Genomic DNA, 57671 nt, shown 5'->3' with positions numbered 1-57671 from the left:
GCAAATACCGTATTTTTCCGATTATAGGCACCTGCTGTGCCCTGGTAGGCATGATTCTGCTGGGGACGCTGAAAAACTCGACGCCGGTACATCTGCTGTATCTCTACATCAGCCTGCTGGGGTTGGGATTGGGTATGGTGATGCAGGTGATGATCCTGGCGGCGCAAAACAGCGTCGAGCCAAAACACATGGGCGTTGCCACTTCGAGCGCTACGCTGTTTCGCTCTATCGGCGGATCCATCGGGGTAGCCGTGTTTGGCGCGATTTTTACCAATGTGCTGCACAGTCGGTTGGCCAGCTTGCTGCCTGAAGGAACGGCGTTACCGCGTTCTTTGGGCGCGGCGGCGGTGCATCATCTGCCGTTGACGTTGCAGAACGACTATTTGCAAGCCTTTGGCGGGGCCATCCACTCGGTGTATCAGATTGCCGCCGGGGTCATGGCACTGGCCTTTGCATTGACCTGGTTGCTGAAAGACGTGCCGCTTCGCCATAAGTAAAACCGCCAAAACCGGTGCGTAAAGCAGGCGCGCACCGGTTCTCCTCATGCTCTGCGATGCAATTTTACGCAATCCTTACGCAACCCTGTCAGACTAAAAACGGCGCTTTCTATATATTGAGAATAAACGTTCTCAATAGGATAGATAGTCGATGCAAAGGAAAAAGGTTTTACTTGTCAGCCTGTCGTTATTGCTGGCCGCTTGTGATGGCCAGAGCGGTGGAGCACCCGCCGGCGCCGGTAGCGTGCAAGAAGTGGGTGTCGCGACGCTGCAGGCTCAACCGGTAACGCTGAGCAGCGATTTGACCGGCCGCGTGAACGCCACCATGACCTCGGACGTTCGTCCTCAGGTGGACGGCATTATCAAAAAACGCCTGTTTACCGAAGGTGCCGAGGTCAAGGCCGGGCAGGTGCTGTATCAGATCGACCCCGCAACCTATCAGGCCAGCTACGATCAGGCTGCCGCTCAGTTGAAAAGCGCTGAGGCCACCGTGAAGTCCAGCCGCCTGAAGTCGCAGCGTTACGCCGCGCTGGTAAAAGAGAATGGCGTTTCCAAACAGGATGCGGATGATGCCATGGCAACCTATCTGGAGGCGGTTGCCGCCGTCGCACAGTATCAGGCCTCTTTGGAGTCGGCCAAAATCAATCTCGCGTACACTCAGGTGCGCGCGCCTATCTCCGGCCGTATCGGCATTTCCTCCGTTACGCCGGGTGCTTTGGTGACCGCCAGTCAGACCGACGCCCTGGCGACCATTCGCGCGCTCGATCCGATTTATGTCGATCTCACTCAGTCCAGCAGTCAATTGCTCAAACTGCGTAAACAGCAGGCATCGCTGCAACGTGACGATGTCACGCCGGTAGCCATCAAACTCGAGGACGGCACGCCATATACCCACCCCGGTAAACTGGAGCTGACGGAAGTGGCGGTAGACGAGTCGACCGGCTCCGTCACCTTGCGTGCGGTGTTCCCTAATCCTGAGCACGAATTGCTGCCCGGCATGTATGTTCACGCCACGGTAGACAACGGCGTCGATCCCAAGGGGATTTTGGCGCCTCAGCAGGGGATCACCCGTAACGCCAAGGGCGAAGCCACGGCGCTGGTTGTTAACGCGCAAAACAAAGTGGAGCAACGCACGATCATTACCGAACAGGTTATCGGCAGCAACTGGCTGGTCAGCAAGGGCCTGAATGCCGGTGACCGTCTGATCGTTGAAGGCACCAATAAGGTGGCTGCGGGCGTTGAGGTCAAAGCGGTTGATGTGAAACAACCGACGGCTAACGGCGGGGAGCAGTAACCATGGCGCAGTTCTTTATTCGGCGACAGGTTTTCGCCTGGGTGATTGCGATCATCATCATGCTGTGTGGGCTGATGTCGATCAACTCGCTGCCCATTTCGCAATATCCGGACGTCTCTCCACCGCAGATTTCCATCTCCGCCACCTATCCGGGTGCCGATGCCGAGACGCTGGAAAACAGCGTTACTCAGGTCATCGAACAGCAGCTTACCGGGCTGGACGGGCTGCTTTACTTTTCAGCCACCAGCAGCTCCGACGGTTCTGTGAGCATTAATGTCACCTTCGACCAGGGCACCGATCCGGATATCGCGCAGGTGCAGGTGCAAAACAAGGTGCAGCAGGCGGAAAGTCGCTTGCCTACCGAGGTCACCGCGCAAGGGGTTACGGTCAAAAAATCTCAGAGCAGCTTCTTGCTGATCGTCGGTCTGTATGATGAAACCGACAAGGCCAGCATGGCGGACATTTCCGACTATCTGGTGAGCAACATTCAGGATCCGCTGTCGCGCATCGAAGGGGTTGGCGATGTGCAGGTATTCGGATCGGAATACGCCATGCGCATCTGGCTTGACCCGACCAAGCTGGCGTCCTTTTCACTGATGCCTTCCGACGTATCAACGGCAATAGAAGCGCAAAATACCCAGGTTTCCGCCGGTAAGGTCGGCGATTTACCGTCCGGTGCCGATCAGCAGCTGACCGCCACGGTAAAAGCGCAGTCGCGCCTGCAAACACCGGAGCAGTTCCGCAACATCATTCTCAAGAGTGACAGCAGCGGCGCACTGGTGCGCCTGGGCGACGTTGCGCGGGTAGAGTTGGGCAACGAGGATTACTCTTCCAGCGCCCGGTTGAATGGCCATCCAGCCTCCGGGATTGCGGTCAAGCTGGCCGCCGGTGCCAATGCGCTCAATACCGCCAAGCTAGTCAAAGCCAAAGTGGCGGAATATCAGACTTCAATGCCGAACGGTTACAAGGTGGCCTACCCGAAAGACAGCACCGATTTTATTAATATCTCGATCGAAGAGGTGGTGAAAACGCTGATAGAGGCGGTGGTGTTGGTAGTGATCGTGATGTTTGTGTTCCTGCAAAACCTGCGTACTACGCTGATCCCGACCATTACCGTGCCGGTGGTACTGTTGGGCACCTTTGGCGTGCTCGCCGCCTTCGGCTATTCGATCAATACCCTGACGCTGTTTGGCATGGTGCTGGCGATCGGCCTATTGGTGGATGACGCCATTGTGGTGGTGGAAAACGTCGAGCGCGTGATGCGGGAAGAGAAGCTGCCGCCGCGTGAGGCGACGGAAAAATCGATGAAGGAGATCACCGGGGCTCTGGTCGGTATCGCCATGGTGCTGTCGGCGGTGTTCCTGCCGATGGCGTTCTTTGGCGGCTCCACCGGGGTTATCTACCGTCAGTTCTCCGTTACCATCGTGGCGTCGATGGTGCTGTCGGTGATCCTGGCGCTGACGCTGGCACCGGCATTGTGTGCCACTTTGCTCAAACCAGCTCATGACGATCTGACCGATAAGGGCCTGCTGGGTAAATTTAACCGTGGCTATAACCGTCTGCAGGAGAAATACGCCGATAAGGTCGCCCGGGTGATACACAGCCCAATGCGCTATCTGCTGCTGTATGGTCTGTTGCTGATTGCCGCCGCCGTGATGTATATGCGGCTGCCGACCGGCTTCTTGCCCAATGAAGATCAGGGCGTGGTGATGGTGCAATACACCTTGCCTGCCGGCGCGACCGATGCCAGGACATCGGCGGTCAGCGACGCGGTAAAAGATTACTTCCTCACCGACGAGAAGGCCAACGTCAGCACCATTTTCACCATCAACGGTTTTGGTTTCAGCGGCAGCGGGCAAAACGCCGGTATGGCCTTCGTCAGTCTCAAGGACTGGAGCCAGCGGCCCGGCAGTGCCAACACCGCCGATGCCATTGCCAAACGCGCAATGGCGCACTTTGCCACTATCCGCGATGCCCAGGTGTTCTCGATGAGCCCACCGGCGATCGACGGTTTCGGCCAGTCCGACGGTTTCACCTTCGAACTGCAGGCTAAAGGGGCGACCACCCGTGCGGAGTTGCAAGTGATGCGTGACCAGATCATCGCCGCCGCCGGGAAAAACCCGAGTCTGAGCGCGGTGCGCGCCAACACCCTGCCGGATACGCCACAGCTGCAGGTAGACATCGACAACGACAAACTGCAGGCGCTGGGCCTGAGCGCCGGCGACGTCAGCAGTACGCTCACCAGCGCGTTCGGCAGCACCTACATCAACGACTTTATCGACCGCAACCGGGTGAAAAAGGTCTATATGCAGGGTGACGTCGAGTATCGGTCAAAGCCGGAGGATCTCGATAAGTGGTTTGTTCGCGGCACCTCCAGCAGCACGACCAGCATGACGCCGTTCTCTGCCTTTGCCTCTTCACATTGGATTTACGGGCCGGAAAACCTGTCGCGTTATAACGGACTGTCCTCGTTTGAAATCACCGGCGAGGGCGCGCCCGGTACCAGTTCAGGCACGGCAATGGACGAGATGGAAAAACTGGCATCACAGTTCTCGTCCGCCAGCAGCTTCTCCTGGAGCGGGTTGTCATATCAGGAACGCCTGACCAGCGGGCAGGCGGCATCGTTGTATGCCATTTCGTTGGTAGTGGTGTTCCTGTGCCTGGCGGCGCTGTATGAGAGCTGGTCAATCCCGTTTGCCGTGATGATGGTGGTGCCGATGGGCGTGGTGGGATCCCTGTTGGCCATCACGCTGCGCGGGCTGGAAAACGACATTTATTTCCAGGTGGCGCTATTAACCATCATCGGCCTGTCGGCCAAGAACGCCATTCTGATCGTTGAATTCGCCGAAGAAAATTATCAGCGCGGCGAAGCCTTGATCGCCGCCGCCGTTGAGGCTTCCCGTATGCGCCTGCGTCCTATTCTGATGACCTCTCTGGCATTCAGCGCCGGCGTATTGCCCTTGGCGGTTTCCAGCGGCGCCGGGGCCAACAGCCGGATCGCCATAGGTACCGGGATCATCGGCGGCACCATTACGGCGACATTACTGGCAATCTTCTTCGTTCCTTTGTTCTACGTATTGGTACGCCGGATGTTTTCACGCAAAACAACCTCCGCCAAACAAACAGAAAACACTGCGCCGCAGGCAGGAGAATAACGTGCTGCAACGTTTAATCACTTTGACCTTTCCGCTGGTGCTGGCGGGGTGTATCTCGCTGGATCCGGATTATCAACGCCCGCAGGCGCCGGTGCCCTCAACGCTGCCGCAAGGGGCCGCTTATACTGCGCCCTCGGGTAAATTGTCATTAAGCTATCCGGACATCCCATGGCGTGACTATGTGGTCGATAGCCGGTTACGGCAGGTGGTGGAGATGGGGCTGAGCAGCAGTCGCGATTTGCGCGAGGCCATTGCCAACATCGAATCTGCCCGGGCGCTCTACGGTGAGCAACGTGCCGATCTGTTTCCTACCATCAATGCCGGAGTGGACGGCAGTCGTGGCCGGGCATTGACCGGTAGTGGCAATGCCACGGCGATCAGCCAAAGTTACGAAGCGACGGCAAGCACCAGTTCTTTCGAGCTGGATCTGTTTGGCAAAAATCGCAGCCTGACTCGCGCTAAATTCGAGAGCTATTTGGCGGAGTCCGAAGCGGCGAAAAGTACCCGTTTGGCACTGATTGCCGACACCGTGACCGACTGGGTAAATGTGGCGGCCGCACGCAGCAATCTGGCCGCCGCCAAAGGCACCATGGAAAGTGCCAAACAGTCGTTGGCGGTAACGCGCAAGAATCAGCAAAACGGTATTTTGTCGATGGTTGACGTGGCGTCGGCCGAGACGGTCTATCAGCAGGCGCGTTCAGACGTGGCCAGCTACACCACCAGCGCGGCGCAGGCGAAAAACGCGCTGGATCTGGTGGTCGGGCAAAGCGTGCCGGAGAGCCTGTTGCCTGATGGGATCGAAGCGTTGTCTGGCATCATGAAAGATATACCGGCCAATGTGTCGTCGCAGGTGCTGCTGAACCGTCCGGACGTGCTGGAGGCCGAGCATAACCTGAAGGCTGCCAATGCCAATATCGGTTCCGCCAGAGCGGCGTTCTTCCCGTCTATCAGCCTGACCGCCAGCGGCGGGGTGGGCAGTGGAGAACTGTCATCCCTGTTTAGTCAGGGGGCGGGCGTTTGGTCGTTCGCACCGAGCATCAGCCTGCCGATCTTTACCGGTGGCTATAATACGGCGCAGTTGAATTACACCAAGGCGCAGAAAGACCTCTACGTCGCCACCTATGAAAAAGCGGTGCAGACGGCATTCCAGGAAACGGCCGATGCGTTGGCACGCAGGGGCACAATTCAGGAACAGTTAGCGGCGCAAACCGGCTATGTGGCGGCCTCGAAGGAATATTATCGCCTGGCGGAGCTGCGCTACCGCCATGGCGTGGATACCTATCTGGTGATGTTGGACGCGCAGCGAACGCTATATACCGCCCAGCAGTCGCTGATTGCTGCTCGCCAAACCGAATATCAAAACCTGATTACTCTGTATAAAGTGCTGGGTGGGGGCATCGCGGCAGAAAAGCAGGGCGATGGCGTGGTTGCCAACAATAGATCTTTAACCCAATAAGATTTAGCCCAGGCAATAATTAAATAACGCAGTGTGATGATAGCGCGCTGCGTTTTTTTATATTCATTCTGTGGTGGAAGTGTAAAGAAAGGGAAAATGACCAGACGATGGAGAACTCGCCACAATCAGCAGGGTCTGAATAATATCGCATCATCCCCGCGGCCAAATATATTGAGGTTGAAATGGAAAGTGATATTCAGCAACAGGTCATTTCAGTGATTGATCGCTATAATTCGCCCAGCCTGCTTAAAAAGGGGGTTGCCGTTACTCTCAATACGGAAATAAACAAAGAGCTGCACCTCTCCTTGCCAATGTCGGAAACGCTGATGCGTGGCTATTTCGACGCCTTTCTCATCGACAGCAGCAATTACAATCATGAGCTGTATTTTCGTCAGGAGTCAAAGTCGGCGTTATTGTTCTCCTCATCAAATCGTCGCGCGAATCACTGGGATCTTGAAATGGAAAGGATCCGGCCATTGTATGTTTATATGCTGGTGCGATCCGCACGGGCCAAACGCTGGCTTTACGACATCCACTTTCTGATTGAACAATTAAAATGATATCGCGATATTCCCAATATTGGATGAGTTAACTCATCGCGCCGAATGCAGTTTCAGGCCCGCAAAGAAATTGCGGGCCTTTTAACGGAGTTATTGTGCCAGTAACTCGGCAAATTTCGCCAGCCATTGTGGATGCGCCGGCCAGGCTGGGGCGGTCACCAGATTGCCGTCAATATGGGCCTGATCGATACCGATATCCGCAAAGTGGCCACCGGCCAGCTGCACTTCCGGGGCGCAGGCCGGATAGGCGCTGCAGGTTCTGCCTTTCAACACCCCGGCGGCGGCCAACAGCTGCGGGCCGTGACACACCGCGGCGATGGGTTTGCGTGCGGCGTCAAAAGCCTGCACCAGCTTGATCACCTGCGGGTTCAGGCGCAGATACTCGGGCGCTCTGCCGCCGGGGATCAACAGCGCGTCGTAGTCTTCTTCTTTTGCCGCGGCAAAGTCGGCATTCAGGGTGAAACGGTGGCCAGGTTTTTCACTGTAGGTCTGCGCGCCGTCGAAATCATGGATTGCCGTCATGATGTAATCACCCTTGGCCTTGTCCGGGCAGACGGCGTCCACCTGATGGCCAATCATCTGCAATGCCTGAAAGGGCACCATGGTTTCATAATCTTCAGCGTAATCACCAACCAGCATCAGGATCTTTTTCTTGCTCATACGGGGATCTCCGGGAGGAATAATCCCTAACATATAGCCTACCGGTGTGTGGAACGCGAACCTGCTTCTGGCGTAGGTGCATCTATACTGATTTTACCGCCGGAGGCGGTTCAGGGAGATCAACCTCAATGAGGTGGCGCAGTATCTCAATTATCGACTCACCGGGCTTCCCGGTTTCTGCTCATGAGACCCCCATATGCTTAATTTGGCCACATTGCTTGAAGAGAGTGCGCGTACTTTCCCCAATCGTCTGGCGCTGGTTCAGGACGAATTCCAGCTTAGCTATGGCGAACTCGATCAGCTCGCCAATCAGGTTGCCCATCTGCTGAGGGTTCGGGGCGTGAAACCGGGGGAGCGGGTGGCGTTGGCCTGCCCAAACCGTTGGGAGTTTCCGGCGATTTACTTCGGCATTCTCAAAACGGGTGCGGTGGTGGTGCCGTTAAATACCTTGCTGAAGGCGGGGGAGTTTGAATACTACCTGCAGGATTCGCAGGCGGTGGCCTTCTTTTGTTTTGAAGGGGGCCATGGATTAACCTTGGGGGAAGAGGCAAAAATCGCGTTCGATGCCATGCAATCGTGCCGCGACTTTATTATTATCGGTGACAGCCTGCCGCTGAGCGGTGACCGCTTCAGCCAGGCCATTCGCCAGCAACCTACCGATTTTGACAGCGCCAGCACCCTGGAGTCCGACACCGCAGTGATCCTCTACACCAGCGGAACCACCGGCCGTGCCAAAGGGGCGGAGTTGACCCATTCCAACCTGGTGCTGAATGCGCTGGGTTCGGTGCAGTTATTCAATAGCTCGGTTGAACGCCCCGATCGCCATTTGGTAACGCTGCCGCTGTTCCATACTTTCGGCTCAACCGTCCAGATGAATGCCGGCTTCGCCTTGGGAGCAACGCTGGTGCTGGTGCCCCGTTTTGATGCAAAGCTGGCTATCTCGCTGATGCAAAAGCACGCCATCACTTTTTTCGCCGGCGTACCTACCATGTATTGGGCACTGCTGAATGCGCTGGACGACAGCGTAGATCTGTCGCTGTTGCGCAAAAATTTACGCATGGCGGTCTCCGGCGGGGCCAGTTTGCCGGTGCAAATCATTGAAGATTTTGCCCGTCGTTTCGGCGTTAACATTCTGGAGGGCTACGGGCTGTCGGAAACCAGCCCGGTCGCTACCTTCAATCACCCAGGACGCGTCAACAAAGTGGGGTCTATCGGCCAACCGATCTGGGGCGTTGAAGTCCGGCTGGTTGATGTCACCGGCAAAACGATAACGGAGATCGATCAGGTCGGTGAGTTAGCGGTGCGCGGTCACAACGTGATGAAAGGTTATCTTAATCGCCCGGAGGCCACGGCCGAGGTTCTGGAAAACGGCTGGTTTAGAACCGGCGATCTGGCACGGTGCGACGCCGACGGTTTTTATTTTATTGTCGACAGGTCGAAAGACGTAATTATCCGGGGCGGCTTTAACGTTTATCCGCGAGAAGTGGAAGAACTGATGATTCGCCACCCGGCGGTTTCGTTGGTGGCGGTGATCGGGGTGCCACATCCATCGCTGGGAGAGGAAATTAAAGCGGTGGTGGTGTTGAAAGATCTAGACGAGGCGGTAACGGAAGAAGCCTTGATTATCTGGACCAAAGAGCGACTGGCGGCGTTTAAATACCCGCGTATCGTGGAGTTTGTCGAGCGGTTACCGATGACCAGCACCGGAAAGGTGTTGAAAAGGTTGCTGCGTTAGAAGGGGATATTTTGAAATGATCCCGGCCTGCAGTGCAAGCCGGGATGGATAACGCATTAACCTGGGTAAATGCCACGCTCTTTACGTGCGGTCAGGATACGCTCACAGGCGACGATATAGGCCGCGGTGCGCAGGCTGCATTTCTTCTCTTCGGACTTGTTCCAAACGTGAACCATAGCGTCGGTCATGATCTTGTCCATACGCTCGTTGATTTCGCTTTCGCTCCAGAAGTAGCTGGCCATGTCCTGCACCCACTCGAAGTAACTGACGGTCACGCCGCCGGCGTTACAGATAACGTCAGGCACTACGGTGATGTTGCGTGAACGCAGAACGTCGTCCGCATCTGGGTAGGTTGGGCCGTTTGCCCCTTCCAGTACCAGCTTGGCGCTGAGGATTTCTGCACGTTGACGGGTGATCTGACCTTCCAGGGCGGCTGGGATCAGGATGTCCATGTCGACGGACCAGAAAGCTTCGCTTTCGATTTCTTTAGCGCCAGGGAAGCCAGCGATCTGCTTGTTCTTGGCTTGCCATTCGGTCAATGCGTTCAGGTCGATGCCGTCTGGGTTGGACAGGGTCGCTGAGTGGTCCTGGATCACGACTACGCGTGCGCCGATGCCGACGAACAGACGAGCCGCTTCGCTGCCCACGTTACCAAAGCCCTGTACCGCCACTTTGGCACCTTCAAGCTGTACGCCCAAACGTTTGGCCACTTCACAACCGGTCACGAACACGCCACGGCCGGTCGCTTTTTCACGGCCCAGAGAGCCGCCCAGGTGGATAGGCTTACCGGTGACAACGCCGGTGATGGTAGTGCCGTGGTTCATGGAGTAGGTATCCATCATCCAGGCCATCACTTTGGAGTTGGTGCCGACGTCCGGTGCGGGAATATCTTTCTGTGGCCCGATGATAAAGCCGATTTCGCTGGTGTAGCGGCGGGTCAATCTTTCCAGCTCGCCTTCAGACAGTTTGAAAGGATCGACGCGGATCCCCCCCTTGGCGCCACCGTAAGGCAGGTTAACTGCCGCACATTTGATGGTCATCCAGGCTGACAGCGCCATAACCTCATCGAGATCAACATCTGGGTGGTAACGGATGCCGCCTTTACCCGGGCCGCGCGACAGGTTGTGCTGAACGCGGAAACCTTCGAAGTGGCGGATTGAACCGTCGTCCATCTGCAGAGGAATATCAACGATCAGCGCACGCTTAGGGTGACGCAGGGTATCAACCCAACGCGACAGCTCACCGAGATAAGGTGCAACGCGGTCGATTTGTTGCAGATAGGTGGCCCAGGCCGTTGTGCTGCTTTCTGAAGCGTAGGATAGCTTTTCCATAACCAACCTTTTTATATATAGGTATTTATTTTGTTTAACCGTGGATTACTAAGTGCATAACACTTTTGCGACGCTAAATTTACCATTAAAAACGCGGCTTGTTAGCCCCCACTCATCGGGCCACAGGCCGCTTTCAAGCCGGTTTGACGGCGTAAAAATGAATAGTTAATTACTTTTGTACGGTGGTTGCGGGAGCTACTCATGGTTTATGCATAAAAAATGCATAAAACCCGTTTTTATCTATTTTTCAGAAGCTTGAATGTGATCAAAAAGTTTCATTTTATTTAAGTGTCGTGTTGACAATGCCGTTTCCTGACGCCAGAGTTAAATTCATGTTAAATCGACGTTGTCAGCGTTTTATTCTTGAACAAAAATAATCATAACCGACTGATAATAAATGAATCACCCTCCACGCTCATGCTTCGCATGCTAAATGTGGGCTAGCGCGCAGCTCGAACAGCCGTTTTCTGATGCGTACATTTTTTAACTTCCCTTTAACAAAGGGACGGTATCGTTTTGCCTGAATTTTTTTGCCGGTACAACGCGCAATGCGTTTCACTCCTGCAGCAGCGGCTGTCCGCTGCTTAATCGCCTTAATGACGGACAGGTAACACCATGACAAAAAGTAAGCAACATCGGTTGAAGGCTTCTTCAACCGAGGGGCCTGACTGCGCCCAAACATTGCAACGCGGACTCAGCGAGCGCCATATTCAACTGATTTCCATCGGCGGCGCCATTGGGACTGGCTTATTTATGGGATCGGGTAAAACCATCGCGCTTTCCGGCACCTCTATTGTGTTGACCTATGTGATTGTCGGCTTCTTTATGTTTATGGTGATGCGAGCGATGGGGGAGCTGTTGCTGACCAAGCTCGACTACCGCTCGTTTGCCGATTTCGTTTCCGAATACCTGGGGCCGAAAGCCAGCTTCTTTCTGGGGTGGTCCTATTGGCTGAGCTGGGTGGTGACGTGCATTGCCGACGTGGTGGTCTGCGGCGGCTACATACAGTACTGGTACCCCGAGGTTTCGCCCTGGCTACCGGCTTTACTGACCTTAGGGCTGTTGTGCCTGTTCAATATGCTGTCGGTGAAGATGTTTGGCGAAGCGGAGTTTTGGTTTGCCATCATCAAGGTGATCGCCATTATCGCGTTGATCGTCACCGGGGCCTGGATGGTGTTTATTGGCTGGACTTCGCCGGACGGGGTTAAAGCCTCGGTGAACAACATCACCGATCCTGCTATTTTCATGCCGCACGGCATTCTTGGTTTCTTTGCCGGCTTCCAGATCGCCATCTTTTCCTGCACCGGTATTGAGCTGTTGGGCACCATGTCGGCTGAAACCAAAGATCCACACAAAGTACTGCCGAAGGCGATTAACGTTATCCCGGTGCGGATCATCATCTTTTATGTGTTCTCCATGCTGGCGATCATCGCCGTAACCTCATGGAGCCATATTTCACCGGACAGCAGCCCGTTTGTGATGCTGTTCGATCAGGCGGGGTTACCTGCTGCCGCTGCGGTCATCAACTTTGTGGCGCTGACTTCGGCGATGTCCTCAGCCAACAGTGGCGTCTATTCCAGTACCCGTATGCTGTATGGCTTGTCGATGGAGAAGCATGCCCATGGGCAGTTCAAGATACTTTCGCGCACTACCGCCATTCCGATCCGCAGCCTGATGTTCTCGTGCTTTTGCATGGTAGTGGGGACGATGTTGCTGATCCTGATGCCGAACGTCATGACGCTATTTACTATCGTGTCTACCGTGGCGGCGATACTGGTGGTTTACAGCTGGGGCATGATCCTGGCGGCCTATCTGGTTTACCGCAAACAGCGGCCCGACCTGCATGCACGTTCGCTGTTCAAAATGCCGGGTGGGGTGATAATGACCTGGCTGACATTGGCGTTCTTTGCCTTCACGTTGGTGCTGATGATCTTTGATCGCGATACTCTGATAGCGTTGTGCAGCATGCCGCTGTGGTTTATCACCCTGGCAATCGTTTGGCGCTTTAGAATCAAAGACAGCGTGGCTCAGGAAGACTATGTGTTTTACCAAAGCCGGCGCGAGGCGGAATAAGCCAGTCTCGGGAGGGCGGTTAGCCGTTCTCCCGCTCGGCATTGCGGGGCAACTGAGGTATGCTAAGCGGCTGACCCAATGATGAAAACTGGCCAATATCATCATGCCTTATCGCTATGGAGTAACAGCAGAGTGCTGAAAACCACGTCCCAATTAGAATTATTGCAGTCGGTTGCCGACGGCATTGCAGCGCTGTTTTTTCCCAATGTGGAAGTGGTGATACACGATCTCTCTACCAATAAGGTGGCGTACCTCGCCAATAATCTGTCGAAACGCAAACCGGGTGACGATGCCGGTTTGGAGGATTTTGACATCGACAGCGAAGGTCAGGTGACCGGGCCGTACGAGAAACTCAACTGGGACGGCAAGAAAATGCGTTCGGTGAGCATTGCCGCGAAAGACGAACAGGGCGTTCCCCGCTACCTGCTGTGCATTAATTTGAGCACCGCGACATTTGAAGACGCCAGAAATGCGCTGGATATGTTCCTGTCGGTCACCCGTTTGCAGCCTCAGCCACAGCAGTTATTCAAAGACGACTGGCAGGAGAAGATCAATACCTTCCTGCACGAGTGGATCCGCCAGCAAAACGCTTCATTGGGTTCATTGAGCCGTGAACAGAAAAAGCAGTTGGTGATTGACCTGTATAACGAAGGGGCGTTTAAAGCCAAAAGCGCCGCCGACTATATCGCCAACGTGTTATCCCTCGGCCGCGCCACGGTTTACAAGTACCTGAAAGAGTTAAAAAAGGGCGAGAGCGCCTAAAAAACCTGAGCGTGCCTGTTGACGGGCCGCTGTCTTGTAAGACTCATGCCCCTTTGCACTGCTGAATAACTCTGATATGGTTGTACAATACAACCATATCAGAGTGCCGATCATGTCAACCACCCAACCAAGTCCGTATTTACACCCGATCAGGGATGCGTCGCGCCATTTGGTGCGTGAGCTCGGCTTTATGGGCAATACCCTGGCAGGAACCGAACTGCCGCCATCGGCGGTGCATGCGTTGATTGAAATAGGCGATCGCCAGGTTGATACCGCCGCCGAGCTTTGCAATGTACTTAACCTGGAGAAATCCAGCGTCAGCCGCATGTTGAACAAGCTGATCAAAGCCGGGGAGCTGGAAACGCAGGTCAGCCCGCGAGATGCCAGAGAGAAGATCCTGCGGCTGACGGCGCAAGGACGAGAAACCCTGGCGGGCATCAATCGTTTTGCCGATCGTCAGGTGCTTACCGCGCTGGAGCAGTTGCCGGCAGACGCCAGCGTCAGCATCGCCAATGGGCTGCAGAGCTATGCCACAGCGTTGCGAGCACATCGCCTGGGAGAAACGCCGGTTGCTGCAGCGCCCATCGAGATTGTCAGCGGCTATCTGCCGGGGTTCACCGCCAGAACGCTGGAAATGCACATGCAATACTATTCCCGCACCGTGGGTTTCGGCGCCTTCTTCGAAGCTACGGTGGGCGCGGCATTGGCCGATCTGGCCGGGCGTTTGTCGAATCCATTAAACCAGACCTGGTCCGCGCTGAAGGGCGATCGCATTGTCGGCTCTGTATCGATTGATGGTGAAAGCTTGGGGGACAACCGTGCTCACTTGCGCGCATTTATTATCGATGACAGCCTGCGTGGCAGCGGTATTGGCCGCCAGTTGCTGAACCGGGCGGTCAGTTTTTGCGATGAGCATGCCTTTGACGAAACCCATCTGTGGACCTTCAAAGGGCTGGATGCGGCCCGGCATCTTTATGAAAGCGTCGGTTTCGTGCTTGCAGAAGAGCAGCCGGGCACACAGTGGGGGCAATTGATGACCGAACAGCTATTTATTCGCCGCCCAGTTGCCCCAAATTGACATACTGGGTCTCGAGATACTCCTCGAGCCCCACATCCGCGCCCTCACGGCCCAGGCCAGACTCTTTGACACCGCCAAAGGGCGCCACTTCAGTCGAGATAATGCCCTCATTGATGCCCACCATACCGCTTTCCAACTGGCGCGTGACACGGAATGCACGCGCCAGATCGCGAGTGTAGAGGTAGGCGGCCAATCCGAAAGGCGTGTCGTTAGCCCGGCGAATCACTTCCTCTTCGGTATGGAAACGGAAGCAGGCTGCCAGCGGCCCGAAAGTTTCTTCATGCGCCAACCGCATCTGTTCATTGGCGTCGGCCAATACCGTGGGTTGGAAGAAGGTTCCATTAATTATTCAATATGCGCGCTAAAGCCCTTACGTCCGGGAGCAATATCGGGTTTCAGCGTCAATGCCGGGATCTCGTACTCGCCCGCATTCTGCCTACGGAAGGGAATAGGCGAGGTTTGCTCCAATTCATCGAGGCGTTGCCCCAGTGCGTTACAAGCCTCGGCAAAGCGCGCTTCATCGACCCGCCCAGTGCGATAAAGAACAAAGGGCGGCAGCACCTCGAAACCGGGATAATGCAGGATGCCATGTTGAATAGGGAACAGAATGTCATCGATCGGGCCATTGATGCCGCGTTGCGCATAGTGCGACTCCCATCCGCCGGTAGTGACAATCAGCATCGCGCGTTTACCGGCGAGGGTACCTTCACCATAACGATCCCCCCAACGGACGTCAGAGTGTTCGCCGACGCCATAGGCAAATCCGTAGGCATAGACGCGTTCAACCCAGCCTTTAAGGATCGCCGGCATCGAAAACCACCACAGCGGGAACTGCAAGATCACCGTATCGGCCCACAGCAGCTTTTCCTGTTCCAGTTCAATATCTTTGCTCTGTAACCCCTGAGCAAAAGCCTGCTGGGAATCGAGCGACGGATTGAAACGATTACCGGGTTGGGCCGTACTGTCATTGGCGTCGAGCGTCGCTTTCCATTGCATGACATACAGATCGGAAACTTGCACCGCATGGCCGGCAGCTTCGAGCCGCTGTACTGAAAAATCCTTGAGTGAACCATTTAATGACTGCGGTTCAGGGTGGGCGTAGACGATTAAAACGTTCATTGTGGAACCTCCATTGATTGATGGAGGCAGGTTAGGCTGCTGCAAGGTATATTAGAAATGAATTTCTAATATTACAGGTATTAGCATGAATAATATCAGACGTCTGGATCTTAACCTGCTGGTCACGCTGGACGCCTTGCTTTCAGAGCACAACGTTACCCGGGCGGCACAACGTTTAAACTTCTCACAACCTGCGGTCAGTGTGCATCTCGCCAAACTCAGAGACATCTTTAACGATCCGCTGCTGTTGCCGGGGCCACGAGGAATGCGGCCCACCGCACGCGGCGACGAGTTACGTGAACCGCTGCGGCAGGCACTTGAAGCACTGGAACAAGCGGTGTCACCTTCATCGCCCTTTGATCCCAAAGTGGCTGAAAATACCTGGCGCGTAGCGGCTTTTGACTATGGCGAGTCAACCATTGTTCAGCCGGCGTTGATGGGCCTGCGGGCTGCGGCACCGAACAGCAGACTGGCAGTGATCGAGACAGTGCCTTCACGCATCGCCAGGCAGGCGGAGCAGGGTGAGATAGATTTGGCCTTTCATACCCGTGAAGGGGCTCCAGCCCATTTGCGACAACGAATTTTGTTTAGCGAACGCTACGTGCTGGTGGGACGAGCCGGACACCCAGGCTTGCAAAAACCACCTTCACTGGCTGAGTTTTGTGAGCTGGAACATGTGATGGTTTCGCCGGACGGCGGGGGCTTTTTCGGCATCACCGACAAAGTGTTGGCGGAAGCCGGTTTGACCCGGCGAGTGGTGCTTTCCGTACCGCATTTTCTGTTTGTGATGTCGGTGTTGGCAACCTCAGAGCTGGTGGCCATGCTGCCGTCACGTCTGGTACGCAATAATAGCGCGTTGCAGGTGGTGGAGCCGCCCGTCGAGCTGCCGGGCTTCGAGATGACCATGCTATGGCATGAGCGTGCCCATCGCGATCCGGCGCATCAATGGCTGCGAGAGCATATAGTCTCGTCGGTTGCATAAAGATATCTGCACGGTTTCAGGCATGTGGGCGGCTGTATTTCAGCAAATTGCCCGTGAATAACAAAATCAGCGCGCGGAGCAATAACAAACATGGGGCGGTGGCATGCATACACCGCCCCATAGCACCTGGTTAGAAGGTGACATTCACCTTGGCCCACAGGGTGCGGCCCGGTTCATTGACCGACGTATTCGACGAATAGCCGAAGGTACTGTTACCTGCCAGATTCAGGTGTTCGCTGTAGGTTTTATTGAGAATGTTATCCAGGCCGGTGCTGAGCTTGACGTGCGAGTTCACCTTATAAGCCACATTGGCGGACAGCACGCCAAAACCCGGGCTGTCGGCAAAGTCTTTACCGACCACGTTGCCCTGATTGATGGCTACGCGGTGCTGGCTGCTGACCACACGCCACAGGCCGGTGCTGCTCCAGTCGCCTCGTTCGTAGGTCAAACCAAAGCGAGCCTCCAGCGGTGGGATTTGCGGCAACGGCTGGTTGTCGCTGGTGTTTTTTCCCCAGGCATAAGCCAGGCTGGCATCGGTCTTCCAGTGTTCGGTCAACTGGTAACCCATACCCATTTCACCGCCCATGATGGTGGCGTTAACGTTATCGGCCTGGCTGATACGGGCGTGATGCGGATCGTATTTGAACAAGATAAAGTCATTCACATGGCCAACATACGCCGATACCCAGCTGTTAAATCGCTTATCGGTATATTGAGCACCGATATCGATCTGCGTGGTTTTTTCACTCTTCACGCTGTCAAACGCACTCTTGTTGCCGCCAGGCCCAAATGTCGGGGAGAACAGCTCCCAATAGTCGGGGAAACGCTCGGTATAGCCGATCCCTGCGTACAGCATCAACGGCATGCCGGCCAATGTGTGCTCAATACGGCTAAATCCGCTAGGCAGCGTATCGGAACGCTCAGTATCGTTGCCAGTTTTGTAGTTATCCACCAGGGTACGATCGAGGCGAGCACCGCTGATGATCTTGCTCTGTTCGGTCGCGCTCCAGGTCAGTTCACCAAAGGCACCGTAGTTATGGAACTGCGCATCCTCTTGCCAGGCGTTACCCCGTTTGTTGCGATGCGTGTTGGTCTGCGTATCCATACCGCTTTCCAACTTAAAATCTTGCCACAGCCAGGTACCCATCACTCGACCGCCGACGGTGCGACGATCCAACTGCATGGTCATGCCGGCGTGCATAGGCATCCCCATGCCCATGTGTCCCATCGCCATGCCGCCTTGGCCGGGTGAACGCAGGGTGGTGTTATCCATAATATGGTTGGCGTAGTTGTAATACACCTGGGCTTCCAGCTTGTCGAACACCTCGCCAATATTGGATTTTTCTACCCGCATGCCCAGACTTTCGCGCTTGAACTGCGAACCATCCATGCTGCGCCCGGCATAGCGCGCTTCACCATTACCCCGGCCCATGGTCACTTCCAGCAGGGTATCGGTGTCCGGAGTCCAACCCAGTGCCAGATCGCCATTCCATTTGTCCCAGCGAGAGGGCACGCGATCGCCATTGCCGTCCTGGTAATCATGAGAGCGTGATTTATTGCCCATCAGGCGCAGATAACCTTGTTCACCGCCCAGGCTGGCATCAATGTTTTCATCCCAACGGCCGTTGGAACCGGCCAGCATGCTGGCGTTGCCTTTGATGCCTGGTTTATCAAACTGCGGACGCTCTCGTTCAAAGCGCACCGTACCGGCAGAGGATCCTGCGCCCCAAAGCACCGTTTGCGGCCCCTTGGTAATCGTCAACAGGTCATAACTTTCTGGTGAAATATAGGAAGTCGGCGCGTCCATTCGTGAAGGACAGGCACCCAACATTTCGCCACCGTCGGTCAAAATTTTCAGCCTGGATCCAAACATGCCGCGAAACACCGGGTCGCCATTGGTGCCGCCATTACGGATCTGTGAGAAACCTGGGATAGTTTTCAGATAATCAGAACCGTCGCTGGCAGGCACTGGCTGGCGAGGGGTTTTCGGTGAGGTCACTATCGTCATCGGCGAATAGAGCGGTGCGGTGACGGTGATCACGTCGCCATCATTGGCCTTTACCGCTACTTCATGCTGGTGCTGTTGTGCAGCATGAGCATTGAAGCCCGCCAGGACAAACAGCGGCATAGCCGCAGTAATATGCAGGGAGAGAGGGCGCTTCTTATAATTGTTGGTTTTTCCGAACATCATCGTTCCTTAATGTCAATTTTGACGCTAAAAATACTTTTACATCGCAACAGCCGGTTATTTAGGCGCAGTGAAACCCGGAGCATCATGCCGCCGTTAATAAGCTTTGGCCCGGTTTGGCGTGAGAATAATGCCAACAGGGTTGCGATGTTTATTGAGTGCAGTGGGGAATTCCGACAGGCGTAAATAACCCGCCCGGTTGAATAGTCTCAACAGGAATAATTTGGCTGCAGTCTATTTATTTTTAAATCAGCGGAAGCGATGCTGGTGGAGCGCGAGGTTGGGACTCGGAGTGGATCACATGGGCGAATAGCGGGAAGATATAATGCAGCGGAGGGGCGCGCGACAACAGCGAACCAGACCAGAATAGCGGTGAACTGGCCAAGTCTAACAAGGGGACATGGATCAGCAATACACAGTAACCACAGGCGCTGTCATCCATCATCATCGCCATATTATGGCTGCCGGTCTGCATGGTCATCGTCATACTTTGTGCGCCAGGCTCTGGCGGCGGATGATGGCCATGTGCAGACATATCCATGCCGCAGTCTGTCATTGCGACCGTTTCAGATTGCCCCACGCGCGCATGCTCCAGCGATCGAGAGATCACCGGGGCGATGAACAACATCAGGATCGCAAAAATCCCCAGACAGGCCGGGAGATGGCTTCGCGATGTGGCAGTCCGAATTAACGACACATATATCCTAAAACAGTGCAAAATTAACGGACGGAATTGTACTGTTTTATGCTGCAAATGTTAAAACATTTTCTACATGGTTGGGTTATTGATAAAAGAAATTGCCGTTTGGTTCACGTTATCAACCATTTTAACTGTTTGGATATATTGTGAGCGCGTGGAATTAATAATACTAACAGCAAGAGTGGTGATATATCCCGCTTGGCTGATTTTTTTGCCACAATCGCTGTTGCTCTTTTCAGCGGGATAATAAGGAATTCCAGGCGCTGGGTGAATTGATATTGGTCATTCCAACGGCAATTCACCTAGCGATTTTAACCAAACGATGAAGGCATCAATTTTTGGCCACTGGCGGTCGGAAAGCGTTGATACATAATAGTGCTGATCGCATTTCAGCTCCATTTTGGGCAATGGCGCAACCAGCTCGCCGGTACTGAGTTGCTTGCGGATAAGTCGCTTACGGCCCATGGCAACGCCAACGTGGTTCACTGCCGCAGTGACGGCCAGATCGGAACGATCGAATCCTATTCCCGGCGAGGTATCCAGATTGACACCGAAATGTTGAGCCCAGCTGTGCCATTCATCCGTACCAGAATCATAGCTCCAGGCCTGACGATCGTGGAGCAGGGTGCAGTGTGAGAGGTTGCCGGGAAAATTGACCAGCTCAAATTGGGCTGCATATTCCGGGCTGCATACGGGAATAATTGCCTCATCCATCAGGTATTGGTAATGAAGCTGTGATGAGGGAGTCGCATCAAAATAAACGGCCAGATCAATGCCTGCCCGCTGGAAATTGACGTTTTCATTGCCAGTCAGAATAGTCAGGTTGATGGCGGGATAACGGCGAGAAAAATCGGCCAGGGCCGGCACGATCCAACACTGGGCGATCGACGGCCGGGAGTAAACCGTCAGGGAGCCTGACAGCGCCTGGTTCTTGATATCCAATATTTCCTGGTTCAGGGTACCCAATGATGTTTTTAACGCCCAAAAAACCCGTTCACCTTCAGCGGTGAGTTCAACTTTCCGATGAGAACGAATAAACAACTTTAAGCCGAGATTTGCTTCCAGTTGATTAATGGTATGGCTTACCGCACTGGGGCTCACCGACAGTTCATCCGCCGCCATGGCGAAAGACTCGTGTCTAGCCGCCACTTCAAATGTAAACAGCCGTGATAGCTGCCAGCCATTAAGCGATCGGTGCTGACCCGTTAGCAGATGGTTCCCCGACATATTTCCCCCTGAAAGTAAAAAAACTGTATTTTACGCATCAGTTTGGTGAGTAAAGTTGATGCATGTCGCTAAATTGCACCATTTCTTGGCGCAAGTCACTCGTTTGATTCTGTTTTACTCATGTGAGGTGAGATTTTTATCGTTTGTCACCGATCGTCGTTTTCCTGTCCAATAAAGACAATTCAATGACAGGGGATATGGGCCATGGATTCACACATTTGGGTTGCCGGCACGCTGATCGCCAGTATTGCACTCATCATTTTGACCATCGTAAAGTTCAAGTTTCATCCTTTTTTAGCGTTGTTGTTAGCGAGCTTTTTTGTCGGTGGCATGATGGGGATGGGCCCGATTGATATGGTCAATGCCATAGAAAATGGCATTGGCAGCACGCTAGGATTCCTGGCCGCGGTGATTGGGCTGGGCACCATTCTTGGCAAGATGATGGAGGTTTCCGGTGCGGCAGAACGCATTGGTATCGCGCTGCAGCGCTGCCGCTGGCTTTCCGTCGATGTCATTATGGTATTGGTAGGCTTGGTTTGCGGCATCACACTGTTTGTCGAAGTGGGCGTGGTGTTATTGATTCCATTGGCTTTTTCCATCGCCAGAAAAACCGGCACCTCGCTGCTTAAACTGGCCATACCGCTTTGTACTGCATTGATGGCAGTGCATTGCGTCGTTCCTCCACATCCTGCGGCGCTGTTTGTGACCAATAAACTGGGTGCAGACGTAGGAACGGTGATTGTTTACGGACTTCTCGTCGGTTTAACGGCGTCTCTGGTCGGCGGGCCGTTGTTCTTGAAAATACTGGGGAAACGCTTGCCGTTTAAGCCGGTACCGCCAGAATTTTCCAATCTGACCGTACGAGAAGAACATGAGCTGCCTTCGCTGCGGGCAACGTTGTTTACGGTGCTATTGCCGATTGTGCTGATGTTGGTGAAGACGGTAGCGGAGTTGAACCTGGCTAAAGAAGGGCGTCTGTTTGGCCTGATGGAGTTTATCGGCAACCCGATTATCGCCATGTTCATTGCCGTGTTTGTGGCCTATTACGTTCTGGGCATCCGCCGTCATATGGGGATGAGTACGCTGTTGCGCCACACGGAAACGGGTTTTGCTTCTATAGCCAATATCTTGTTGATCATCGGCGCGGGCGGGGCCTTCAACAGCATATTGAAGAGCAGCGGCTTAGCGGACACCCTGGCGTTAATGCTTTCCAACCTGCATATGCATCCGATCTTGTTGGCATGGTTAGTCGCGCTTATTCTTCATGCGGCAGTGGGCTCCGCCACCGTTGCCATGATGGGAGCAACGGCCATTGTCGCACCAATGTTAGCGCTCTATCCTGACGTCAGCCCGGAGATCGTGACCATTGCCATAGGCTCTGGCGCTATCGGTTGCACCATAGTGACCGATTCATTGTTCTGGCTGGTGAAACAGTATTGCGGCGCAACGCTCAATGAAACGTTCAAGTACTACACCACGGCAACCTTTATCGCTTCGGTGCTGGCTTTAGGGATGACTTTTTTACTTTCATACATTATCTAAATCTAAGCCAATCCTTTTGCGGCAATCGTGAGCGAGTACTTTCCATGGCTTACGATTGCCATTGCCGCCTCACAGAGAGGGTAACTCTACGCTTCACCCGATAAGCAGGGCAAAGCGATCGAATTTTATGCAGTTTATTTTTGCTGACAGGGCGCACGTAACGAGATGGCTTAGGCCCGCTGCTGGCGCCATTGACGATAACGACGGGTGATGCGCTTGGTACGTAACTGGTTGATGATTAATGTAAACAGGGGGGAATAACGGCTGGCGCGAGTACGCCCTTCGCCCAGTGCGCGTAAGCGGCGAGTGACCAAAGCCATTCGTGCCAAGCCTGCCATGGTTTTATTTTCCCATGTTACCGGTTTTGGCAGCGCATAAGGTTCATTACCGGCTTTCCACTGGAGCGGCAGGTCAGGAACCTGTGCCATGGCTGTTGCTATACCCGCCACGGCGACACCGCTATCCAACACCTGCTGCGCCACGGACTTACGGGCGATACCTCCCGTTGTCATCACCGGCATGTGGGCGACGGCGGCAAGATCGCGGGCAAACTCCAAAAAATAGGCTTCGCGCGCCAATGTGCGTCCATCCGCGGCGTTACCCTGCATCGCTGGGCTTTCGTAGCTGCCTCCTGACAGTTCAATCAGGTCGACTGGCAATTCATTCAGCAACAAAATCACTTGTTGCGCATCTTCTTCAGAGAAGCCACCGCGCTGAAAATCAGCCGAGTTCAGCTTGATCGAAACGCAAAAGCTTGGCGAGACACGTTCACGCACTGCTCGCACGACCTCTAACAGCAAGCGAGCACGATTAGCCAGGCTGCCACCCCATTGATCGTTACGTCTATTGGTCAAGGGAGACAAAAATTGCGAGAGCAGATAGCCGTGTGCTGCGTGGATTTGTACGCCAGTAAATCCAGCCTGTTCGGCAGCATAAGCGGTGGTAGCAAAACGTTCGATCACCTCATCGATCTGCGCCTGGCTCATGGCCGTCGGTTGTGCGAATAACTTGCTGTGCTTACCCATTTCCACGGGAACGGCCGACGGTGCCCAGGCTTCGCCCCCCATACTTGCCATGACCTGGCGGCCAGGATGGTTAATCTGCATCCAAACCTGCGCACCGTTCTGGCGTGCGGATTTGGCCCAAGCGGTAAAGGGGGCAAGTGGGGTATTGGCCTCAAGAGCCACGCCACCGGGCCCCGTCATTGCACGACTGTCGATCATGACGTTACCGGTAATAATCAGGCCAACACCACCTTGCGCCCAACTCTGGTATAAACGATACAATGCCGGGCCAGGCACTTGGCCGACGTCGGCCATGTTTTCTTCCATCGCGGCTTTTGCCAGGCGGTTGGGAAGGACGCTGCCGTTAGGCAGGGTAAGCGGGGTGAACATCATGGCGGATCCTTAATCAACAAGAGAACCCGTGTATACTAAGATTAAAGTTAACTTTAAGGTCAAGCGAAATGAAAATAGGGGAATTGGCAGAGCGTTCGGGTCTGGCCGCATCGGCAATACGTTACTATGAGCAACAGGGATTACTGCCTAAGGCATCGCGCAGCGCCAACGGATATCGTGTTTATAGCGAGACCTCGCTGGAGCGTTTGCATCTTATCCAGATCGGACAAAATCTGGGTTTTGCACTGGATACGATCCGCGGCGTGCTGTCGCTGGAAGGAATGGCGTACCAGGACAGCCTTATGCAGAAGCTTGATGCGCGGCTTGAGGAGATTGATCGCATGATGGCGACGCTGAGTAAACAGCGGGAAACGCTGCAGGACACCAAGCGCAAGCTGAATGAATCGGGATTACAGGGCATATGCCCAGATAAAAGCAGTTTGGTTAAGGTGACAATGTCACGGTGAGTGAGGTGCGAGTTGATGTTTCTTTCCCAGAATTGCTGTATACGCAGTATGAGTTCAAACGCTGATCCTGTTTCATATTAGTGCACCGGCCATGGATGTCATTAGGCCACAATTTGCGATGTACGATCACCAAGATGAGAACTGCCATAATCCTGTGCTTGAAGAAGGTTATCTGTTCTGGAAAACATCGGCACAAGGGAAATGCTTTAATGCACTGTGACAAAACTGGTGAGAAGAACTCAGTGTGAATTTGGTTTTCATAGCGGAGAGATTCCGGATGAAACATTGAGTGTTTGAATCAGCATGGCATTAAGCGTAAAGCATCGGGAAAACGGGATATGAATAAAAGGCCATGGTAAAGCCCAAAAGCTCAGATTCTACGTAGAGTTACTTGGGTGCGCATAATGTATATTATGTTAAATTGCATATTAAGATAGCTGAACCCTTAACCTGACTACCCGCCCCCAAGGGTTTTCTTTCTGTAGAACCTGTTCTTTCATCATCATTCCCAGTTTTCCTTTTCGTAAGGTTTTAGCCAGTTCTTTTCAGTTACAGGCACTCGTTCACCATTAAAGGTATACGTACAACAACGGCATCGAACCGGGACGTCTTCTGCAGTGAATTCAGGATTAACCTTCTGCAGCAATCCTTGCTCATCGATGCAAAGCCCGCTGTAGTAACTCGATTCGCCATAACGTACGTAGCTGCTCCAATTTTTACGCTGTAATGCAACCAAATAAAAAATCGGCTCTTCCTTATCCAGTCGACTTATTGCTTCACGATGCACATCAATCCACGGTTGCCCAACGTTACGCAGCAAAAATTTGAACAACGGCGTTGTAATCAATACCTTGTTGCATTCTGCCGTGCATGCCTTCTCGCATCGGTAAGTTCTCATCAATCGCGTGTTTCTTATGGCGCTGCCAGCGGTACTCACCACCATGGCGGATTGCTCCCCTTGCAGTAGTGTTCTCCCTGCGAAAAAGCATTTTCGGCCTGCCTTTCTTAAACATCATCCTTTTTCCCTGTTTTATTTTGATCGCGCTACGCGAAATCTGAGAAAACCTGGCAGCATTTCCCTTGCAGATTTCACCAAAATGCACTGTTTAACTGGCATTAAATCGACCAATATATCTGCATATTCACCCTGAGTTGGGCAGCATTAAAGCACAAATCAGTAGCCCTGACGTAAAACAGATCCTCTTCCTCGTTGATGATGAGCGATTATGCCATGAGTAAAACCCGCGGATATCCGCTCACCGGTGAGCTGTTTACCAGGATAATTTGTCGCTGCGCTGTCCATGCTTTCTTAGACATCGCTAAAAATCTCAGTTCAGTATCCGGTAAATCATCATTCTAACAAAAAGAAAATAACATCATGTTTTACATGCAGTTATCACTATCATTTGAACTCAACCCCTCTCAAACTCTATTTAACATAACGCAATAATTGTGACATTGTCACTGCATTCCAACCTTTTTTCCCCCTGCCACTCGTAGGCGCTGCCAAAGTGATATCGGGCGACAGGCCCCTCCAGCAGGAGCCTGTTTTTTTCACGAGAACCGTGTTTCCCGCATCAGCTATTTACAAAGGCCAGTAGATCGCTGTTGACCCGATCAGCATGGGTCGTAGGTATGCCGTGCGGCGCACCTTTGTAGGTAATAAGCTTACCGTTTTTGACCAACTTGGCCGAGAGCACGCCTGAATCTTGGTATGGAACCACTTGATCGTCATCGCCGTGGATCACCAAAACCGGGATGGAAATACGCTTGAGATCGTCGGTGAAATCAGTCTGTGAGAACGCGACGACGCCGTCATAATGAGCCTTGGCGCCGCCCATCATGCCTTGCCGCCACCAGTTCCAGATGACCGCATCCAACGGCTTGGCGCCGGGCCGGTTGTAGCCGTAGAAAGGTCCCGCGGGAACATCGTAATAGAACTGCGCCCGATTGGCGGCCAGTTGCGCCTGGAAATCATCAAATACCGATTTGGGTGTCCCTTGCGGATTACTGTCGGTTTTCACCATCAACGGCGGCACAGCACTGATCAGTACGGCTTTCGATACCTTATCCTCACCATGACGCGTGATGTAACGCACCACCTCGCCCCCGCCCGTTGAGTGACCCACATGCATGGCACCTTGCACGCTCAAATGTTTCACTACCGCAGCAACGTCGTCCGCATAGTGATCCATATCATGCCCTTCCGATACTTGACTGGAACGACCATGGCCACGTCGATCGTGCGCAACAACGCGGAATCCTTGGTTTACGAAGAACAGCATCTGGGCATCCCAATCATCGCTAGACAGCGGCCAGCCATGATGGAAAAAGATGACTTTTCCATCTTTTGGTCCCCAGTCCTTGTAGAAAATGTCAACGCCATCGCTAGTGGTTACGTAACCCATATCAATTCTCCCATTCAGCAATTAGTCAAAGGGTAATGCTTTTCTCGGCCACGCGCAGGAAAGGCCGGTTCCGGACCTTGCACCCGAAAGCGGATTTGCCTTCGGTCCTGCGTTGACCGTTTAGAGAGTATAGGTTTAAAGTTAGCTTTAAGGTCAATAGGGGTTTTTCGAACGGTATGAAGATTGGGGATTTGGCAAAGGCAACGGGGCTCTCTCCCTCCCGGATTCGTTTCTACGAGGCAGAAGGCTTAATCAGCCCTCCTCCACGTCAAGGCAATGGCTACCGAAACTACGCACCCGAAGTTGCAGGTGTACTGAAGATCATCGATAACGCCCAGCAGGCAGGCTTTTCGCTTGAACAAATACGTCAGTTCCTGCCGCACAATCAAGCGGGCTGGGATCACGAAGGGCTGATCCATTCCCTCAATACCCGCGTAGCCGAGATTGAGCAACTACAACAACAACTTAAGGAGAGCAAAAAAGCAATATTGGCTATGATCGCCAACCTCAAAAATCGGCCGGAGGGTATTTCCTGTGGGGACAATATGCAACGGTTGATAGGCCTGATGGAGGATCCGTAACTACATGGATTCACTCTGCCGTTGGCGTTCCCTGATGGAACCGCATCTGCCAATGGTCATCGTTCTCGCTCGACGATCGCAGCCAGATCGAAGAGCGCAAAGTACTGCGGGTCACGTTGCCGTCGGCACTGCGTTGAAAACTTCTGTAGGTTAGTAACACCACTCCTTCGGCAATAGTGGACAGCTTGAAATTTTCGGCATAAATAGGCGCCTGGCCAGTTTCTTCCTGCAATGCCGCAATGGTATGCCTTTTGTTGTAGCGCTGTCCCGAACGGCCGATCTCTTCAAAATCATCATGCAACAGTTTTTCCACCGTAACCGAATCGTTTCGCAGCAGTGGCTGATGCAACATCGTTTCCAGAGACTGGATTTTGGTTAACAACGCTGTGGAATGGCTCAAAGCGCCCTCCTTATTGGCACTGCCTGACAGGCCAACAAGGTTGGCCCGTGATAGACAGGTCTGAAAAATAGAGTGGGATTGTCGCCTGCGCTCAGTGTTCGGCAGGCTGGCAGAACAAGAATTAGCGCGCCAACTCCACGCCATCCAGTTCGGAAATCGCGAGACAGTAAACCTCTGTGAGAGCATCCACGGTATAGGCGGTATTGGCCGGGATCATAAACATTTCATGGGACTGCAGGGTTTGGTCGCCGATCTTAAGCTCACCGGACAGGACCATCAGTTTGACCCAGCCCGGATGCAGGCGGGCTGACTGGTGACTGCCAGCATCAAGTTTCAACAGCGCCGTGTGCCCATGTGCCTCGCGTTTCAAAATATGGTAATACACCCCATCGTAAGGCATTTTATCGTAGTGCAATGACGCCAGTGTTCTTTTATGCATGATAGTTCCTCGTAACCTGTGAGTCGTTGTCTGCTCGGTTGCAACATCAAGAGGCAATAGGTTCCTCACTGACCTTTACTCTGCTCCCGAAAGCACATGTTCCGTCAACATCTTTGCAAACTGATTATACTGGCCACTGATGCACAATGCGGGCTGATATTCGCATCTTTATTCAGAGCCTGTTAATAAATATATAGAACCTATGGCTCAGACGCAAAAAACGAGGGGGAGTAAAAGAGGCTTTTTTGTCACAAAATACAATGTGCAGTGGCGCGGGGAAAGCATTCGCCCGCAGGATGCGGGCGAGTCAGGCTGGGGTTTATTTGCGGTAATCAGTCAATCCACAGCCTCAGCGGCGACGTAGCAGCAGGCCTGCCAACAGGCTCACGCCGGCAAAAATCGCTACCGTAGTGAGAGGTTTCTTCTTGACCAGATCGCTGACGCAGCTAACAGCATCGCCATATTTTTCTTGTAGTGCGCCGGCAACGTAGCGGGTAGATCCCTCAGCCTGCAAACGCTCATCGCCGGTAACATCACCGGCCACTTCCTGCGCCTTGCCTACCACTTTATCCATCACGCCGTTGATTTTATCGCTGTTCATTCTGCACTCCTGAGTGAGGTTTGTTTCGACGTTTGCATAGTGCAAATGCCTGCCTTGTCTCACGATAGTAAGCCGTTGATGAACCGCTCATAAGGTCAATTTGCAGGGGATTGGTCAGTGCATTTGCACCCTACTTTCCATTTTTAGATGACCGTTCACCGGCAAACAGCCCCCGCTCTCTGGCCCAGACGATGGCTTCGGCGCGGCTATGGACGTCGAGTTTGGAATAGACCGTCGCCACATGATTACGCACCGTATTCGGGGCAAGATTAAGGCGTGCGGCGATCTTTTTGTCCGGCAGCCCCTCGCAAATCAACCCCAATACGTCGCGCTCGCGGGCGGTAAGATCGGTGAAGGAAAACCCCGCCAGGTTAGGCTTATTGATACTTTTCACATTGGCCAGTTTTTCGAGCAATGTCTGGCTAAACCAGGAAGCGTCTTGCATGACTTCCTCGATGGCAGCCACCAGATCAAGTTCAGAGCGTTTGCGTTCGGTAATATCCATCAGTACCAGGAGATAACAGCGGGCATCCTGAATGCTCACGGCATCCGCTGAAGCCACGCAGTCGATGGTTTCATTGCTCTTTTTGCGTATTTTAAGGTCTTGATTCTCGACGTTACCGCTTTTTTCCAACGTGGCAAATAACCGCCGGCATTCCCCTTGCCCATCGATAACATTGATCTCTTCGACCGTCTTGCCGATTAACTCCTCGGCGGCGTATCCGGTGGTTTTTATAAAGGCCTCATTGATGTCCAGCACCCGCTGCTTGTCCGCCGTGCACACCAGCGTGGGCACCGGACTTAAACGAAAGGACTTCGCAAACCGCTCTTCACTCTCGCGCAGCGCCGACTCCGCCTTGCGACGAGGTTCGAGGTCGGTAAAGGTAAACAGCATGCAATCTTCTTCATTGATGTCCAGCGGCTGGCCGGCGACGATCACCAGCTTGGTTCCGCCGGCCGGCAGCTTCAGCTCGGCCTGCATCTGTGGAATGGTCGCCCCTTCGCTCAGCAATTGCACCGCTTGTTCCTTGCGTTCCGCCTGTTCCAGCACGTCCAGCGCATACACCGAAGTGCCCATCACCTGATCGCGTGTATAGCCCGTCATATCGAGGAACCCCTGGTTGACCTTTATGTAGCGCAGGTCGCTCAGGCTGCAGATCACTGCCGGTGCCGGGTTGGCGTTGAACGTCTTTTCAAAACGTTGCTCGGCACTGGCCCACTCGGTGGCATCACTCAGGATCAAAACCAGCAATTCGGCTTGCCCTTTACTGTCGGTGATCACCAGGCTACGTAAACGGTGAACCCACAGGTACTCCGATTCGCTGGCGGGCCGAACTTCGACCAGTACGTCGCTGAAGGTCTCGCCGTTGGCGGCCCGGTTAATCGGATACTGTTCCGGCGTCAAAGGGTGATTGTTGCGATAACGCAAGGCAAAGCGCTCCGCATATTCACCGCCATTGGCACCCAGCTCACTCAACTTGCTCAACCCATGCATGCTCAGCGCTGCCTCGTTAGCCCACAGAATGGTCTGGTCGACCTCGGCCAGGATCACCCCTTCCGACAACCCTGAGATGATCTGTTGTAGCTGGCTACGGTTAGTTTCGTTGGCAAGGATGGACTGACTCATGTTTTCTCCAAAAGACGAAGTGGCTTGGCCGCCTGACGGCGATCGAAGTGCCTAATAGTGGCGCTGTTCCCAACAGCATAGTGCGTAACAGGTGCATTCGCGGGGTGTGAATGCACTAGCTTTGTCGGTGCAAATGAACCGGGACGGTCAGTGGTGCCAAGCGGCAGACTGATTCTGTCGGCGCGGCCCTGTGCTGTGCGTACAACCACTTGTTTAGTCAATATAAGGAATAACAATGACCACTGTCTATGAATCCAATCGCTTTGCGTTTCACGTTTCATGGGGTTCGGTATTGGCCGGGAGTGCCATGGCGTTGGTGACCTATCTGATACTGAGCGTGCTGGGCACGGCCATCGGCGCTTCGGCCGTGGATCCGTTGCATGAGGGCAACCCTCTGAGTGGCTTTGGCACGGGCACCGGGATCTGGTTGTTTGTCACTACCCTGGTCTCGCTGGCGGCTGGTGCATTTGTCGCCGGCAGAACTGCGCCAAACCGCGGCGGTTTGCACGGTCTGTTGAGCTGGGCAGTGACCACATTACTGACGACCTGGCTGGTGATTTCTGTGGCGAGCGGCGTGGTCGGCCTGGCCGGTAGCGCCGTCGGCAAGGGGCTCTCTTTGGCCGGCAACGGTATTGCCGCCGCAGCGCCGGGCATTGGCGAAAACGTCAAACAGCAGTTAGACAAGAATGGCATCAGCCTGGATTGGAGCAGTTTGGAAAACCAGTTAACCACCACCCTCAAGCAAAGCGGCAAGGCTGAGCTGGACCCGTCCAAGCTGGAACAAAAGAGCGATAGCGTCGCTGCGGATGGTAAGCAAACCGCTACTGATGCAGCCACTGACCCAACCCAGGCAGCTGCAGAGCTCAAGCAATGGTTTGAGCGCGTCAAGCAATCCGGTGAGCCTACCCTGAATGCGGCAGATAAGGATGCGCTGGTGAATATCGTCGCAGCCCGTACAGGCAAGAGCCGTGCAGAAGCGACCCAGATCGTAGACAACTATGCCCAGGCTTATCAGCAGGCGGTACAAAAGGTCGACCAGCTGAAGGCGCAGGCCGAGCAAAAAGCCCGCGAAGCGGCAGAAGTGGCGGCCAAACAGGTATCACGCGCGGCATGGGGTTCATTGCTGATCCTGCTGTTGGGCGCGGCGCTCAGTTTTGGCATCGGCCGCATCGCCATGTCAACCCGTCGTCCCCTGGCTGTAGGGTAATGAATAATGGATGTTTCAATGAATAGAAGGTTGTCAGGTATCTCATTGAACTATCGAAAAGTGGTGGGTGCTTCGGTCCCCGTACTGGTCATCGATTTCTTCAATGAAAAAAACGAGCGTTACACTCTGCGTTATAACTTGCCACCGGACACGCCGGAACGGACAGAGCGCCGCGTATCATTGCTGCTGCACCTGCTTCGTAAACAAAAGCCGATGGATATCGGTGACGCAACGTCATAAATCTCGTTGAATCTGCTCAACCCGCGCCTGCTGGCGTGGGTTGAGCCTTAATCACTCCCCCTCTGAATAATATCGTTTTTTCGTCGTCAGATTTATTTCACCCTTGCAGATGCCAGGGCAAAACAGAACGCCGTTCTTAAACCTATGTCGCGTCACTGACGCCGTTCATCGAGCCGCAACGTCGGCAAGCAACGTCTCTGCGGCCAACTTACCCAGATTGTTGGAGGCCAACGGGCTGTCGCCGGTCAACAAACGACGGTCTTTGTGGACTTTCCCGGTGATGTCGCTGTTGAGGATCTTGACGCCCAGTTCGCGAAGGCGTTCACCGACCAGCCAGGGCATTGGGCCCGGAATATAACCGATATCGATATTGGCGCCGGTATCTAGCGAGTCGGGGAACACACAGATCTCGTAACCGCGATACAAGAAGTTTTCCTTGTCCTCACCCAAACCCGCCGCCAACAATCCGGCAGGCCCGTGGCACAGTGAAATCACGTAACGGTCGTTGTCATGCGCCCAGAACAGCGCTTTTTTCACGTCTTCGCTGAAGGGAATGTCGTTAAGTACCCCATGACCGCCCGGGATAAAGACACCGATATAATTACCCGCATCCAAGTCCTTCACTACCTCAGTCAGCTTTTTCGGTTGCTTGAGCTGACGGCGATATTTCTCATAGGTGGCCTTGACCGCCGCATCCTCACCAGGGAATGCCCACATCTCAAGCTTTACCGGGTCGCCGGATGGCGTTGCAACGTCGATTTCGAATCCGGCAAGATCCATGTGGTGCATGGGCAATAACATCTCCACAGGATGGTTCCCGGTAGAGAAAAATTTTCCGTTTTGCATCATCAGATAGCGTTCCTGAGACGCAATCATCAACACCTTCCACTTGCCGCCTTTATAAGGCGCAGGATAGTGGGCGCCGTCAAAATCCGTCTTTGCCGACGTGTATTTACTCAAAGAGTAAGGTGACGGAAAGAACGCATTTTCTTCAGCGGCATCAGGGGCAGGATTACGATCTTCGGATGGTAAGTTAGTCATGATGATCTCCTTATGTGCGATTTGCATTGCAGCTTTAGCTTAGGTAACTCAGCCTAAAGCCGCAATGAGGGATATTCCTCATTAGCTGCCCCTAACCCACGCGGCGCTTCACTTAACCAAAATCCCCCATTTCTTCATGCGTGAAAGCAGCGTGGTGCGTTTCAGTCCCAGGCGCTGAGCGGCGCCGCGTGGGCCGGCAACCACGCCGTTGGTTTCCTTCAGCACCCTGATAATCTGCTGGCGCTCATCTTCCCCTGGCTGACTGGGCTCCGCTTTGGGAACCGGGAGCGCCATCGATGGGACCGGATATTGCAACTCAGGCAGTTGCAGGTTAAGCACCGTACCACGCGTCAGCAGTACCGCACGTTCGATGACGTTCTCAAGCTCGCGCACGTTTCCCGGCCAGGGCATTTGGCTCAGCAGGCGCAAGGTTTCCGCCGGGATACTGTCGATGGTACGTTTCATACGGCGCGCAATTTTGTAGGTCAGAAACTTCACTAACTGTGGGATGTCTTCCGGCCTCTCACGCAATGGCGGAATAACGATCGGGAAGACGTTAAGCCGATAGAAGAGATCGCTGCGAAACTCGCGGTCGGCCACCATCTGTTGCAGATCCCGGTTGGTCGCGGCAATCAGGCGCACGTCCACCGAAATCACCTTGTTACCGCCAACGCGCTCGAACTCCCTCTCCTGCAGTACCCGCAGCAGTTTCGGTTGCAGCTCTACGGGAATTTCGCCTACCTCATCCAGAAACAGCGTTCCCTTGTCCGCCAGTTCAAAACGCCCCATTCGTTGATTGGTCGCCCCGGTAAATGCCCCTTTTTCATGACCAAACAGATCGCTTTCCAGCAATCCGGCCGGCATGACTGCGCAGTTCATTTTCACCATGCGCTGATCGCGTCGTTCGCTGAGGTTGTGGATGGCACGGGCTATCAGCTCTTTACCGGTGCCGGTTTCGCCGAGGATCAGCACCGAACAGTCGCTTTTCGCTACCATTTCCACCTGTTTGAGCACGGCGGACATCACCACGCTGCGGCCGACAATCTCGCCGAAGTCCGGGTTATTGCCGTTAATCTGCTCGGTCAGATACAGGTTCTCATGCACCAGGCTCTCTTTGAGCCGGTTAATTTCCTGATAGGCCAGCGCGTTATCCACCGCAATCGCGATACGCTCGGCGATCTGCTGCAACACCCGCAGGTTGGCAGCGTTGAAGTTGTCCGGCTGACATTGCGCCAGCTTGAGTACGCCCAGGGTTTTGTTGCCGAAAACTAACGGCAGTACGCACAGCGTTTGAATTTGCTCATGCCAGAGATCGAACAGCTGGCGCTCATAGGCCGCCAGCCGGTCGGAATGCTTCAGATTCAACAGCAGCATTTCACCGCTTTGCATCACCTGTTCCGACAAGGTGCCCGCCAGCGCTACGCTGTACTGCTGACGCTCAACCACGTCATCTTGCAAATAGTGGGTGGAATAAATGGTGACCTGTTCGGTTTTATCGACGCAAAGTACAATGCTGATCGCGTCGATTTTGAAGAAACGGTGAATTTCCTTTGAGATCTCACCGATCAAATCATCCAAATCGAGTTTCGACAGCACCGCGTTGGTCACGTCGACCAAAATACGATAATCATCTCGTTCATGGCGCAATTGCCGTTGACGGAGTTCCGCCTCCTCCCGCAGCTGGAGCTGCTCTGCCGCCAATGCCACCAACTCCATCAGTGTCTGCAACTGCACCAGGCTGGCGTCGGCGAACGGCATCGGGTGACAACGTAACACTTCACAACCGCCAATCAGGGTACCGCCTGCATGCAGCGGCATCAGGCAATACTGATTAAAGGGTAAATACAGCGCCAGAGCCCCGATTTGCGGATAGCGCGCGTGCAGATCATCGCTCTGCCAGCGCTGTGGCAGCGGGCTTTGTCGCAGCCGACTTACCGGGCCATTTGCCAGCAGGGTCTCATCCTGATAGCTCACCGGCTGTCGATGTGCATCCAGGCCATAAAAGCTGACCCGTTCGCTGTCGGGGTCAAACAGTACCAGCGTGACCTGATCCGCCAATTGCAGGCGTTGCAGTATCTGACGCAGTTGCAGCAACAGATCGGTGAAACTGCGCTGGCTCAGCAGCGTGCGGGTAATTTCCAGTAGTTCTTGTTTTTCTAATTGTGCATTCGACATTGTTTATCACTTGCCTGAGTCGCGATGAAGATTTGTGAGTCACATCGCAAAGTGTAACGCAGGGCCGCGACGTTCTCCCCCGACGGGATCAACAAATCCGCGGCAAAGGCTCGGCATGCGGCAAATCCAACAGGCGGCTGATGCCATAAGCACCCTGCAGCCTTACCTGTCGCCCCTCCGTCACTGTACCAATCAGCGCCGCATCCGCGCCCAATGGGTGAGCACGCAAGGCACTGAGCACGTTCTGTGCGGCTTGCGGTGCGGCCACGACCACCAGTTTTCCCTCGTTGGCAAAATTAATGGCGTCCAACCCCAGCAATTCACAAATGCCACGCACTGCCGGGGCGATCGGCAACAGGCTTTCTTGCACCTCGATGCCCACGCCGGCCGCACGGGAGAACTCATGCAAAATGGCATTCACCCCGCCACGGGTCGCATCACGCATCGCCCGCACACCGTCAATGGCACGCAATGGCTCAATTAACGGCGTTAACACCGCACAGTCGCTGATCACGTCCAGAGACATACCCAACTTTTCGCGCAGGTTGAGAATAGTTGCCCCGTGATCCCCGAGGGTGCCGCTGACAATCACGGCATCGCCGACGCGGATATTTTGCGCCGCCCAGTTCAGACCGGACGGGATCACCCCGATACCGGCGGTATTGATAAACACTTTGTCGGCTGCGCCACGCTGCACTACCTTGGTATCCCCGGTGGCAATGCGAATACCGGCCTGCTGCGCGGTGGCGGCCATCGAGGCGACCACGCGTTGTAACTCGGGCAGCGGCAAGCCTTCTTCGAGAATAAAGCCGCAGGAAAGATAGCGCGGCAACGCGCCGCTCACCGCCAGATCGTTGGCCGTACCGCAGATGGCCAGCTTGCCTATGTCACCGCCCGGAAAGAAAATCGGGTCAATCACGTAACTGTCGGTGGTAAACGCCAGCCGATCGCCCTGCTGCGTTAACTCGGCCAAATCCAACCGGGCCTGATCTTCACGCTGATCCAACTGCGGGTTGGCAAAGGCCGGCAGGAAAAGATCGTCCAGCAATTGCTGCATGGCAGCACCACCGCTGCCATGAGCCATAGTAATCACGTTATTCATGCCGGCGTCTCCTCTGTTTCACGGCGATATTGGTACCAGGCGGCGCAGGCCCCTTCGGACGAGACCATCAGCGCGCCAAACGCGTTTTGCGGCGTACAACCGCGACCAAACAACGGACAGTCGCGCGGTTTGCATCGCCCGGTGAGCACGTCTCCGCAGCGGGATCGCGGATCGTCAGCCACTTGCCGCCGCTGCGGACGGAAACGACGTTCGGCATCAAAAGCCTGGTAGCCTGGCGTGAGGGCAATGCCTGAGTTGGCAATGGTGCCCAGCCCGCGCCATTCGCTGCCGCCTCCGAGGACAAAAACTTCGCTCATCGCCTGCTGTGCCAGCCGGTTGCCCTGTTCCGGTACCACCCGCCGGTATTGGTTTTCTGTTTGGCTTTGTCGGCCAAGAAACTGCTCGACCAGCATCAGCACCCCTTGCAAAATATCCAGTGGCTCAAAGCCGGTTACCACCAGGGGTTTGTGGTATTGACTGCTGATAAAATGATAGGGCTTGGTGCCTATCACCATGCTGACGTGGCCGGGTGCCAGAAAACCGTCAATGCGTACATCCGGCTGTTGCAGCAGGCTGCGTAAGGTGGGGATCAGGCTGATGTGCTGACAAAATACGCTGAAGTTGCCCAGGCCTTCCTGCCGGGCCTGTTGCAGGGTAATCGCCGTGACCGGCATGGTGGTTTCAAAACCCAACGCGAAGAACACCACCTGCCGTTGCGGATTTTGCCGCGCCAGCATCAGGGCATCCAGCGGTGAGTAGACCACGCGCACGTCGGCCCCGCGCTCGCGCGCCTGCAGTAAAGACCCCTGCTGTCCTGGCACTCGCAGCGCATCGCCGAAGGTGCAAAAAATCACTTCGGGGTGCTCGGCGATTTCGCAGCAGGCGTCGATGCGCCCCATAGGTAAAACGCAAACCGGGCAGCCGGGGCCATGAATGAATTCGATTTGCGCCGGCAGCAGCTTATCCAGGCCAAAGCGGAATATCGCATGGGTATGGCCACCACACACCTCCATGATTTGCAGCGGTCGTTCGGCGGTAAACGGCAACTGTGCGGCGCGGTGCCAGATATGTTGCAGCAGTTTCTTCACCCGCTGCGGATCGCGAAATTCATCTACGTAATCCATGGTTATCCTCCCCCGCCAAAAACAGCGCCACGTCCTGTTCCACTTCCCCCATCGCCTGCAGTGCTGCCAGCATATCCTCGGCCTCTTGTTGATCGAGGCGGCTCATCGCAAAGCCCACGTGAATCAATACCCAACACCCCAGCATCGCTTCTTTGGGTTCCCCCTCCCGGCAAACCAATGCGATATTCACTTCTCGCTGCACGCCGCAGACGTCGGCCCAGGCGTGCTGAGGCTGGTGTTGATCCAACGCCACGATCTGCCCGGGGATCCCTATGCACATAGCTGTCGCTCCAGCCAGGCCAACCACTGATCCATCCCTTCCCCCTGAGTCGCAGAAAGGGTAATTATCTCGATGTCGGGATTAACCTGACGGGCATTGGCGATACAGGCGGCCAGATCAAACTTCAAGTACGGCAGCAGATCGACCTTGTTCAGCAGCATCAGACGTGCGGCGGCGAACATATGCGGGTACTTGAGGGGCTTGTCTTCCCCTTCAGTGACCGACAGCACCGCCACCTTGTGCCGCTCCCCCAGATCGAAGCTGGCTGGGCAAACCAGGTTGCCGACATTTTCGATAAACAGCAGGCTGCTGGGCTTGAGATCCAGACGCTGGGCGGCTTCGTGAACCATTTGCGCATCCAGATGACAGCCTTTGCCGGTATTGACCTGGATCGCCGGCACGCCGGTGGCGCGGATACGTTCGGCATCGTTGGTGGTTTGCTGATCTCCTTCCACCACCGCGCACTCACGCATCCCGCGCAGCCGCAGCAGGGTTTCGGTCAGCAAGGTGGTTTTGCCAGAACCGGGGCTGGAAACCAGATTCAACGCCAGGATGTGTTGCTCGGCAAAATACTGGCGATTACGTTCGGCCAGACGATCGTTTTTATCCAACACCCGGGTTTCTATTTCCAGCATTCGCCGCTGGCTGATGCCAGGCGCATGAGTGCCCGCCAATCCCAGTCCATAATGCAGGTCCCCCTGCAGAGGCCGCTGCGGGCGAAACGGTACCTTTGCTTGCCCTTCAATCGTCATTTCCCCATGGGCACAACCGCAAGTGCTGCACATGTTCTTTCTCCTTTCAGTTATTCAATTTCCAGACGTTTTATTTGCAACCCATCATCGGCCTGCACCCGTAGGTTTCTTCCGGCGCAGTGCGGGCAGACCAAAACCTGCGGGATCAACAGCTCGACGTCAGCCTGGCAGTCATAACACCAGGACAAGGCGCGTTGTTCAGTCAGATGCAGCTCACAGCCTTCGGCCAGGGTGTCACGACATACCATGTCAAAACAGAACCGCAGCGATTCCGCCTCCACGCAGGAAAATGCGCCAACTTCGAACCACACCGCGGTAATACGTTTCGCACGATGTTGACGAGCCTGTTGCTGCATTATTTCCATCGCATGTTGGCACAAGGTTATTTCGTGCATCCGGCCTCCACTCAGGGTGATAAAACGTTTCGTCACCCTGCGTTGCAAATATGGTGCCAAAACCCATTTGGCATATTTGTCGAGTGTCATGACGTCGACAGTAATTAGCTGGCGCCCCCCAATCAAATTTAAAGATTAATTCCAACCCTGATGATTGAATTAAAAGGAAATAATGAAAATCACCAGAGACTGGCACGCTTTATGCTTTAAGTCGTTCACCCGAAGCGATTCGACAATGACCATCAATTTTGAGTGACGACAATGAGTACTATCAGTGAAGTAACCAGCCAGGCCGATTATATCGCCAACAAAAGCAACCGCCTGATGGCGCAGTGGCAAACCTACCACAGCACCTTAATCAAAGCGGTTACCACCACTAAAAAGAAGATTAATCATCAGTTTACTTACGGTCAGGACGACGATCTGCGTTTTGTACTGTTCAACCACTTCACGGTGAGCATTCAATTAAGTGAGGGGTTTTACAGCCGTGATATCTGCTATCGCATTAATTTGGCATCGCCGCATGAAGCGGAGAATTTCGCCCCCTTCGCCCATGCCTCGCTGGATGAAGACGGTAATATTGACGGTGTAATAAACAATCGCGATATGCCGGCGGTATTTGAACATTATCTGGATAAGATCGCCGTTATTTACCAATGCCTGTTTGATTCGCTGCATGACGGCCACGCCATTCATGACGCACTGAAAAAAATAACCCTGTCCGTCTGACTGTCGGCGTTACTCACTGACAGAAAACTGTCGAAACGTCATTTTTTACTGACGATTTCGTCATAAATGACGAAGCAAGGAGTGTGCATGAACCGCTTTATTATTGCGGATCCCAAATTGTGTATTGGCTGCAATACCTGCATGGCCAGTTGTTCTGCGGAACATCGGCAACGGGGTTTGCAGGCATTACCCCGCTTGCAGGTGATTCGTAACGCCCGCGATTCGGCACCGGTGATGTGCCATCAATGTGAGGATGCGCCCTGCGCGCAGGTCTGTCCGGTAAACGCCATTCGCCATCAGGATGACGCCATCGTCCTGAACGAAAGCCTGTGCGTCAGTTGCAAACTCTGCGGTATTGCTTGCCCGTTCGGCGCCATAGGCTTCGGCGGCAGCACCCCGTTAGCGATCCCCTCAGACTGCAACACACCGCTGGCCCTGCCTGCCGCCAAAGCGCCGCGGCCGATCGGCGCCTTCCTGGATTGCGTGCCCGGCGTCCGCGCCGTGGCGGTCAAGTGCGACCTTTGCGCTTTCACCCCCTTAGGCCCGGCCTGTATCCGTACCTGTCCTACCCAGGCCATTCGCTTGGTCAGCGACCACGACGTGCGTAACGCCAGTGAACAGAAAAGGCGCAACGCCATGCAGGCGCTCAGCGCCGAGCTGCCGTTCGCTACCGCCCCAGAATCCCGCAAGGAGCCGAATTGATGTTTTACCCCATTGCGCCCGACCCATTGTCGTTGCTGACTCTGGCATTCGTCGGGTATCTCCTGTTCGCGTTGCTGAGCTGGCTGCTGGCCCCCTGGCCGCGTGTCAATGCCTTGCTGGGTGGCGGCACCTTATTGTGTGCCATCGCCACCTTGTTGGCCGCCGGACAACTGCTGTTCGCACCGCTGCACAGCGCCCGTTTGCCCTGGTTGCGTTATGCGGTGGAAATCAGCGGCATTAATGCGCTGTTATTGCTGGTGATGGCTTTGTGTGGGATCTGCGCCGCGCTGTATCACATCGGAAGCGTCGCGAAGCTGAACGCCAGTGCAGGTGGCCGGTTGGGCGGGCTGATCAATCTGATGCTGGCAGCGCTCAGCGCCGCCGCGATCGCCGATAATGCACTGGCCTTGCTGTTGCTGTTAGAACTGGCGGCGCTGTGCGGCTATTTCTTGATTGTCCACGCCCCGAACGCGAAAAGTCTGCGGGCCGGGCACAGTCAGTTTTTGCTGATGCGCCTGGGCACCCTGCTGTTGGTTATCGCTTTCGCACTGATTTATACCCACAGCCACAGCCTGCAATTCAGCGTGATCCGCGCTACGCCATTACCGGATGCACTGCGTAACGGCGTCTTCCTGCTGGCGTTGGCCGGGTTTGGCATTTTTGCCGGTGTGATGCCGCTGCATGCCTGGGTGCCTCAGTCCCACAGCAGCGCGCCGGCCTCTGCCGCCACGTTGTTTTCCGGCGCACTGATGAAGGTCGGCCTGCTGGGGATCCTGAAGATAGGACTGGATCTGCTGGGTACGCCCCCGCTGTGGTGGGGATTGCTGGTCCTGCTGCTGGCCGCCGGCACCGCATTTTTTGGCGGGTTGTATGCGCTGATGGAGCACGATCTGCGGCGCTTGCTGGCTTACCACACGCTGGAGAATATCGGCATCATCCTGCTGGGCATTGGCGGTGCCATGGTCGGTATGGCGCTGCAACAGCCATTACTGACGGCGTTCGCCCTGATCGGTGGCCTGTTCCATTTGTTGAACCACAGCCTGTTCAAAAGCGCATTGCTGTTGGCGGCGGGCACCATCGAACAACAAACCGGGCTGAAGGACATGGAGAAAATGGGTGGGCTGGCACGGCTGATGCCCTGGACTGCCATTTCTCTGCTGATCGGCCTGGTGGCCATGGCCGCACTGCCGCCATTGAACGGTTTCGCCAGTGAATGGCTGATCTATCAGGGACTGTTCCATTTCAGTGCGGCCCCTGGCTTTATTGGCCATCTGTTCGGGCCGTTGCTGGCGGTGGCGCTGGCCCTGACCGGTGCGCTGGCAGTGATGTGCGTCAGCAAGGTGTTTGGCGTCGCCTGTTTGGGAGCCCCGCGCTGCGCTGCTGCGGCCCAGGCCGTGCAGGCTAACCTGTGCCTGACGCTGAGCCATGCGCTGCCCGCGTTGCTGTGTCTGGTTTGCGGCCTGGGTGCGCCCTGGATCATCCCGCTGTTTGCCCGGCTGATCGGCATGACGGCCGAACAATCCCTCTCCGTGTCCGACACTTTGGTTTCTACCCCGTTGATCGCCATTTTGTTGCTGGCAATGCCGCTGCTGCCGCTATTGATTGCTGCACGTTATCAGACCCGTCGTCAACCTCGCCGGGTACAGGGTAGCGCCTGGACCTGCGGATATGGTCATGAGGAGGCGATGGTGATCACCGCCACCGGTTTTGCCCAACCGCTTCGGGTGATGTTCGCCCCGCTCTATCAACTGCGCCGCTGGCTGCCGGGATCCTTGATCAACCCGTTACATTGTAACGCCTTCGTTGCCTTCTGCCGCGGCCTGGCCGCCGTGGAGCTTGCGGTGCTGTTGGTGGTGGCTTTTGCCTGAGGAGATGACAATGACCTATCCCAATGTGTTACTCGGTCTGGCGCAGGCCTTGCTGTTACTGGCCGTCGCCCCATTGTTTGCCGGTATCAGCCGTGTGCTGCGCGCGCGGATGCATAACCGTCGCGGCCCCGGAGTGCTGCAGGAATACCGCGATATCGCCAAATTGTTGAAGCGTCAGAACGTGGCACCGGCGGCTTCCGGTCTGGCCTTTCATGCTATGCCGTACTTGCTGACCGGCACCCTGCTGGCCATCGCCTGTGCGTTGCCCATGTTGACTGTCGCCTCGCCGCTGCCTGCCATCGGTGATGTGATCACCCTGATCTATCTGTTCGCCGTGGTGCGCTTTGTTTTCGCCATTGCCGGTCTGGACACCGGCAGTCCCTTTACCGCCATCGGCGCCAGCCGCGAAGCGGTGTTGGGCATTCTGGTCGAACCCATCCTGCTGTTGGGGCTGTGGGTGACCGCCCTGGTGGCCGGATCCACTCAGTTGAGCGCCATGGTGCAGAGCCTGCTGACGTTGCCACACCCCGCTTGGTTGCCGCTGCTGTTGGCCGCCCTGGCCTGTGCGTTCGCCACCTATATCGAGATGGGCAAACTGCCTTTTGACCTGGCGGAGGCCGAGCAAGAGCTGCAGGAAGGGCCACTGACGGAATATTCCGGTGCCGAGCTCGGCATTTTGAAATGGGGCATCAGCCTCAAACAATTGGTGGTGCTGCAGCTGTTCCTCGGCGTGTTTCTGCCCTGGGGGCAAGCGGCACAATTCACCGTCCTTCACCTGTCGGCGGCGCTGGTCCTGGCGCTGCTCAAGCTGCTGTGCGCGCTGACGCTGATCGCGATTATCGAAAATAGCGTGGCACGTTTGCGCTTCCTGAAAACGGCCCGTACCACCTGGGCCGGTTTTGGACTGGCTTTTCTGGCGCTGGTTTCCTGGCTGGTCGTCGGCTGAATAATGACAAAGGCAATCAATAATGACTAACGAACATCAAGGCCAGCACTATCTGGCGGCGTTGCAGCAACAATTCCCTGCGGCCATGCTGGCAGCCGAATGGCAAACCGCCGATCAGTTGACGGTCACCGTTAAGCTCAATTCGCTGCCGGACGTGGTGGAATGGCTGTATTACCAGCAAGGCGGTTGGTTGTCGGTGCTGTTTGGCAACGACGAGCGCACGCTGTGCGGCCATTACGCGCTGTATTACGTTCTGTCGATGGAGCAAGGCACCAAATGCTGGATCACGGTGCGCGCCGAAGTGGATGCCCAAACGCTGGAGTTCCCTTCCGTCACGCCGCGCGTGCCCGCCGCGGTTTGGGGCGAACGCGAAGTGCGTGACATGTACGGTCTGCGCCCGGTGGGATTGCCGGATGAGCGGCGGCTGGTGCTGCCTGACGACTGGCCGGACGATCTTTACCCGCTACGCAAAGACGCGATGGACTATCGCCAACGCCCCGCGCCCACCACCGATGTGGAAACCTATCCGTTCGAGAGCCTGGCCGGAGCCAAAGCCAATGTGGTGCCGATTGGCCCGTTGCACATCACCTCGGACGAACCCGGGCACTTTCGCCTGTTTGTCGATGGAGAAGACATCATCGACGCCGACTACCGCTTGTTCTACGTGCACCGCGGGATGGAAAAACTGGCCGAAACCCGTATGGGCTATAACGAAGTCACCTTTCTGTCGGACCGGGTGTGCGGCATTTGCGGCTTTACCCACAGCGTGGCCTACACCAGCTCGGTCGAAAATGCGATGGGCATTCAGGTGCCGGAACGCGCCCAGATGATCCGCTCGATCCTGCTGGAGGTGGAGCGCCTGCACAGCCACCTGTTGAATCTTGGTCTGGCCTGCCATTTCGTCGGCTTCGATTCCGGTTTTATGCAGTTCTTCCGCGTACGCGAGCAGTCGATGAAGATGGCAGAAATTCTGACCGGCGCGCGCAAAACCTATGGTTTGAACCTGATTGGCGGTATCCGCCGAGATATTTTGAAAGAGGACATGCTGCAAACCCTGAAGCTGGCCGCGCAAATGCGCAGCGAACTGGTGGATTTGGTCGATATCTTGCTCAGTACGCCCAACACCGAACAACGCAGCGTCGGGGTTGGGCGTCTCGATCCCCAGGTGGCCCGCGATTACAGCAACGTGGGGCCGATGATCCGCGGCAGCGGCCACCGTCGCGATACCCGCATCGACCATCCGTTTGCCGGCTACGCCAAACTGCCGGTGGAGTTATGCGTGGAAAGCGGCTGCGACGTCTATTCCCGCCTCAAGGTGCGTATTCACGAAGTGTTCAACTCGCTCGGCATCATCGAGTTCGGTTTGCAAAGCTTGCCGGGCGGACCGCTGGCGGTGGACGGCTTCACCTATATTCCGCACCGCTTTGCCTTGGGCTTTGCCGAAGCGCCGCGCGGCGATGATATCCACTGGAGCATGACCGGCGACAACCAGAAACTGTTCCGTTGGCGCTGCCGTGCCGCCACCTATGCCAATTGGCCCACCCTGCGTTACATGTTGCGCGGCAATACGGTATCCGACGCCCCGCTGATTATCGGCAGTCTCGATCCCTGCTACTCCTGCACCGATCGCATGACCATCGTCGACGTACGCAAGCGCCAGTCCATCATCGTGCCGTACAAAGAGATCGAACGTTACGGCATCGAGCGGAAAAACAAGCCGTTCTAACCGGAGCCCATCATGCTGAAACTGATTAAAAAAGTGCTGAAGACCGGCCCGGCCACTGTCGCCTATCCGGCCCAGCCGCTGGCCATTGATCCGAACTTTCGCGGCAAGCCCGAATACAGTCCACAGCAGTGCATAGCCTGCGGTGCCTGTGCCAACGCCTGTCCGTCCAACGCGTTGAGCATAACCCCCGACCTCAGCAGCGGCACCTTGCGCTGGCAGCTGTTTCTTGGCCGCTGCATCTTTTGCGCCCGCTGCGAGGAAGTGTGCCCAACCGCCGCCATTCGGCTTTCGCAGCAGTTCGAACTGGCAGTGTGGCGTAAAGAGGATCTGTACGAACAAGCCGACTTCGCCATTTGTCATTGCCGACAGTGCGGCAAACCCTATGCGGCGCAAAAGGAAATTGATTATGCGATGGCGTTGCTCGGGTTGAGCAGCTCGGAGGCGGCAACCCGCCGTGCGCAGTTTGAAACCTGCCCGGCCTGCAAGCAGCAGCAGAACCTGGCCCAGGCCGATCGCATTGATATCGGCCGCCATTTGACCCGGGAGGTCATCTCATGAATTCGCCATTGATTGGACCACGTGATGAAAATGGCCTGCCGGTGCCAATCACCCTCGATGACAGCATCGCCAAGCTGAAAACCACCCTGCTGCAGGATATCCGCCGCTCGGCCTATGTCTATCGGGTGGACTGCGGCGGCTGTAATGGCTGCGAAATTGAGATTTTCGCTGCCATTTCACCGCTGTTCGACGCGGAACGTTTCGGCATCAAAGTGGTTCCTTCCCCCAGACATGCCGATATTTTGTTGTTCACCGGTGCAGTGACCCGTGCCATGCGCATTCCGGCGATCCGCGCCTGGCAGGCCTCACCCGATCCTAAAATCAGCATCTCCTACGGTGCCTGTGGCAACAGCGGCGGTATCTTCCACGATCTTTACTGCGTATGGGGCGGCACCGATCGCATCGTTCCGGTCGATGTCTATATTCCCGGCTGCCCGCCGACGCCGGCGGCGACCATTTACGGTTTCGCCATGGCGCTGGGCCTGCTGGATCAGAAAATCAAAGGCCACCAGCATGATGAAACCGACGGTGAAGCTACGCGCTTGTTGCACCCGCAACTGCCACAGCCGCTGCGAGTGCTGCTGGATCGCGAAGCCCGGCGTATGGCCGGTTACCGCTACGGTCGCCAAATCGCCGACCAGTTCATGCAACTGCTGGCAGCAGAGACACCCGAACCGGTCGAACAGCGCATCGCCGCTTATCTGCACCAGCAAGATGACCTGCGCCTGAATGAAATTGTCGGCAACCTGCAGGGCATTTATCAACGGGTGCTGCGTGGGGAGCTGCGGCTATGACCGATTCCCAAGGACAGGTGGTGTTTTACTCCCTTAGCCGCAAGTTTGTGCAGGAGAAAAAGGCCCCGCCGAAGGCCCAGGAGGTGATCTATTACAGCCTGGCGATCGGCCATCATCTGGGGGTGATCGACTGCCTGGAAGCCAAACTCAGCTGCCCGCTGGCGGGGTTTCGTGCCTGGATAGCGCAGTTGCCTGCGGGCAGCACCGCACGGCGCAAACTGGAAGGGGTCGATCGGTTTGGCGAAATCTGTATCGACAACAGCCATACCCACCTGTTGGCCACGGCGTTGAGCCACGCGGCGCCGCGTATGAACACTGAACAGCAAAGCTGGAGCCAACAGCTGATCGCCCTGCTTCAATCGATTGAAAACGAACCCGCCATTTACCTGATGGTCCGGAGGCATGATGACTGACGTTTTATTGTGTGTGGGCAACTGCATGATGGGAGATGACGGTGCCGGGCCGCTGCTGGCTGAATTCTGTGCCGGTCATCCCCCCGCGGGCTGGCAGGTGATTGACGGCGGCGCGGCACCGGAAAATGACATCGGGCATATCCGCGAGCTACGCCCTGATCGCCTGGTGATCGTCGACGCCACCGACATGGGGCTCGCGCCGGGTGAAACACGGGTGATCGACGAAAAAGACATTGCCGCCATGTTCATCATGACGACGCATAACCTGCCGCTTAACTTTCTGATCGACCAACTGCGCGAAGACATAGCGGAAATTACCTTTATCGGCATTCAGCCCGAAGTGGTGGCGTTTTATTACCCGATCAGCGCGGCGGTGAAACAGGCGGTGACGGTGCTCCATCAACGCTTGTTTCACTGGGCAGACAATGGCGGTTATCCGCAACTGGAGGTGACGAATGTCTGACGCGGCATCGTCATTTCTGTCGACCTGCTGTCGACCCCGGGGCCATAAAAAGATAACCCTCTGCTTTTTAAGCATTTTCAATATTGGCATGTTTTATGCCTAACCAGAGCCACGACCTCTCTTTTGCCATACCCGGATGAAGGGTAACCCAGGAGTTATTGATGAACCGGTTTATCATCGCCGATCCCAAAAAATGCATCGGCTGCCGTACCTGTGAAATTGCCTGCGTGATGGCGCACAGCGAAAGCCAGGATATTTCGGCGTTGAACGCCACCAGCTTTGCCCCGCGCCTGCATGTGATTAAAGGCGTCAACGTCAGCACCGCCGTGCTTTGCCGCCAGTGCGAGGACGCCCCCTGCGCCAACGTCTGTCCTAACGGTGCCATCAGCCGCACCAACGGCATGGTCCTGGTAATGCAGGAACGCTGCATCGGCTGCAAAACCTGCGTTGTGGCCTGTCCCTACGGCGCCATGGAAGTGATCACCCGTCCGGTGGTCCGCCAGAACGGCGCCATGATGAGCGCCACCACCGAGAAAGCCGAAGCCCATAAATGTGACCTGTGTATCGGTCGCGACAGCGGCCCGGCCTGCATGGAAACCTGCCCAACCAATGCGTTGCACTGCGTCGATCGCAACATGCTGCAGGAAATGAACGCCGAGAAGCGCCGCCGCGCCGCGCTCGACACAATGTCGTCACTGTTTTAGGAACTGAACCGATGAAAAAAATCACAACCGTCTGCCCTTACTGCGGTGCAGGCTGCAAAATGAAACTGGTGGTCGATAACGGCAAAATCATTCGCGCCGAGGCGGCTGACGGCGTGACCAATCAGGGTGAACTGTGTCTGAAAGGCTATTACGGCTGGGACTTCCTGAACGATACCAAACTGCTGACCCCGCGCCTGAGCCAGCCGCTGATTCGGCGGCAGAAAGGCGGCAAGTTTGAGGCCGTCAGTTGGGATGAAGCGATCAGCTATACCGCTCAGCGGCTGCAGCAGATTAAGGAGCAGCACGGTGCCAGCGCCATCATGCACACCGGTTCCTCTCGCGGGACCGGCAATGAAACCAACTATGTGATGCAGAAGTTCGCCCGCGCGGTGATCGGCACCAATAACGTCGACTGCTGCGCCCGCGTCTGCCACGGGCCTTCGGTCGCGGGTTTGCAGGCCACACTCGGTAACGGTGCCATGAGTAACTCGATTGGCGATATCGAAAACTCCAAGTGTCTGCTGATCATCGGTTACAACTGTGCTGACTCGCACCCCATCGTGGCGCGCCGGGTGCTGAAGGCTAAAGAGAAAGGCGCGCAGATCGTCGTGTGCGACCCGCGCCGGATAGAAACTGCACGTATTGCCGACCAGCATCTGCAGATCAAGAACGGCTGCAACATGGCGCTGGTGAATGCGTTCGCCTACGTGCTGATTGAAGAGAATCTTTATGACCGCGATTACGTGGCCAAATACACCGAGGGATTCGAGGCCTACCGGCAGCAACTGGCGGATTATGCGCCAGAAGCGGTGGAACACCTGACCGGCGTGACCGCACAGCAAATCCGCCAGGCCATGCGCACCTATGCCAGCGCCCCTTCGGCCACCATCATGTGGGGCATGGGCGTGACCCAATTCGGCCAGGCGGTTGACGTGGTCAAAGGCCTCGCCAGTTTGGCGCTGCTCACCGGCAATTTGGGCCGCGCCAACGTGGGTGTCGGCCCGGTACGCGGGCAGAACAACGTACAGGGTGCCTGCGATATGGGCGTGCTGCCCAATGAATTCCCTGGCTATCAAGCGGTTACCGATGCGGCCGTGCGCGCCAAGTTCGCCGCAGCCTGGGGAATCGACGCCACAAAAATGGATCCCAACGTCGGCTATCGCATCACCGAAATCCCGCACCTGGTGCATGAAGGCAAAGTGAAAGCCTACTACATCATGGGGGAAGATCCCTTGCAGACCGAGGCCGATCTGAGCCTGGTGCGCAGCGCGTTCGAAGCGCTGGAATTTGTGGTGGTGCAAGACATCTTTATGACCAAAACCGCCGAACAGGCGGATGTGATCTTGCCTGCCACCTCCTGGGGCGAACATGGCGGTGTCTTCTCCTGCGCCGATCGCGGGTTCCAGCGTTTCGAAAAAGCCATTGAGCCGCAGTACAACGTCAAGCGCGACTGGGAAATCATCAGCCTGTTGGCCAGCGAAATGGGCTATCCGATGCACTATGAGGATAACCAGCAGATCTGGGACGAAATGCGTGAACTCTGCCCGCTGTTTTACGGCGCCACTTACGAAAAAATGGGCGAGCTCGGTCACGTGCAATGGCCATGCACTTCGCTGGAAAGCCAGGGGACGCCGTACCTGTATCAGGGTAACCAGTTCACAACGCCGTCCGGTAAAGGGCAACTGTTCGCCACCACCTGGCGTGCGCCGGCCGAGATCCCGGATGCAGATTACCCACTGGTGCTCTGTACCGTGCGTGAGGTTGGGCATTACTCCTGCCGTTCGATGACCGGCAACTGTGCCGCCTTGCAAACGCTGGCGGATGAGCCCGGCTTCGTGCAGATCAACCCTCAGGATGCCGCCGCGTTGGGCATTGCCGACCAGCAACTGGTGTGGGTTGCCTCTCGTCGCGGCAAAGTGATCAGCCGAGCCAACTATAACGAGCGTATTAACCTGGGTGCGGTGTATATGACCTACCAGTGGTGGATTGGCGCCTGTAACGAACTGACGCAGGAAAACCTGGATCCGATCTCCAAAACGCCGGAAACCAAATACTGTGCGGTAAAACTGGCGGCGATTACCGACCAGCACTGGGCGGAGAACTATGCACAGCAAAGCTACAGCGATATGAAAGCTCGCCTGCGCCGCGCCGCAGAAGACGTGATGTAATCCCGTCATACTTGAAGCTGCATCTGTGTTGGCTGCAAGCGCTCACCCCAGTCACTTACTTAAGTAAGCTCCTGGGGATCCCCGCTCTTGCCGCCTTGATGCAACTCCAATTATTTAGGGAATACCAGGGAATAAATTGACAGGAGGCTACGCAGGGTTGTGCCTCCTGATAATTTATAAAAACCCAAAGAGGATAATAAACCATGTCCTATCCGGGGCTGCTGCTGCGTATCAGCGGCAAAGTACAGGGCGTCGGCTTTCGGCCTTTTGTCTGGCAACTGGCCAACCAGCTCAATCTACGTGGCGAAGTCTGGAACGACAGCGCCGGGGTGGAGATTCGGCTGGTGAATCCCGTCGACCTTGAGCTGTTGCTGCATCTGTTGTGCCAGCAGGCCCCACCGTTGGCGCAGATCGACAACATTCAGCAACGGCCCTTTACCTGGCTGAAAAAGCCCGATGATTTTCGCATCCGCGCCAGCCAACGCGGTGCTATGACGACCCAGATTGTTCCCGATGCCGCGACCTGCCCAAAATGCCTGCAGGAAATGAACGATCCGCAGGATCGGCGTTACCGCTACCCTTTTATCAACTGCACGCACTGCGGCCCACGCTTCACCATTATTCGTGCCATGCCTTACGATCGCCCGGCAACCAGCATGGCACCGTTCCCGCTCTGTTCGCCCTGCGCCCAAGAGTACCGTTCGGCGCACGATCGGCGCTTTCATGCCCAACCGGTCGCCTGTAGCGACTGCGGCCCTCGGTTGTTCAGTTTCACCGATGAGGGACAACCGCAGCATCAGGGGGAAGAAGCTCTGCAGCAGGCGGTAGCCGCATTAGCTGCCGGGCAGATTGTGGCCATCAAAGGGCTGGGCGGTTTTCACCTGGCTTGCGATGCTACCCAGACGGAGGCCGTACAACGCCTGCGGCTTCGCAAACGGCGTCCCGGCAAACCTCTGGCGGTGATGCTGCCGAATATCGACTGGCTGACGCGCTGCACCCGTGGCATTGATCTGGCGCACACACAGGCTTTGCTGGCGTCCGCTGCCGCGCCTATCGTGCTGGTGCCCCACTCGCCCCATTCGCCGCTGTCTGGGGCTATCGCCCCGCAGTTGAACGAAGTCGGCCTGATGTTACCCGCCAATCCCCTTCACCATTTACTGATGCAGGAGATACAACGGCCCCTGGTGATGACCTCCGGCAATGCCACCGGCCGAGCTCCGGCATTAACCAATAGCCAGGCTTTGGCTGATTTGGCCGGCATTGCCGACCTGTGGTTGCTGCACGATCGCGAAATCTTGCAGCGCGCCGATGATTCGCTGGTGCGTCTGCTGCCTGAAGGCCATGAAATGCTACGTCGGGCGCGCGGATTTGTTCCGGATGCCCTGCCATTGCCTCCGGGCTTCCCTTCACAGCCTCCGCTATTGGCCGTGGGCGGGGATCGCAAAAATACCTTTTGCCTGCTGCAAGGAAATAAAGCCGTACTCAGTTCACATTTTGGCGACCTGCAACAGGAGGATATTCAGCAACAGTGGCAGCAGGCCATGGCGCATTTTATGGCGTTGTACCATTGCCAGCCACAGCGCTTAGCCAGCGACGCTCATCCGGGTTACGTCAGCCACCAATGGGCCGCCCGACAGAGGCTGCCGGTGACCCCGGTGCTGCACCATCATGCGCATTTGGCCGCCTGCCTGGCCGAACACCATTGGCCACTGGAAGGCGGAGCGGTTATCGGCCTGGCGCTGGATGGGCTGGGGTACGGACAGGACGGCGCGCTGTGGGGCGGCGAATGCCTGTGGGTCGATTACCGCCGCTGTCGTCATCTGGGGGGATTGCCTGCGGTGGCACTGCCCGGCGGCGATCTGGCCGCGCAACAACCCTGGCGCAATCAGTTGGCGCATTTTGCACGCTTCGTGCCTGACTGGCAAAACAGCCCACAGGCCGAACGGCTATTGACGCGCGCCTGGCGCCCCCTGCTCCAAGCCATTAACGCCGGCATCAATGCGCCGCTCGCCTCCTCCTGTGGCCGTCTGTTTGACGCGGCCGCCGCCGCGCTGGGATGTGCGCCCGAACGGCAAAGTTGGGAAGGCGAAGCCGCCAGTATTTTTGAGGCGCTGGCCCACCAAAGTGGCCCTTGCTCTCACCCGGTGACGTTGCCACGTTGCGCAGCACAGCTCGATTTGGGCGTGTTGTGGCAGCAGTGGCTGGCCTGGCAAGCGCCGGCCGCTCAACGGGCCTGGGCGTTTCATGATGCCCTGGCGCAGGGATTTGCCGGCCTGGCCAAACATTTTGCCGCAGAGCATAACCTCCGGCACGTGGCGTTAAGCGGTGGCGTACTGCACAACCGCCTGTTACGCCAACGGCTGCAGCATCATCTGGCCCCGCTGCACGTGCTGCTGCCACAACGGCTGCCAGCGGGCGATGGAGGGTTGGCATTCGGTCAGGCATTGGTCGCCTGTGCGCAGCATATCCCCATGGCTCGTCTCCCGTTCAAAACCCAACAGGACGTAACATGTTAAACCGCGAGTTTTTCCATACCCATACCCGCGCCTTTTGGCTGTTGTTGACGTTAGTGGCGCTAAACCTGCTGGCGTGGGGGGCGGCCTTTGCTGCCTTTCATCATCACCCGGCACTGATTGCCGCCGCGCTGCTGGCTTACGGTTACGGACTGCGCCATGCGGTGGATGCCGACCACATCGCCGCCATCGATAACGTCACCCGCAAATTGATGCAACAAGGCCAACGCCCGGTTTCCGTCGGGGCCTTCTTCTCCCTGGGGCATTCCAGCATTGTGGTACTGGCCTGCATCGCGATTGCCGCCACCTCATTGGCATTTGGCGATCGCATCGGCTGGTTGCATCAGTATGGCGCCACTTTGGGCACGCTGATCTCCTCGCTGTTCTTACTGGTGATGGCGTTGTTGAACTGGCTGATCTTCCGCGACGTTTACCGCATTTTCCGTCGGGTGAAGCGCGGAGAAACCCTGGTCGAACAGGACGTAGCCCTGCTGGTGAGCGGCAGCGGTGGCATAATGACGCGGCTGTATCGCTTTGCTTTTAATCTGGTAAATAAAAGCTGGCATATGTATTTAGTCGGTTTTTTATTTGGCTTGGGCTTTGATACGGCTACCGAGGTAGGCTTGCTCGGGATCTCCGCGACCGGTGCTACATCCGGCATGTCGGTCTGGTCAATCATGGTGTTCCCGCTGCTGTTTGCCAGCGGCATGGCGTTGATTGACTCACTGGATAATTTTGTGATGGTTGGCGCTTACGGTTGGGCGTTCAATAAACCGATCCGCAAGCTGTATTACAACATGACCATCACCGCCACCAGCGTGGTTATCGCTGTGGTGATCGGCGGGCTGGAAGGCCTGGGGCTGCTGGCCGATAAGCTGGGGCTACGGGGCGGGCTGTGGCGGGGTGTTGAGGTGCTCAATGACAACCTGGGCAGCGTCGGATACGCCGCTATCGTGCTGTTTGTGGTGCTGTGGATCCTGTCCGCGCTCAATTACCGCCGCAAAAATTATGACTCGTTAAGCGTCTAGTCCGCTTACGGCAGCCCGGTCATCCCTGGCTGCCGCCGCATTAAGAGCAGGTTGCTCCCCCCTGGGGCATCGAGGCAGCGTGGAGCGTGCGTCGACCGAGAAGCACGATAATCGTCATCACAACGCCTGCAGCGATGGCGATGCCGAAGCCGGCGCGTGCGCCATAAGCGTCGATGACCAGCCCCGCCAGCGCGGCACCCAGCGCCACGCCAATGCTGATGCCGGTGGTCATCCATGTCAGCCCTTCGGTGAGCCTGGACGGCGGTACCAGGATAGTGCCAAGGTTCATCACGACAACCATGGTGGGTGCAAAGGACATACCGGCCACGAAAATGGTCGCCATCAGAATGTAAACGTCCGCAGACAGGAGCGGCAACACCGACGTTGCCGCCGTTAGCAGCACCCCAATAAAGAACTGACGCTCTATCGGCAAGCTAACCCTGATCGCGCCAAAAGCCAGACCGGCAACCATGGAACCGAGCGCGTAGGCAACAAGAATCAAACTGGCGGCCGTCGGCCACCCTTGTACGTTGGCGAAAGCGACTACCGCCACATCGATAGATCCGCCAATCACCCCCATGGCTAAAAGTGCCAGCACGATGGTGCCGAGGCCCGGGATACGCAGGGTCGAGCCGCGGTGTTCAGTCGTGTTTTTGATGACTTTGGGCGCCGTCTGTCGTTGCAGAAGAAAAGCAGTGACGCCAATCACCAGCAACACTATCGCGGCGAGGGGCCCGGCTTCGGCGGCAATACCGGTGCTCAAGCCAATAGATAAAGGGGGGCCAATCACGAAGGTCAGCTCTGTCAGCACCGTATCCAGCGAGAAGGCGGTGTGGAGTTGCGGCTTGCCCCGGAAAAGCTGTGTCCATCTCGCTCTTATCATTGCCGGCATGCTTGGCATAGTGCCGGCCAGCATGGCGAGAATACACAGCAACGGGACTGGGGCACGCATATGCGCAGCGGTTATCAACGCCAGCAGCATGGTAATGCTAAACGCGGTGACCCATGGAAGCACCCTGTTCTGGCCTAGCCGATCAACCAGCTTCGATACCTGCGGACCCATGAGCGCGTTCGCCAGCGTAAATATACCGGCTACCGCACCAGCCAACCAATAGTGACCGCTCTGCTGTACCAACATGGTGATAATACCGATGCCGATCATCGCCTGCGGCAAACGGGCAACCGAGCTCGCAATCACTAACCCCCCGACGCCGGGCGTGGTCAGAAGTTCGCGATAGGGATTAGCCATAACCTCTCCAGTTCGTCATTCGGCATCGTGGCGGGATATCCGTATCGATGCCTTGTGCCACAACCACGACGTTGTGGATAAACGGAGCCATGGCGGCTCCGACTGTCATTTCAGCCGGACCATATTGGTTGAAAAAAAACGGAAGTAAAGGCCGATGTTATTGCCCGGAGAGTTTCCGGGCACAAGGTTATCCAAGGGTTGCCCTGGCATGGTTCGGGCATCAAGCCCTATTGGCGGGATAAGTACTCTTCCAGCACCAGCGGATAGCCCTCGGTGGTCGGTTCTACCGGCGTGTTGGCAAAGGCACTGGCTTCGGTGACCCATTTGCGCTGCGGCGGCAGCCCCCAGGGCAGTAACTGCTGGCGCTGATCGGGTGCAAGAATATTGGTTTCCAGCTCAATGTCGATTATCTGATAAGGGGTGTTGTGCAGCTCGATACGATGCCCGTCCGGATCCCGCAGATAAACATAGAGGACATGGCCCATACCGTGCCTGCCCGGCCCGCGTTCAATGCTGCTGCCAAAGCCCAGATTGCCGGCAGTGTCGCAGGCGCGCAGGATCTCTTGCGAATCGGGGATGGTATAACCGAAGTGATGCAGACGCGGGCCGGGGCCATGCAAGTACACCAGATCCTGCGTATTGCCTTTGCGTTGTAAGAATGCGGCCCCCATTCCACCCTCATTGAAATAGATGTCTGTCGCACGGAATCCCAGCTTCGTCATGTAAAATTCGGCTGCCCGCTGTACGTGGGGAGTGTGCAACTGGAAGTGATCCAGCCGCTGGGCGCTGCCGCCACGGTACAGATGCACCTGATGGTGCAAACGCGGCATCACGGGCATTGAGGCGCACAGTTCGATCAGCGTACCAGTCGGATCGGTGAAATGCAGAGTACGCCCCTGAAACGGCACTTCGGCCCAACAATTCTCCAACCCTTGCCGGTCCAAAAACAGCTTGGCCAACTCCAGATCTTTTTCACGAAAAACACGCAGGCCAACGCGTTCGCACTGGGGCTCCGCCTTGCTGAGCTTGATAACCAGACTGTGGTGGCAAGCCTCTTCCAGCCCGCGCAAATAGAGCCGGTCCTCTTCCCGATGGGTCAGCACCATGCCGATCACCTGGGTGTAAAACAGCTCACTGGCGGCCAGATCACGCGAGGTCAGCACCAGATGACTGGCGCGGGTAATGGAAAATGGCGGATCGTATTCGGTGAGGGGCAATGTGGTCATTGTGATTCCTTACCGGGGCCGTGGCCCCGTTTCCGTGGGATTCAGTAGCACATGATGACGGATTTAAGTTCGGTATAGGACTCGATAAACGCGCTGCCGAACTCGCGGCCAATACCGGAGGCTTTCATCCCGCCGAACGGCACCGCCGGATCCATAATGGTGTGCGAATTTACCCATACCATCCCGGCCTCAATCCGCCGCATCAAATCCATCGCCTTGCTGAAGTCATTGGTCCAGATACTGGCGGACAGGCCATAGGACGAATCATTCATCAAATGCAAGAGTTGCTCTTCATCCTCAAACGGCATAAAGCTCAGCACGCCGGCGAAGGCTTCTTCACGCATCAGCGGATCGTCCTGACCGGTGGCACGGATCACCGTCGGGGTCACATAGAACCCCTCTCCGTCCAGCACCGTACCGCCACTCAGTACCTGGTCATGGCTGTGCGCCTGATCAAACATCGCCTTGATGCGGTTAAAATGCGCCTGGTTAGCCAACGGACCGTACTGCGTGGCTTCGTCCATCGGCGAACCTATTTGCAGCGCCTCGACCCTGGCGATAACCTGCTCGACAATCTCGTCGAAGCGCGACGCATGAATATAAAACCGCTCGGCAGAGGAACAGACCTGCCCCTGATGCACCAGCCCGGCGAGCATAATGCCGTCCACCGCCCGCTGGGTATCGACGTCGGCAAGAAACGCCGCCGGGTTTTTTCCACCCAACTCCAGGGTGATGCGGGTCAAATCGGCTTTTATCGCCGCCTGGCCGATCGCGATACCGGCCGGAACCGAACCGGTGAAACTGACCTTATTGACCCGTGGATGCTCGATCAGCCACTGCCCCACCTGGCGTTCGCCATTGACCACGTTGAACACGCCCGCAGGCACCCCGGCCTGATGGGCCAACTGCGCCAGACGCAGCAGGGTCAAAGGTGCAAACTCACTGGGTTTGACCACGATGCAACACCCGGTGCACAAGGCGGCTGCAATTTTCCAAATGGCGATCATCACCGGGAAATTCCAGGGAATAATGGCCGCCACCACGCCCACCGGCTCGCGGTAAGTCATCGCGGTATATCGCTCGCCGTTAAACGAAGGGATTGACGGCGCAAGGGTTTCACCATGCAGTTTGGTGGCCCAACCGGCGTAATACCGGATGAAAACGCAGGTATGGTCAACCTCGAACAGCCTGGAGGAACCGATCAGCTTACCGTTGGTCAGGGTTTCTAGCTGGGCAATCTCCTCTCTGTGGGCCTCCAGCAGATCGGCAAAGCGTAACAGTATCTGCTGACGCTGGGCCGGCAGGCTTTTTCCCCATTCGCCCTTCAGCGCCCGGTCAGCCGATTGCATCGCCTGCTCCACTTCGTCGGCGGTGGCACCAGCCACGTTGGCGATCGTCTGGCCATTGGCCGGATTGACTACCGGCAAGCGTTGTCCGCCCGCCGCCGGGATCAGTTGTCCATCGATAAACTGCCCATGTTCCTGCGCCAGAAAGGCGGAAACCTGTGGAAGCACTTTGATATCAGCCATCGTAATCCACCTCGTTTGTCGGAAAAGAGTCCTTTAACGCCCTAAGGCGTCGTCAATCACTGGGTTACTCAGGGTACCGATACCGGCAATCTCAACCTCCACCCGATCCCCCGCTTTCATCCAGACCGGTGGCTGTCGGAATGCGCCAACGCCACCGGGCGTACCGGTCACCAGCACATCGCCGGGCAGCAGATCGGTAAATGCCGAGCAATACTCGATCAGCGCCGGGATCGAGAAAATCAGGTCATCGACACAGGCTTGTTGCATCACCTGTCCGTTCAGACGGGTTTCCAGCGTTAGCGCACGCGGGTCGGGAATGTCGTCGGCACTGACCAGCCAGGGACCAAAGGCCGCGGTGTGGCGGAAGTTTTTACCGGGAGTGAATTGCGAGCTGTGCCGCTGCCAGTCGCGCACGCTGCCGTCGTTGTAGCAGGCGTAACCGGCGATATGCTGCATGGCA

General features: G+C 55.9%; 53 protein-coding genes and 1 pseudogene (2 of these 54 cut by a window edge). 28 read left to right on the top strand and 26 right to left on the bottom strand.

Translation table 11 applies throughout. The features are described 5' to 3' along the window. From H0S68_RS12160 to H0S68_RS12140, 5 genes are all read left to right on the top strand, one after another. On the top strand, positions 1 to 497 hold the 3' portion of the coding sequence (locus H0S68_RS12160) for an MDR family MFS transporter (RefSeq protein WP_410529436.1). Its footprint begins 1018 nt before the window's first position; only the last 497 of its 1515 coding nucleotides appear in the window; its start codon lies beyond the left edge, outside the window; the stop codon is at positions 495 to 497. 151 nt (positions 498 to 648) lie between these two features. Next, the gene (locus H0S68_RS12155) at positions 649 to 1791 is read left to right on the top strand and encodes an efflux RND transporter periplasmic adaptor subunit (RefSeq protein ID WP_410529435.1); all 1143 of its coding nucleotides are present in this window, start codon (positions 649 to 651) and stop codon (positions 1789 to 1791) included. Positions 1792 to 1793: 2 nt separating this feature from the next. Further along, positions 1794 to 4946 carry an efflux RND transporter permease subunit gene (locus H0S68_RS12150; protein ID WP_410529434.1) on the top strand — a complete coding sequence of 1051 codons (3153 nt, stop codon included), beginning with the start codon at positions 1794 to 1796 and terminating at the stop codon, positions 4944 to 4946. A gap of 1 nt (position 4947) precedes the next feature. Beyond that, positions 4948 to 6402, top strand: coding sequence for an efflux transporter outer membrane subunit (locus tag H0S68_RS12145; protein ID WP_410529433.1), 1455 nt, complete (start codon positions 4948 to 4950; stop codon positions 6400 to 6402). A gap of 182 nt (positions 6403 to 6584) precedes the next feature. After that, the gene (locus H0S68_RS12140) at positions 6585 to 6962 is read left to right on the top strand and encodes a DUF1493 family protein (RefSeq protein WP_020826946.1); all 378 of its coding nucleotides are present in this window, start codon (positions 6585 to 6587) and stop codon (positions 6960 to 6962) included. A gap of 90 nt (positions 6963 to 7052) precedes the next feature. On the opposite strand, the gene H0S68_RS12135 is transcribed toward H0S68_RS12140, so the two are convergent. Further along, positions 7053 to 7622 carry a DJ-1/PfpI family protein gene (locus H0S68_RS12135; protein ID WP_115058795.1) on the bottom strand — a complete coding sequence of 190 codons (570 nt, stop codon included), beginning with the start codon at positions 7620 to 7622 and terminating at the stop codon, positions 7053 to 7055. 196 nt (positions 7623 to 7818) lie between these two features. On the opposite strand from H0S68_RS12135, the gene H0S68_RS12130 reads away from it, so the two are divergent. Beyond that, positions 7819 to 9357: a long-chain-fatty-acid--CoA ligase gene (locus H0S68_RS12130; RefSeq protein WP_410529432.1), complete on the top strand. Its 1539-nt coding sequence runs from the start codon at positions 7819 to 7821 to the stop codon at positions 9355 to 9357. A 56-nt stretch (positions 9358 to 9413) separates the two neighbouring features. Here the strand turns inward: H0S68_RS12130 and H0S68_RS12125 are convergent, their stop codons facing one another. Further along, complete coding sequence (locus H0S68_RS12125; RefSeq protein ID WP_020826943.1) at positions 9414 to 10688, bottom strand: Glu/Leu/Phe/Val family dehydrogenase; 1275 nt, start codon at positions 10686 to 10688, stop codon at positions 9414 to 9416. A 615-nt stretch (positions 10689 to 11303) separates the two neighbouring features. On the opposite strand from H0S68_RS12125, the gene H0S68_RS12120 reads away from it, so the two are divergent. From H0S68_RS12120 to H0S68_RS12110, 3 genes are all read left to right on the top strand, one after another. After that, a complete protein-coding gene (locus H0S68_RS12120) occupies positions 11304 to 12761 on the top strand; it encodes an amino acid permease (RefSeq protein WP_410529431.1) in 1458 nt (485 codons plus the stop codon). A gap of 132 nt (positions 12762 to 12893) precedes the next feature. Beyond that, positions 12894 to 13523: a transcriptional regulator gene (locus H0S68_RS12115; protein ID WP_020826941.1), complete on the top strand. Its 630-nt coding sequence runs from the start codon at positions 12894 to 12896 to the stop codon at positions 13521 to 13523. A 112-nt stretch (positions 13524 to 13635) separates the two neighbouring features. Then, positions 13636 to 14601, top strand: a complete 966-nt coding sequence (locus H0S68_RS12110) for a helix-turn-helix domain-containing GNAT family N-acetyltransferase (protein WP_259218708.1) — start codon at positions 13636 to 13638, stop codon at positions 14599 to 14601. Here the strand turns inward: H0S68_RS12110 and H0S68_RS12105 are convergent. Together H0S68_RS12105 and H0S68_RS12100 are read right to left on the bottom strand one after the other, a co-directional pair. Next, positions 14573 to 14947, bottom strand: a pseudogene (locus H0S68_RS12105) (aldehyde dehydrogenase family protein); the annotation flags it as partial. The gene H0S68_RS12110 and the pseudogene H0S68_RS12105 sit on opposite strands and share 29 nt — an antisense overlap. Next, positions 14947 to 15720 (bottom strand): NAD(P)H-dependent oxidoreductase, encoded by a 774-nt coding sequence (locus tag H0S68_RS12100; protein ID WP_410529430.1) that lies wholly within the window; start codon positions 15718 to 15720, stop codon positions 14947 to 14949. The gene H0S68_RS12100 and the pseudogene H0S68_RS12105, both read right to left, overlap by 1 nt. An 85-nt stretch (positions 15721 to 15805) precedes the next feature. On the opposite strand from H0S68_RS12100, the gene H0S68_RS12095 reads away from it, so the two are divergent. Next, positions 15806 to 16702: a LysR family transcriptional regulator gene (locus H0S68_RS12095; protein WP_259218712.1), complete on the top strand. Its 897-nt coding sequence runs from the start codon at positions 15806 to 15808 to the stop codon at positions 16700 to 16702. A gap of 130 nt (positions 16703 to 16832) precedes the next feature. Here the strand turns inward: H0S68_RS12095 and H0S68_RS12090 are convergent, their stop codons facing one another. From H0S68_RS12090 to dsdC, 3 genes are all read right to left on the bottom strand, one after another. Then, complete coding sequence (locus H0S68_RS12090) at positions 16833 to 18893, bottom strand: TonB-dependent copper receptor (RefSeq protein ID WP_185959394.1); 2061 nt, start codon at positions 18891 to 18893, stop codon at positions 16833 to 16835. Positions 18894 to 19134: 241 nt separating this feature from the next. Continuing rightward, a complete protein-coding gene (locus H0S68_RS12085; RefSeq protein WP_232807747.1) occupies positions 19135 to 19518 on the bottom strand; it encodes a DUF2946 domain-containing protein in 384 nt (127 codons plus the stop codon). A 354-nt stretch (positions 19519 to 19872) separates the two neighbouring features. Further along, complete coding sequence (gene dsdC, locus H0S68_RS12080; protein WP_046373530.1) at positions 19873 to 20817, bottom strand: DNA-binding transcriptional regulator DsdC; 945 nt, start codon at positions 20815 to 20817, stop codon at positions 19873 to 19875. A gap of 204 nt (positions 20818 to 21021) precedes the next feature. On the opposite strand from dsdC, the gene dsdX reads away from it, so the two are divergent. Further along, on the top strand, positions 21022 to 22359 hold the full coding sequence (gene dsdX / locus H0S68_RS12075; RefSeq protein ID WP_258089664.1) for a D-serine transporter DsdX: 1338 nt from the start codon (positions 21022 to 21024) through the stop codon (positions 22357 to 22359). Positions 22360 to 22529: 170 nt separating this feature from the next. Here the strand turns inward: dsdX and H0S68_RS12070 are convergent, their stop codons facing one another. Continuing rightward, positions 22530 to 23756: an NADH:flavin oxidoreductase/NADH oxidase family protein gene (locus tag H0S68_RS12070; RefSeq protein WP_236591416.1), complete on the bottom strand. Its 1227-nt coding sequence runs from the start codon at positions 23754 to 23756 to the stop codon at positions 22530 to 22532. Between the two features lie 68 nt (positions 23757 to 23824). On the opposite strand from H0S68_RS12070, the gene H0S68_RS12065 reads away from it, so the two are divergent. Beyond that, on the top strand, positions 23825 to 24223 hold the full coding sequence (locus H0S68_RS12065) for a MerR family transcriptional regulator (RefSeq protein ID WP_122079367.1): 399 nt from the start codon (positions 23825 to 23827) through the stop codon (positions 24221 to 24223). Between the two features lie 502 nt (positions 24224 to 24725). Here H0S68_RS12065 and H0S68_RS12060 read toward each other — a convergent pair. The 3 genes from H0S68_RS12060 to H0S68_RS12050 form a co-directional block, all read right to left on the bottom strand. Then, a complete protein-coding gene (locus H0S68_RS12060; protein WP_242501578.1) occupies positions 24726 to 25010 on the bottom strand; it encodes a hypothetical protein in 285 nt (94 codons plus the stop codon). A gap of 22 nt (positions 25011 to 25032) precedes the next feature. Beyond that, entirely contained in the window at positions 25033 to 25239 is a 207-nt protein-coding gene (locus H0S68_RS12055) for a hypothetical protein (RefSeq protein ID WP_410529429.1), read from the bottom strand. Positions 25240 to 25800: 561 nt separating this feature from the next. Then, complete coding sequence (locus H0S68_RS12050; protein ID WP_020826925.1) at positions 25801 to 26631, bottom strand: alpha/beta fold hydrolase; 831 nt, start codon at positions 26629 to 26631, stop codon at positions 25801 to 25803. A gap of 176 nt (positions 26632 to 26807) precedes the next feature. Between H0S68_RS12050 and H0S68_RS12045 the strand changes: the two genes are divergently transcribed. Continuing rightward, positions 26808 to 27212, top strand: coding sequence for a MerR family transcriptional regulator (locus H0S68_RS12045; protein WP_128864881.1), 405 nt, complete (start codon positions 26808 to 26810; stop codon positions 27210 to 27212). Positions 27213 to 27222: 10 nt separating this feature from the next. On the opposite strand, the gene H0S68_RS12040 is transcribed toward H0S68_RS12045, so the two are convergent. From H0S68_RS12040 to H0S68_RS12025, 4 genes are all read right to left on the bottom strand, one after another. Then, a complete protein-coding gene (locus H0S68_RS12040; RefSeq protein ID WP_262214970.1) occupies positions 27223 to 27612 on the bottom strand; it encodes a nuclear transport factor 2 family protein in 390 nt (129 codons plus the stop codon). Positions 27613 to 27733: 121 nt separating this feature from the next. Next, positions 27734 to 28051, bottom strand: coding sequence for a hypothetical protein (locus H0S68_RS12035; protein WP_020826922.1), 318 nt, complete (start codon positions 28049 to 28051; stop codon positions 27734 to 27736). A 349-nt stretch (positions 28052 to 28400) separates the two neighbouring features. Then, positions 28401 to 28652 (bottom strand): CsbD family protein, encoded by a 252-nt coding sequence (locus H0S68_RS12030; protein ID WP_020826921.1) that lies wholly within the window; start codon positions 28650 to 28652, stop codon positions 28401 to 28403. A gap of 130 nt (positions 28653 to 28782) precedes the next feature. Then, positions 28783 to 30279: a helix-turn-helix transcriptional regulator gene (locus tag H0S68_RS12025; protein ID WP_116690457.1), complete on the bottom strand. Its 1497-nt coding sequence runs from the start codon at positions 30277 to 30279 to the stop codon at positions 28783 to 28785. A 235-nt stretch (positions 30280 to 30514) separates the two neighbouring features. Between H0S68_RS12025 and H0S68_RS12020 the strand changes: the two genes are divergently transcribed. Both H0S68_RS12020 and H0S68_RS12015 read left to right on the top strand, forming a co-directional pair. Further along, positions 30515 to 31486: a hypothetical protein gene (locus H0S68_RS12020; RefSeq protein WP_129940613.1), complete on the top strand. Its 972-nt coding sequence runs from the start codon at positions 30515 to 30517 to the stop codon at positions 31484 to 31486. Between the two features lie 18 nt (positions 31487 to 31504). After that, positions 31505 to 31726 carry a hypothetical protein gene (locus H0S68_RS12015; protein ID WP_041414564.1) on the top strand — a complete coding sequence of 74 codons (222 nt, stop codon included), beginning with the start codon at positions 31505 to 31507 and terminating at the stop codon, positions 31724 to 31726. Positions 31727 to 31891: 165 nt separating this feature from the next. Here H0S68_RS12015 and hchA read toward each other — a convergent pair whose 3' ends face one another. The 7 genes from hchA to hypA form a co-directional block, all read right to left on the bottom strand. Further along, positions 31892 to 32767 (bottom strand): glyoxalase III HchA, encoded by an 876-nt coding sequence (gene hchA, locus H0S68_RS12010; protein ID WP_046373535.1) that lies wholly within the window; start codon positions 32765 to 32767, stop codon positions 31892 to 31894. A gap of 108 nt (positions 32768 to 32875) precedes the next feature. Next, positions 32876 to 34942, bottom strand: coding sequence for a formate hydrogenlyase transcriptional activator FlhA (gene flhA, locus H0S68_RS12005; RefSeq protein ID WP_401422220.1), 2067 nt, complete (start codon positions 34940 to 34942; stop codon positions 32876 to 32878). Positions 34943 to 35030: 88 nt separating this feature from the next. Further along, complete coding sequence (gene hypE, locus H0S68_RS12000; protein WP_261439550.1) at positions 35031 to 36044, bottom strand: hydrogenase expression/formation protein HypE; 1014 nt, start codon at positions 36042 to 36044, stop codon at positions 35031 to 35033. Further along, the gene (hypD, locus tag H0S68_RS11995) at positions 36041 to 37168 is read right to left on the bottom strand and encodes a hydrogenase formation protein HypD (protein ID WP_201896382.1); all 1128 of its coding nucleotides are present in this window, start codon (positions 37166 to 37168) and stop codon (positions 36041 to 36043) included. The genes hypE and hypD overlap by 4 nt, the downstream gene beginning before the upstream one ends. Beyond that, positions 37152 to 37448: a HypC/HybG/HupF family hydrogenase formation chaperone gene (hypC, locus tag H0S68_RS11990; protein WP_020826913.1), complete on the bottom strand. Its 297-nt coding sequence runs from the start codon at positions 37446 to 37448 to the stop codon at positions 37152 to 37154. The genes hypD and hypC overlap by 17 nt, the downstream gene beginning before the upstream one ends. Then, complete coding sequence (gene hypB, locus H0S68_RS11985) at positions 37439 to 38233, bottom strand: hydrogenase nickel incorporation protein HypB (protein WP_410529428.1); 795 nt, start codon at positions 38231 to 38233, stop codon at positions 37439 to 37441. Before hypB ends, hypC begins: the two co-directional genes overlap by 10 nt. A 17-nt stretch (positions 38234 to 38250) precedes the next feature. After that, the gene (gene hypA / locus H0S68_RS11980; RefSeq protein WP_130015745.1) at positions 38251 to 38595 is read right to left on the bottom strand and encodes a hydrogenase maturation nickel metallochaperone HypA; all 345 of its coding nucleotides are present in this window, start codon (positions 38593 to 38595) and stop codon (positions 38251 to 38253) included. A 261-nt stretch (positions 38596 to 38856) separates the two neighbouring features. Between hypA and hycA the strand changes: the two genes are divergently transcribed. From hycA to H0S68_RS11915, 13 genes are all read left to right on the top strand, one after another. Beyond that, a complete protein-coding gene (hycA, locus tag H0S68_RS11975; protein WP_020826910.1) occupies positions 38857 to 39324 on the top strand; it encodes a formate hydrogenlyase regulator HycA in 468 nt (155 codons plus the stop codon). A gap of 87 nt (positions 39325 to 39411) precedes the next feature. After that, the gene (locus tag H0S68_RS11970; RefSeq protein ID WP_020826909.1) at positions 39412 to 40026 is read left to right on the top strand and encodes a 4Fe-4S dicluster domain-containing protein; all 615 of its coding nucleotides are present in this window, start codon (positions 39412 to 39414) and stop codon (positions 40024 to 40026) included. Beyond that, positions 40026 to 41894, top strand: coding sequence for a proton-conducting transporter membrane subunit (locus H0S68_RS11965; protein WP_410529427.1), 1869 nt, complete (start codon positions 40026 to 40028; stop codon positions 41892 to 41894). Before H0S68_RS11970 ends, H0S68_RS11965 begins: the two co-directional genes overlap by 1 nt. A 10-nt stretch (positions 41895 to 41904) precedes the next feature. Beyond that, complete coding sequence (locus tag H0S68_RS11960) at positions 41905 to 42840, top strand: respiratory chain complex I subunit 1 family protein (RefSeq protein ID WP_020826907.1); 936 nt, start codon at positions 41905 to 41907, stop codon at positions 42838 to 42840. A 22-nt stretch (positions 42841 to 42862) separates the two neighbouring features. Then, positions 42863 to 44566 (top strand): NADH-quinone oxidoreductase subunit C, encoded by a 1704-nt coding sequence (locus H0S68_RS11955; protein ID WP_046373544.1) that lies wholly within the window; start codon positions 42863 to 42865, stop codon positions 44564 to 44566. A 12-nt stretch (positions 44567 to 44578) separates the two neighbouring features. Further along, positions 44579 to 45124, top strand: coding sequence for a formate hydrogenlyase complex iron-sulfur subunit (locus H0S68_RS11950; protein ID WP_201896386.1), 546 nt, complete (start codon positions 44579 to 44581; stop codon positions 45122 to 45124). Continuing rightward, the gene (locus H0S68_RS11945) at positions 45121 to 45918 is read left to right on the top strand and encodes an NADH-quinone oxidoreductase subunit B family protein (RefSeq protein ID WP_020826904.1); all 798 of its coding nucleotides are present in this window, start codon (positions 45121 to 45123) and stop codon (positions 45916 to 45918) included. Before H0S68_RS11950 ends, H0S68_RS11945 begins: the two co-directional genes overlap by 4 nt. Then, on the top strand, positions 45915 to 46331 hold the full coding sequence (locus H0S68_RS11940) for a formate hydrogenlyase maturation HycH family protein (protein WP_020826903.1): 417 nt from the start codon (positions 45915 to 45917) through the stop codon (positions 46329 to 46331). Before H0S68_RS11945 ends, H0S68_RS11940 begins: the two co-directional genes overlap by 4 nt. After that, complete coding sequence (hycI, locus tag H0S68_RS11935; RefSeq protein ID WP_201896387.1) at positions 46324 to 46794, top strand: hydrogenase maturation peptidase HycI; 471 nt, start codon at positions 46324 to 46326, stop codon at positions 46792 to 46794. The genes H0S68_RS11940 and hycI overlap by 8 nt, the downstream gene beginning before the upstream one ends. Positions 46795 to 46955: 161 nt before the next feature. Further along, entirely contained in the window at positions 46956 to 47498 is a 543-nt protein-coding gene (gene hydN, locus H0S68_RS11930; protein ID WP_174574226.1) for an electron transport protein HydN, read from the top strand. Positions 47499 to 47509: 11 nt separating this feature from the next. Beyond that, complete coding sequence (fdhF, locus tag H0S68_RS11925) at positions 47510 to 49666, top strand: formate dehydrogenase subunit alpha (RefSeq protein ID WP_128864891.1); 2157 nt, start codon at positions 47510 to 47512, stop codon at positions 49664 to 49666. Positions 49667 to 49869: 203 nt separating this feature from the next. Beyond that, complete coding sequence (hypF, locus tag H0S68_RS11920; RefSeq protein ID WP_410529426.1) at positions 49870 to 52182, top strand: carbamoyltransferase HypF; 2313 nt, start codon at positions 49870 to 49872, stop codon at positions 52180 to 52182. Beyond that, positions 52176 to 53207: a HoxN/HupN/NixA family nickel/cobalt transporter gene (locus H0S68_RS11915; RefSeq protein WP_410529425.1), complete on the top strand. Its 1032-nt coding sequence runs from the start codon at positions 52176 to 52178 to the stop codon at positions 53205 to 53207. Before hypF ends, H0S68_RS11915 begins: the two co-directional genes overlap by 7 nt. Positions 53208 to 53247: 40 nt before the next feature. Here the strand turns inward: H0S68_RS11915 and H0S68_RS11910 are convergent, their stop codons facing one another. The 4 genes from H0S68_RS11910 to H0S68_RS11895 form a co-directional block, all read right to left on the bottom strand. Beyond that, a complete protein-coding gene (locus H0S68_RS11910) occupies positions 53248 to 54456 on the bottom strand; it encodes an MFS transporter (RefSeq protein WP_410529424.1) in 1209 nt (402 codons plus the stop codon). A 227-nt stretch (positions 54457 to 54683) separates the two neighbouring features. After that, positions 54684 to 55682 (bottom strand): VOC family protein, encoded by a 999-nt coding sequence (locus tag H0S68_RS11905; RefSeq protein ID WP_273854530.1) that lies wholly within the window; start codon positions 55680 to 55682, stop codon positions 54684 to 54686. A 41-nt stretch (positions 55683 to 55723) separates the two neighbouring features. Then, entirely contained in the window at positions 55724 to 57211 is a 1488-nt protein-coding gene (locus tag H0S68_RS11900; RefSeq protein WP_122079334.1) for an aldehyde dehydrogenase family protein, read from the bottom strand. Positions 57212 to 57244: 33 nt separating this feature from the next. Next, positions 57245 to 57671, bottom strand: the 3' end of a protein-coding gene (locus H0S68_RS11895) for a fumarylacetoacetate hydrolase family protein (protein WP_410529423.1). It continues 428 nt past the right edge of the window; only the last 427 of its 855 coding nucleotides appear in the window; its start codon lies off the right edge, out of view; its stop codon occupies positions 57245 to 57247.

The organism is Serratia sp. AXJ-M, from assembly GCF_046531865.1.
Taxonomy (GTDB): domain Bacteria; phylum Pseudomonadota; class Gammaproteobacteria; order Enterobacterales; family Enterobacteriaceae; genus Serratia; species Serratia liquefaciens.
This window is presented reverse-complemented; position numbering and strand designations above follow the sequence as displayed.

Coding starts and splice junctions, on each gene's coding strand:
- H0S68_RS11900 (WP_122079334.1), bottom strand. CDS start 57,211: ATGGCTGATATCAAAGTGCTTCCACAGGTTTCCGCCTTTCTGGCGCAG.
- H0S68_RS12140 (WP_020826946.1), top strand. CDS start 6,585: ATGGAAAGTGATATTCAGCAACAGGTCATTTCAGTGATTGATCGCTAT.
- H0S68_RS12100 (WP_410529430.1), bottom strand. CDS start 15,720: ATGAACGTTTTAATCGTCTACGCCCACCCTGAACCGCAGTCATTAAAT.
- H0S68_RS12020 (WP_129940613.1), top strand. CDS start 30,515: ATGACCACTGTCTATGAATCCAATCGCTTTGCGTTTCACGTTTCATGG.
- hycA (WP_020826910.1), top strand. CDS start 38,857: ATGAGTACTATCAGTGAAGTAACCAGCCAGGCCGATTATATCGCCAAC.
- H0S68_RS11955 (WP_046373544.1), top strand. CDS start 42,863: ATGACTAACGAACATCAAGGCCAGCACTATCTGGCGGCGTTGCAGCAA.
- H0S68_RS11905 (WP_273854530.1), bottom strand. CDS start 55,682: ATGACCACATTGCCCCTCACCGAATACGATCCGCCATTTTCCATTACC.
- H0S68_RS12130 (WP_410529432.1), top strand. CDS start 7,819: ATGCTTAATTTGGCCACATTGCTTGAAGAGAGTGCGCGTACTTTCCCC.
- dsdX (WP_258089664.1), top strand. CDS start 21,022: ATGGATTCACACATTTGGGTTGCCGGCACGCTGATCGCCAGTATTGCA.
- H0S68_RS12095 (WP_259218712.1), top strand. CDS start 15,806: ATGAATAATATCAGACGTCTGGATCTTAACCTGCTGGTCACGCTGGAC.
- hypE (WP_261439550.1), bottom strand. CDS start 36,044: ATGAATAACGTGATTACTATGGCTCATGGCAGCGGTGGTGCTGCCATG.
- dsdC (WP_046373530.1), bottom strand. CDS start 20,817: ATGTCGGGGAACCATCTGCTAACGGGTCAGCACCGATCGCTTAATGGC.
- H0S68_RS12135 (WP_115058795.1), bottom strand. CDS start 7,622: ATGAGCAAGAAAAAGATCCTGATGCTGGTTGGTGATTACGCTGAAGAT.
- hchA (WP_046373535.1), bottom strand. CDS start 32,767: ATGACTAACTTACCATCCGAAGATCGTAATCCTGCCCCTGATGCCGCT.
- hypF (WP_410529426.1), top strand. CDS start 49,870: ATGTCCTATCCGGGGCTGCTGCTGCGTATCAGCGGCAAAGTACAGGGC.
- H0S68_RS11965 (WP_410529427.1), top strand. CDS start 40,026: ATGTTTTACCCCATTGCGCCCGACCCATTGTCGTTGCTGACTCTGGCA.
- H0S68_RS12035 (WP_020826922.1), bottom strand. CDS start 28,051: ATGCATAAAAGAACACTGGCGTCATTGCACTACGATAAAATGCCTTAC.
- H0S68_RS11960 (WP_020826907.1), top strand. CDS start 41,905: ATGACCTATCCCAATGTGTTACTCGGTCTGGCGCAGGCCTTGCTGTTA.
- H0S68_RS11950 (WP_201896386.1), top strand. CDS start 44,579: ATGCTGAAACTGATTAAAAAAGTGCTGAAGACCGGCCCGGCCACTGTC.
- hydN (WP_174574226.1), top strand. CDS start 46,956: ATGAACCGGTTTATCATCGCCGATCCCAAAAAATGCATCGGCTGCCGT.
- H0S68_RS12125 (WP_020826943.1), bottom strand. CDS start 10,688: ATGGAAAAGCTATCCTACGCTTCAGAAAGCAGCACAACGGCCTGGGCC.
- H0S68_RS12045 (WP_128864881.1), top strand. CDS start 26,808: ATGAAGATTGGGGATTTGGCAAAGGCAACGGGGCTCTCTCCCTCCCGG.
- H0S68_RS11970 (WP_020826909.1), top strand. CDS start 39,412: ATGAACCGCTTTATTATTGCGGATCCCAAATTGTGTATTGGCTGCAAT.
- H0S68_RS12110 (WP_259218708.1), top strand. CDS start 13,636: ATGTCAACCACCCAACCAAGTCCGTATTTACACCCGATCAGGGATGCG.
- H0S68_RS12155 (WP_410529435.1), top strand. CDS start 649: ATGCAAAGGAAAAAGGTTTTACTTGTCAGCCTGTCGTTATTGCTGGCC.
- H0S68_RS12150 (WP_410529434.1), top strand. CDS start 1,794: ATGGCGCAGTTCTTTATTCGGCGACAGGTTTTCGCCTGGGTGATTGCG.
- hypD (WP_201896382.1), bottom strand. CDS start 37,168: ATGGATTACGTAGATGAATTTCGCGATCCGCAGCGGGTGAAGAAACTG.
- hypB (WP_410529428.1), bottom strand. CDS start 38,233: ATGTGCAGCACTTGCGGTTGTGCCCATGGGGAAATGACGATTGAAGGG.
- H0S68_RS12120 (WP_410529431.1), top strand. CDS start 11,304: ATGACAAAAAGTAAGCAACATCGGTTGAAGGCTTCTTCAACCGAGGGG.
- H0S68_RS12025 (WP_116690457.1), bottom strand. CDS start 30,279: ATGAGTCAGTCCATCCTTGCCAACGAAACTAACCGTAGCCAGCTACAA.
- hycI (WP_201896387.1), top strand. CDS start 46,324: ATGACTGACGTTTTATTGTGTGTGGGCAACTGCATGATGGGAGATGAC.
- H0S68_RS12065 (WP_122079367.1), top strand. CDS start 23,825: ATGAAAATAGGGGAATTGGCAGAGCGTTCGGGTCTGGCCGCATCGGCA.
- H0S68_RS12070 (WP_236591416.1), bottom strand. CDS start 23,756: ATGATGTTCACCCCGCTTACCCTGCCTAACGGCAGCGTCCTTCCCAAC.
- H0S68_RS11940 (WP_020826903.1), top strand. CDS start 45,915: ATGACCGATTCCCAAGGACAGGTGGTGTTTTACTCCCTTAGCCGCAAG.
- H0S68_RS12055 (WP_410529429.1), bottom strand. CDS start 25,239: ATGATGTTTAAGAAAGGCAGGCCGAAAATGCTTTTTCGCAGGGAGAAC.
- H0S68_RS12015 (WP_041414564.1), top strand. CDS start 31,505: ATGAATAGAAGGTTGTCAGGTATCTCATTGAACTATCGAAAAGTGGTG.
- fdhF (WP_128864891.1), top strand. CDS start 47,510: ATGAAAAAAATCACAACCGTCTGCCCTTACTGCGGTGCAGGCTGCAAA.
- H0S68_RS11915 (WP_410529425.1), top strand. CDS start 52,176: ATGTTAAACCGCGAGTTTTTCCATACCCATACCCGCGCCTTTTGGCTG.
- hypA (WP_130015745.1), bottom strand. CDS start 38,595: ATGCACGAAATAACCTTGTGCCAACATGCGATGGAAATAATGCAGCAA.
- H0S68_RS12050 (WP_020826925.1), bottom strand. CDS start 26,631: ATGGGTTACGTAACCACTAGCGATGGCGTTGACATTTTCTACAAGGAC.
- hypC (WP_020826913.1), bottom strand. CDS start 37,448: ATGTGCATAGGGATCCCCGGGCAGATCGTGGCGTTGGATCAACACCAG.
- H0S68_RS12030 (WP_020826921.1), bottom strand. CDS start 28,652: ATGAACAGCGATAAAATCAACGGCGTGATGGATAAAGTGGTAGGCAAG.
- H0S68_RS11910 (WP_410529424.1), bottom strand. CDS start 54,456: ATGGCTAATCCCTATCGCGAACTTCTGACCACGCCCGGCGTCGGGGGG.
- H0S68_RS12085 (WP_232807747.1), bottom strand. CDS start 19,518: ATGTTGTTCATCGCCCCGGTGATCTCTCGATCGCTGGAGCATGCGCGC.
- flhA (WP_401422220.1), bottom strand. CDS start 34,942: ATGTCGAATGCACAATTAGAAAAACAAGAACTACTGGAAATTACCCGC.
- H0S68_RS12090 (WP_185959394.1), bottom strand. CDS start 18,893: ATGATGTTCGGAAAAACCAACAATTATAAGAAGCGCCCTCTCTCCCTG.
- H0S68_RS11945 (WP_020826904.1), top strand. CDS start 45,121: ATGAATTCGCCATTGATTGGACCACGTGATGAAAATGGCCTGCCGGTG.